The sequence below is a fragment of the Streptomyces sp. NPDC029526 genome (assembly GCF_040637405.1).
Lineage (GTDB): Bacteria > Actinomycetota > Actinomycetes > Streptomycetales > Streptomycetaceae > Streptomyces.
The window spans coordinates 262,965-320,000 of the sequence record NZ_JBEZWE010000004.1 but is presented as its reverse complement, the minus strand read 5'-3'; the positions used below and the strand labels follow the sequence as shown (position 1 = coordinate 320,000).

The 57,036-nt window shown below is 73.0% G+C and carries 47 protein-coding genes and 2 pseudogenes (1 of these 49 cut by a window edge); 17 read left to right on the top strand and 32 right to left on the bottom strand.

Translation table 11 applies throughout. The features are described from left to right. On the bottom strand, positions 1 to 312 hold the beginning of the coding sequence (locus tag AB0F01_RS14310; RefSeq protein WP_362094227.1) for a carbon-nitrogen family hydrolase. 510 nt of this gene lie to the left of the window's left edge; the window shows 312 of its 822 coding nt (coding positions 1-312); it begins with the start codon at positions 310 to 312; the stop codon falls past the left edge of the window. Positions 313 to 487: 175 nt separating this feature from the next. Here AB0F01_RS14310 and AB0F01_RS14305 point away from each other — a divergent pair, with 175 nt between their 5' ends. Beyond that, positions 488 to 1,312 (top strand): maleylpyruvate isomerase family mycothiol-dependent enzyme, encoded by an 825-nt coding sequence (locus AB0F01_RS14305; RefSeq protein ID WP_362094225.1) that lies wholly within the window; start codon positions 488 to 490, stop codon positions 1,310 to 1,312. Between the two features lie 367 nt (positions 1,313 to 1,679). Here the strand turns inward: AB0F01_RS14305 and AB0F01_RS14300 are convergent, their stop codons facing one another. Both AB0F01_RS14300 and AB0F01_RS14295 read right to left on the bottom strand, forming a co-directional pair. Continuing rightward, complete coding sequence (locus tag AB0F01_RS14300; protein ID WP_362094222.1) at positions 1,680 to 3,128, bottom strand: MFS transporter; 1,449 nt, start codon at positions 3,126 to 3,128, stop codon at positions 1,680 to 1,682. Further along, on the bottom strand, positions 3,125 to 3,778 hold the full coding sequence (locus AB0F01_RS14295) for a GntR family transcriptional regulator (RefSeq protein ID WP_362094219.1): 654 nt from the start codon (positions 3,776 to 3,778) through the stop codon (positions 3,125 to 3,127). The genes AB0F01_RS14300 and AB0F01_RS14295 overlap by 4 nt, the downstream gene beginning before the upstream one ends. 215 nt (positions 3,779 to 3,993) lie before the next feature. Here AB0F01_RS14295 and AB0F01_RS14290 point away from each other — a divergent pair, with 215 nt between their 5' ends. Together AB0F01_RS14290 and AB0F01_RS14285 are read left to right on the top strand one after the other, a co-directional pair. Continuing rightward, entirely contained in the window at positions 3,994 to 4,893 is a 900-nt protein-coding gene (locus AB0F01_RS14290; protein WP_362094217.1) for a D-alanyl-D-alanine carboxypeptidase, read from the top strand. A gap of 225 nt (positions 4,894 to 5,118) precedes the next feature. Beyond that, a pseudogene (locus AB0F01_RS14285) lies at positions 5,119 to 5,448 on the top strand (RNase A-like domain-containing protein); the annotation flags it as partial. Between the two features lie 608 nt (positions 5,449 to 6,056). Here AB0F01_RS14285 and AB0F01_RS14280 read toward each other — a convergent pair. From AB0F01_RS14280 to pdhA (AB0F01_RS14265), 4 genes are all read right to left on the bottom strand, one after another. Continuing rightward, a complete protein-coding gene (locus AB0F01_RS14280) occupies positions 6,057 to 6,461 on the bottom strand; it encodes a DUF6518 family protein (protein ID WP_362094214.1) in 405 nt (134 codons plus the stop codon). A gap of 80 nt (positions 6,462 to 6,541) precedes the next feature. Further along, positions 6,542 to 7,987 (bottom strand): dihydrolipoamide acetyltransferase family protein, encoded by a 1,446-nt coding sequence (locus AB0F01_RS14275; RefSeq protein WP_362094211.1) that lies wholly within the window; start codon positions 7,985 to 7,987, stop codon positions 6,542 to 6,544. 10 nt (positions 7,988 to 7,997) lie between these two features. Continuing rightward, positions 7,998 to 8,975, bottom strand: coding sequence for an alpha-ketoacid dehydrogenase subunit beta (locus AB0F01_RS14270; protein WP_164335489.1), 978 nt, complete (start codon positions 8,973 to 8,975; stop codon positions 7,998 to 8,000). Between the two features lies 1 nt (position 8,976). Beyond that, positions 8,977 to 10,218 (bottom strand): pyruvate dehydrogenase (acetyl-transferring) E1 component subunit alpha, encoded by a 1,242-nt coding sequence (gene pdhA, locus AB0F01_RS14265; protein ID WP_362094208.1) that lies wholly within the window; start codon positions 10,216 to 10,218, stop codon positions 8,977 to 8,979. Positions 10,219 to 10,840: 622 nt separating this feature from the next. Between pdhA (AB0F01_RS14265) and AB0F01_RS14260 the strand changes: the two are divergent. Continuing rightward, positions 10,841 to 11,352 (top strand): annotated as a pseudogene (locus tag AB0F01_RS14260) (phosphotransferase); the annotation flags it as partial. A 57-nt stretch (positions 11,353 to 11,409) separates the two neighbouring features. Here AB0F01_RS14260 and AB0F01_RS14255 read toward each other — a convergent pair. Further along, positions 11,410 to 12,993: a protein kinase gene (locus tag AB0F01_RS14255; protein ID WP_362094205.1), complete on the bottom strand. Its 1,584-nt coding sequence runs from the start codon at positions 12,991 to 12,993 to the stop codon at positions 11,410 to 11,412. A gap of 349 nt (positions 12,994 to 13,342) precedes the next feature. Here AB0F01_RS14255 and AB0F01_RS14250 point away from each other — a divergent pair, with 349 nt between their 5' ends. Continuing rightward, on the top strand, positions 13,343 to 14,980 hold the full coding sequence (locus AB0F01_RS14250) for a protein kinase (protein ID WP_362094202.1): 1,638 nt from the start codon (positions 13,343 to 13,345) through the stop codon (positions 14,978 to 14,980). Between the two features lie 105 nt (positions 14,981 to 15,085). Here the strand turns inward: AB0F01_RS14250 and AB0F01_RS14245 are convergent, their stop codons facing one another. Further along, complete coding sequence (locus tag AB0F01_RS14245) at positions 15,086 to 15,625, bottom strand: bacterial proteasome activator family protein (protein ID WP_362094199.1); 540 nt, start codon at positions 15,623 to 15,625, stop codon at positions 15,086 to 15,088. 290 nt (positions 15,626 to 15,915) lie between these two features. Between AB0F01_RS14245 and AB0F01_RS14240 the strand changes: the two genes are divergently transcribed. Beyond that, on the top strand, positions 15,916 to 16,731 hold the full coding sequence (locus AB0F01_RS14240; protein ID WP_362094196.1) for a hypothetical protein: 816 nt from the start codon (positions 15,916 to 15,918) through the stop codon (positions 16,729 to 16,731). A 97-nt stretch (positions 16,732 to 16,828) separates the two neighbouring features. Here the strand turns inward: AB0F01_RS14240 and AB0F01_RS14235 are convergent, their stop codons facing one another. Continuing rightward, a complete protein-coding gene (locus AB0F01_RS14235) occupies positions 16,829 to 17,809 on the bottom strand; it encodes an NAD(P)H-quinone oxidoreductase (protein ID WP_362094193.1) in 981 nt (326 codons plus the stop codon). A 447-nt stretch (positions 17,810 to 18,256) separates the two neighbouring features. On the opposite strand from AB0F01_RS14235, the gene AB0F01_RS14230 reads away from it, so the two are divergent. Together AB0F01_RS14230 and AB0F01_RS14225 are read left to right on the top strand one after the other, a co-directional pair. Then, a complete protein-coding gene (locus AB0F01_RS14230) occupies positions 18,257 to 19,291 on the top strand; it encodes an ATP-binding cassette domain-containing protein (RefSeq protein WP_362094190.1) in 1,035 nt (344 codons plus the stop codon). Next, entirely contained in the window at positions 19,288 to 20,136 is an 849-nt protein-coding gene (locus AB0F01_RS14225; protein ID WP_362094188.1) for an ABC transporter permease, read from the top strand. The genes AB0F01_RS14230 and AB0F01_RS14225 overlap by 4 nt, the downstream gene beginning before the upstream one ends. A gap of 116 nt (positions 20,137 to 20,252) precedes the next feature. Here the strand turns inward: AB0F01_RS14225 and AB0F01_RS14220 are convergent, their stop codons facing one another. The 6 genes from AB0F01_RS14220 to pdhA (AB0F01_RS14195) all read right to left on the bottom strand — a co-directional run bounded on the left by AB0F01_RS14220 (position 20,253) and on the right by pdhA (AB0F01_RS14195) (position 27,591). Further along, entirely contained in the window at positions 20,253 to 21,350 is a 1,098-nt protein-coding gene (locus tag AB0F01_RS14220) for a potassium channel family protein (RefSeq protein WP_362094186.1), read from the bottom strand. After that, a complete protein-coding gene (locus tag AB0F01_RS14215; RefSeq protein ID WP_362094184.1) occupies positions 21,347 to 22,741 on the bottom strand; it encodes a molybdopterin molybdotransferase MoeA in 1,395 nt (464 codons plus the stop codon). Before AB0F01_RS14215 ends, AB0F01_RS14220 begins: the two co-directional genes overlap by 4 nt. Then, positions 22,738 to 23,766, bottom strand: coding sequence for an NTP transferase domain-containing protein (locus AB0F01_RS14210; protein WP_362094181.1), 1,029 nt, complete (start codon positions 23,764 to 23,766; stop codon positions 22,738 to 22,740). The genes AB0F01_RS14215 and AB0F01_RS14210 overlap by 4 nt, the downstream gene beginning before the upstream one ends. Before the next feature lie 101 nt (positions 23,767 to 23,867). Then, entirely contained in the window at positions 23,868 to 25,448 is a 1,581-nt protein-coding gene (locus AB0F01_RS14205) for a dihydrolipoamide acetyltransferase family protein (RefSeq protein WP_362094178.1), read from the bottom strand. After that, the gene (locus tag AB0F01_RS14200) at positions 25,448 to 26,452 is read right to left on the bottom strand and encodes an alpha-ketoacid dehydrogenase subunit beta (RefSeq protein WP_362094175.1); all 1,005 of its coding nucleotides are present in this window, start codon (positions 26,450 to 26,452) and stop codon (positions 25,448 to 25,450) included. Before AB0F01_RS14200 ends, AB0F01_RS14205 begins: the two co-directional genes overlap by 1 nt. After that, positions 26,449 to 27,591: a pyruvate dehydrogenase (acetyl-transferring) E1 component subunit alpha gene (pdhA, locus tag AB0F01_RS14195; protein WP_362094173.1), complete on the bottom strand. Its 1,143-nt coding sequence runs from the start codon at positions 27,589 to 27,591 to the stop codon at positions 26,449 to 26,451. The genes AB0F01_RS14200 and pdhA (AB0F01_RS14195) overlap by 4 nt, the downstream gene beginning before the upstream one ends. 189 nt (positions 27,592 to 27,780) lie before the next feature. Here pdhA (AB0F01_RS14195) and AB0F01_RS14190 point away from each other — a divergent pair, with 189 nt between their 5' ends. Beyond that, entirely contained in the window at positions 27,781 to 28,266 is a 486-nt protein-coding gene (locus tag AB0F01_RS14190) for an Lrp/AsnC family transcriptional regulator (protein ID WP_362094170.1), read from the top strand. Positions 28,267 to 28,559: 293 nt separating this feature from the next. On the opposite strand, the gene AB0F01_RS14185 is transcribed toward AB0F01_RS14190, so the two are convergent. Together AB0F01_RS14185 and AB0F01_RS14180 are read right to left on the bottom strand one after the other, a co-directional pair. Next, positions 28,560 to 29,150 (bottom strand): TetR/AcrR family transcriptional regulator, encoded by a 591-nt coding sequence (locus AB0F01_RS14185; protein ID WP_362094167.1) that lies wholly within the window; start codon positions 29,148 to 29,150, stop codon positions 28,560 to 28,562. Continuing rightward, the gene (locus tag AB0F01_RS14180; protein ID WP_362094164.1) at positions 29,147 to 30,673 is read right to left on the bottom strand and encodes a 3-hydroxyacyl-CoA dehydrogenase; all 1,527 of its coding nucleotides are present in this window, start codon (positions 30,671 to 30,673) and stop codon (positions 29,147 to 29,149) included. Before AB0F01_RS14180 ends, AB0F01_RS14185 begins: the two co-directional genes overlap by 4 nt. A 171-nt stretch (positions 30,674 to 30,844) precedes the next feature. On the opposite strand from AB0F01_RS14180, the gene paaN reads away from it, so the two are divergent. Beyond that, a complete protein-coding gene (gene paaN / locus AB0F01_RS14175) occupies positions 30,845 to 32,536 on the top strand; it encodes a phenylacetic acid degradation protein PaaN (protein ID WP_362094161.1) in 1,692 nt (563 codons plus the stop codon). A gap of 242 nt (positions 32,537 to 32,778) precedes the next feature. Here the strand turns inward: paaN and AB0F01_RS14170 are convergent, their stop codons facing one another. The 3 genes from AB0F01_RS14170 to AB0F01_RS14160 form a co-directional block, all read right to left on the bottom strand. Continuing rightward, positions 32,779 to 33,522: a TrmH family RNA methyltransferase gene (locus AB0F01_RS14170; RefSeq protein WP_362094428.1), complete on the bottom strand. Its 744-nt coding sequence runs from the start codon at positions 33,520 to 33,522 to the stop codon at positions 32,779 to 32,781. Positions 33,523 to 33,886: 364 nt separating this feature from the next. Then, the gene (locus AB0F01_RS14165) at positions 33,887 to 35,278 is read right to left on the bottom strand and encodes an HTTM domain-containing protein (protein WP_362094159.1); all 1,392 of its coding nucleotides are present in this window, start codon (positions 35,276 to 35,278) and stop codon (positions 33,887 to 33,889) included. Further along, a complete protein-coding gene (locus AB0F01_RS14160) occupies positions 35,275 to 36,165 on the bottom strand; it encodes a DUF5819 family protein (protein WP_362094425.1) in 891 nt (296 codons plus the stop codon). The genes AB0F01_RS14165 and AB0F01_RS14160 overlap by 4 nt, the downstream gene beginning before the upstream one ends. 1,131 nt (positions 36,166 to 37,296) lie before the next feature. Between AB0F01_RS14160 and paaA the strand changes: the two genes are divergently transcribed. The 5 genes from paaA to AB0F01_RS14135 all read left to right on the top strand — a co-directional run bounded on the left by paaA (position 37,297) and on the right by AB0F01_RS14135 (position 41,108). Beyond that, positions 37,297 to 38,436, top strand: a complete 1,140-nt coding sequence (paaA, locus tag AB0F01_RS14155) for a 1,2-phenylacetyl-CoA epoxidase subunit PaaA (RefSeq protein ID WP_362094157.1) — start codon at positions 37,297 to 37,299, stop codon at positions 38,434 to 38,436. Then, positions 38,433 to 38,723, top strand: a complete 291-nt coding sequence (gene paaB, locus AB0F01_RS14150) for a 1,2-phenylacetyl-CoA epoxidase subunit PaaB (protein WP_362094155.1) — start codon at positions 38,433 to 38,435, stop codon at positions 38,721 to 38,723. Before paaA ends, paaB begins: the two co-directional genes overlap by 4 nt. 77 nt (positions 38,724 to 38,800) lie before the next feature. Continuing rightward, on the top strand, positions 38,801 to 39,490 hold the full coding sequence (paaC, locus tag AB0F01_RS14145) for a 1,2-phenylacetyl-CoA epoxidase subunit PaaC (RefSeq protein ID WP_362094422.1): 690 nt from the start codon (positions 38,801 to 38,803) through the stop codon (positions 39,488 to 39,490). Beyond that, positions 39,484 to 40,047, top strand: coding sequence for a 1,2-phenylacetyl-CoA epoxidase subunit PaaD (gene paaD / locus AB0F01_RS14140; RefSeq protein WP_362094153.1), 564 nt, complete (start codon positions 39,484 to 39,486; stop codon positions 40,045 to 40,047). Before paaC ends, paaD begins: the two co-directional genes overlap by 7 nt. Then, on the top strand, positions 40,047 to 41,108 hold the full coding sequence (locus tag AB0F01_RS14135; RefSeq protein ID WP_362094151.1) for a 2Fe-2S iron-sulfur cluster-binding protein: 1,062 nt from the start codon (positions 40,047 to 40,049) through the stop codon (positions 41,106 to 41,108). The genes paaD and AB0F01_RS14135 overlap by 1 nt, the downstream gene beginning before the upstream one ends. Before the next feature lie 599 nt (positions 41,109 to 41,707). Here AB0F01_RS14135 and AB0F01_RS14130 read toward each other — a convergent pair. The 4 genes from AB0F01_RS14130 to AB0F01_RS14115 all read right to left on the bottom strand — a co-directional run bounded on the left by AB0F01_RS14130 (position 41,708) and on the right by AB0F01_RS14115 (position 46,111). Beyond that, a complete protein-coding gene (locus tag AB0F01_RS14130; RefSeq protein WP_362094148.1) occupies positions 41,708 to 42,055 on the bottom strand; it encodes a rhodanese-like domain-containing protein in 348 nt (115 codons plus the stop codon). Positions 42,056 to 42,090: 35 nt separating this feature from the next. Then, a complete protein-coding gene (locus AB0F01_RS14125) occupies positions 42,091 to 42,930 on the bottom strand; it encodes a hypothetical protein (RefSeq protein WP_362094145.1) in 840 nt (279 codons plus the stop codon). A gap of 634 nt (positions 42,931 to 43,564) precedes the next feature. After that, positions 43,565 to 45,037: a DUF2252 domain-containing protein gene (locus AB0F01_RS14120; protein WP_362094419.1), complete on the bottom strand. Its 1,473-nt coding sequence runs from the start codon at positions 45,035 to 45,037 to the stop codon at positions 43,565 to 43,567. Positions 45,038 to 45,457: 420 nt separating this feature from the next. Beyond that, positions 45,458 to 46,111 (bottom strand): ScbR family autoregulator-binding transcription factor, encoded by a 654-nt coding sequence (locus AB0F01_RS14115; protein WP_362094142.1) that lies wholly within the window; start codon positions 46,109 to 46,111, stop codon positions 45,458 to 45,460. 246 nt (positions 46,112 to 46,357) lie between these two features. Between AB0F01_RS14115 and AB0F01_RS14110 the strand changes: the two genes are divergently transcribed. Both AB0F01_RS14110 and AB0F01_RS14105 read left to right on the top strand, forming a co-directional pair. Continuing rightward, positions 46,358 to 47,350, top strand: a complete 993-nt coding sequence (locus AB0F01_RS14110; protein WP_362094139.1) for a ScbA/BarX family gamma-butyrolactone biosynthesis protein — start codon at positions 46,358 to 46,360, stop codon at positions 47,348 to 47,350. Next, positions 47,347 to 48,303, top strand: coding sequence for an NAD-dependent epimerase/dehydratase family protein (locus tag AB0F01_RS14105; RefSeq protein WP_362094136.1), 957 nt, complete (start codon positions 47,347 to 47,349; stop codon positions 48,301 to 48,303). Before AB0F01_RS14110 ends, AB0F01_RS14105 begins: the two co-directional genes overlap by 4 nt. 74 nt (positions 48,304 to 48,377) lie before the next feature. Here the strand turns inward: AB0F01_RS14105 and AB0F01_RS14100 are convergent, their stop codons facing one another. The 7 genes from AB0F01_RS14100 to mpaP form a co-directional block, all read right to left on the bottom strand. Further along, positions 48,378 to 48,614, bottom strand: a complete 237-nt coding sequence (locus AB0F01_RS14100; RefSeq protein WP_362094134.1) for a hypothetical protein — start codon at positions 48,612 to 48,614, stop codon at positions 48,378 to 48,380. Positions 48,615 to 48,699: 85 nt separating this feature from the next. Then, positions 48,700 to 48,888 carry a hypothetical protein gene (locus AB0F01_RS14095; RefSeq protein WP_362094131.1) on the bottom strand — a complete coding sequence of 63 codons (189 nt, stop codon included), beginning with the start codon at positions 48,886 to 48,888 and terminating at the stop codon, positions 48,700 to 48,702. Positions 48,889 to 49,052: 164 nt separating this feature from the next. Next, positions 49,053 to 50,351, bottom strand: a complete 1,299-nt coding sequence (locus AB0F01_RS14090) for an ABC transporter permease (RefSeq protein WP_362094128.1) — start codon at positions 50,349 to 50,351, stop codon at positions 49,053 to 49,055. After that, a complete protein-coding gene (locus tag AB0F01_RS14085) occupies positions 50,348 to 51,232 on the bottom strand; it encodes an ATP-binding cassette domain-containing protein (RefSeq protein WP_362094126.1) in 885 nt (294 codons plus the stop codon). The genes AB0F01_RS14090 and AB0F01_RS14085 overlap by 4 nt, the downstream gene beginning before the upstream one ends. A gap of 55 nt (positions 51,233 to 51,287) precedes the next feature. Continuing rightward, a complete protein-coding gene (locus AB0F01_RS14080) occupies positions 51,288 to 52,562 on the bottom strand; it encodes a YcaO-like family protein (RefSeq protein ID WP_362094123.1) in 1,275 nt (424 codons plus the stop codon). Next, entirely contained in the window at positions 52,562 to 55,087 is a 2,526-nt protein-coding gene (gene lanKC / locus AB0F01_RS14075; protein WP_362094120.1) for a class III lanthionine synthetase LanKC, read from the bottom strand. The genes AB0F01_RS14080 and lanKC overlap by 1 nt, the downstream gene beginning before the upstream one ends. Positions 55,088 to 55,154: 67 nt before the next feature. Continuing rightward, positions 55,155 to 56,795, bottom strand: coding sequence for a daptide biosynthesis intramembrane metalloprotease (mpaP, locus tag AB0F01_RS14070; RefSeq protein ID WP_362094117.1), 1,641 nt, complete (start codon positions 56,793 to 56,795; stop codon positions 55,155 to 55,157). Between the last annotated feature and the right edge of the window lie 241 nt (positions 56,796 to 57,036).

Genomic DNA, 57,036 nt, shown 5'->3' with positions numbered 1-57,036 from the left:
GGTGTTGTAGAGCGTCTCCCCGCCACCGCCGCCCCCGTCGCCGTCGGACGGCACCCGCTCCGGCACGGAACCCGCGTGCAGCCAGACGCCGGCGTCGCTCGCCGCCTTGGCCATCGCCTCGTGGGTGGGCCCGTCGAGCGGCTCCGCCGCGTTGTGGAACTCCTCGTACGCGAACGCCCCCGTGGTCCACAGCTCCGGCAGCACCACGAGATCGGCTCCGGCTTGTTCCCGCACCAGGGCGGCGGCCCGCTGCCGACGCGATTCGACCGTTTCGCCCTCGTTCACGGCGATCTGGAGGAGAGAAGCGCGCACACTACCACCGTCCTGGCATTCGACCCGCGGCCACGGGCCTACGATCGTCACACCAAAGCACTGCCGGGGTGCCCCACAGCAGCGTAACTTGGGGGTCCCGCCGAGTGCAGCCACCGCCCACAGGCACCGCCGCCACAACCTGCCCGTGTACCGACCGCCGAGGGGTCCCAGTTCCGTGAGCCTGCATCCCGCCCTTCAGTCCTACGCCGACGCCTGGACGCACTCCATCGACGCGATATCCGAGCTGGTGCAGCCGCTCGTGGAGGCCGACTGGAACCGGCGGACGCCCTGCCCGGGCTGGTCGGTCCGTGATGTGGTGTCCCACGTCATCGGACTGGACACCGAGATGCTGGGCGACCCGCGCCCCATCCACACGCTGCCCCGCGACCTGTTCCACGTCACCAACGACCACCAGCGCTACATGGAGATGCAGGTCGACGTGCGCCGCCACCACACGGCGCCGGAGATGACCTCCGAGCTGGAGTACGTCGTCATCCGCCGCAACCGCCAGCTGCGCAACGAGTCCCGCGACCCCTCCACCCTGGTGCGCGGCCCGCTGGGCACCGAACTCACGCTCGAGGAGGCCATGCGGCGGCACGCCTTCGACGTGTGGGCGCACGAGCAGGACCTGCGCGCCGCCCTCGGCCGCCCCGGCAACCTCGACTCGCCGGGTGCCCACGTCGCCCGTGACGTGCTGCTGGACGAGCTGCCGCGGGTGGTGGCGGAGGAGGCCCAGGCACCGCGCAGCTCGGCCGTGGTCGTCGACGTGCACGGCCCGGTGGAGTTCCTGCGCACGGTCCGCGTCGACATCCAGGGCCGTGGCACCCTGGAGACCGCGCCCGCGCTGGGCCCGGCCGTCACCCTCACCCTCGACTGGGAGACGTACGTGCGCCTGGCCTGCGGCCGGGTGACCCACGAGCAGGTCGCCGACCGGATCAAGACCGAGGGCGACCCGGAACTCGCCGAAGCCATCCTCCGCCACTTCACGGTCACCAAGTAGGCCCCGAGCCGTCCGTCCCGCGGGGCGTTCCGTCCGCCGCGGGCGGGGGTGCGGGTGCCCGCGGTCGGCACCCGCACCCGGGGGCTCGTCGAGGACGGCTCCCGGCACGGCTCTCCGTCGTGGCAAGGCCGTCGCAGACGGGCCGTCGTCGAGGGGCCGCCGGACGTCATCCGTTCGGACGCGATCCCTTCAGACGCAATCCGTCAGACGCAATTCGTCAAACGCAGTCCACCGGAACCCGTCCGCCGGAACCGGTCCGCCGGAACCCGTCCGCCGGAAGCAGTAGTCAGACGCCGTCGGCCAGGGGCAGCCCGCCGGAAGCAGACACACAGCACGGTCCGTCGCGCACGGTGCCGCGAGCGGTCCGTCACACCGGTACGCGCTGCGTCTCCACCCGGCTCGCCACCAGCCGATCGCGTTCGCGGCGCACCGCCCGCCGTCGCAGCCGCAGGATCTGGCTGACGCCGAGCGCCTGGAGGACGAAGACCGAGGAGAAGGCGACCGGGTAGCTGTCGTCCGTTGCGTCCAGCAGCACCCCGACGGTGAACAGGGTGGTCATCGAGGCGATGAAACCGCCCATGTTGGTGATCCCGGACGCCGTGCCCTGCCGCTCGGGCGGATTGGCGGGCCGGGCGAAGTCGAAGCCGAGCATCGACGCCGGTCCGCAGGCCCCCAGCACCGTGCACAGCACGACGAGCAGCCACATCGGCGCCGTCTCGGCCGGATACGCGAGCGTGCCGGCCCACAGCAGCGCCGTGACGGCGACGGTCCCGAGCGCCAGCGGCAGCCGCGCGCCGTGGTGCCGGGCGACGACCTGGCCGTAGACGACGCCGACGGCCATGTTGGACAGCACCACGAGGGTGAGCAGCTCACCTGCCGTGGCCCGGGACAACCCCTGCGCCTCGACCAGGAACGGCATCCCCCACAGCAGCAGGAACACCATCGCCGGGAACTGGGTGGTGAAGTGCACCCACAGGCCGAGCCGGGTCCCGGGCTCCCGCCAGGACGCGGCGATCTGCCGGCGCACGTAGGCGGGGCCCTGCTTGCCCACCGGCTCCGGCTCGTGGCCCTCGGGGTGGTCCCTGAGGAACAGCACGACCAGCACGAACACCACGGCACCGGCCAGCGCGCTGCCGCCGAAGGCCGCCGTCCAGCCGACGTCGTTCAGCAGCCGGGACAGCACCAGCGTGGACACCAGGTTGCCGGCCATGCCGACCAGTCCCGCCATCTGCGCGACGAGGGGCCCGCGGCGTGCCGGGAACCACCGGGTACCCAGCCGCAGCACGCTGATGAACGTCATCGCGTCGCCGCAGCCGAGCAGCACCCGCGCGGTCAGCGCCATGCCGTACGACGGGGACAGCGCGAAGCCGAGCTGCCCGGCCGTGAACAGCACGGCGCCCATGGCCAGCACCTTCTTGGTGCCGAGCCGGTCGACCAGCAGGCCGACGGGTATCTGCATGCCCGCGTAGACCATCAGCTGCACGATGGAGAACGTGGACAGGGCCGAGGCGTTGACCTCGAAGCGGTCGGCGGCGTCGAGCCCGGCCACGCCCAGGGACGTGCGGAAGATGACCGCGACGAAGTAGACCGAGACGCCGATGCCCCACACGGCGAGGGCGCGCCGCCCGCCGGGGGGATCGCCGGGGCGGGTGGCCGTGGCGGTGGTGCTCTCCCGGGTGACGCGGTCGAGGCGGTCGGGGCCGTCGACAGTACGGTCGGCGCGCTCGGCACGGTCGGGGCGGTCGGCGGCGCCCTCCGGGCGGTCGGGGCGGCCGGGGTGGTCGGCGGCGCCCTCGGGGCGGTCGGGGCGGGTCATCGCACCTCGCCCCGGGCCAGGTGCGAGAACCAGCCCACGTGCCGGTGCACGGCGCCCACGGCCGCCTCCGCGTCCCCCGAGCGCAGGGCGGCGAGGATCTCCTCGTGCTCGGCGAGGGTCTTGGCGATGCGGTCGGGGTGGGAGTGCATGACGGCGACGCCCATCCGCAGCTGGCGGTCGCGCAGCTGGTCGTAGAGGCGGGAGAGGATCTCGTTGCCGCCGCTGCGGACGATCTCGGCGTGGAAGCACCGGTCGGTGACGGAGGCGGCCGCGAAGTCACCGGCGGCGGCCTGTTCCTTCTGCCGGGCCAGCAGCTCCTCCAGGCGCTCGATGAGGGCGGGCGGCGCGGGCACGGCCTTGCGCGCCGCGTGCTCCTCGACGAGCAGCCGGGTCTCGACCACGTCGGCGATCTCCTGCGCCGAGACGGGCAGCACCAGGGCGCCCTTCTTCGGGTAGAGGCGGATCAGGCCCTCGGCCTCCAGCCGCAGCAGCGCCTCCCGCACGGGCGTGCGGGAGACCCCGACGGCCTCGGCGAGCTCCCCCTCGGTGAGCAGCGTCCCGCCCTCGTACCGGCGGTCGAGGACACCTTGCTTGACATGGGTGTAGACGCGTTCGGCGGCAGGGGGGTGCTTCACGTCGGCCAGGCTCATGCCGACAGGATAGATACAACAGGGACGCATGACAGCGTCCGTCCATCATGCGGACCGGCGACGGACGGTGGCGGGCGCGGCGACGGCCCGGACTTTTTCACTGAACCCGCACAACCATCACCCCCCGACGCGAGTCAGACACGTGCGGCCCCCTGTCGGCCGCGCCTCAACTCGGCCGCACCGTACGGTCATTCAAGGTAATCGGGGTACCTCAGTTGAAAACCGGCATCCAGGGCATCCGTCTGAGCAGAGCGATCGGCGTGACCCTGACCACAGGCGCCGTCCTCGCCTCCGGAGCCCTCCACGCTGCTCCCGCCCAGGCCGCCGCCGCACCCACGATCGTCGCCAAGGGCGGCTACGTGATGAACAACGCGAACGGCAAGTCGCTCTACACCAAGGCCGCGGACACCCGCCGCTCGACCGGCTCCACGACGAAGATCATGACCGCCAAGGTCGTCCTGGCACAGAAGAACCTGAACCTCGACGCCAAGGTCACGATCCAGAAGGCCTACAGCGACTACATCGTCTCCAAGACCGCCTCGTCCGCCCGCCTCATCGTGGGCGACAAGGTCACCGTGCGCCAGCTGCTCTACGGGCTGATGCTGCCCTCCGGCTGCGACGCGGCGTACGCGCTCGCCGACAAGTTCGGCTCGGGCAAGACCCGGTCGGCCCGGGTGAAGTCCTTCATCGGCAAGATGAACGCGGACGCGAAGAAGCTCGGGCTGAAGAACACCCACTTCGACTCGTTCGACGGCATCGGCAACGGCAAGAACTACTCCACCCCGCGCGACCTGACGAAGATCGCCAGCAGCGCCATGAAGAACTCCACGTTCCGCACGATCGTCAAGACCAAGAAGTACACGGCCAAGACGAAGACCAAGACGGGCAGCACCCGCACGATGGCGCCGTGGACCAACACCAACACGCTGCTCAGCAACTACAGCGGCACGATCGGCGTGAAGACCGGCTCCGGCTCCGTCTCGAAGTACTGCCTGGTCTTCGCCGCGACGCGCAACGGCAAGACCGTCATCGGCACCGTCCTCACCTCCTCCTCGGGCGCCCAGCGCGAGAAGGACGCCAAGAAGCTCCTGGGCTACGGCTTCGGCAAGGTCTGACCCGCCGGCCGACGGCCACGCATCACCGGCCAGGGGCTCACCCGCGCACCGGCGCGGGTGAGCCCCTCGTCGTTGGGCGGTCGGGTTCGCAGCAAAGCCAAGGCCTGGAGGCACGCCGCCGGAGCAACGACAGCGCGTCCACCACTCCTGATCAGCCCGCACCACCTGCCCCGGCCACCCGTCCCGTGCCCGGGTGCGTGAAATCCCTACGGCCAGCCAAGAGTCGCAGAGGCCTCGTCCTTCAAGGATCTCGAAACGGCCCAGAGAGTGACGCAGTACAACATCGACAAGAATTCAGAAGAGCTCCAGGATTGGCTCTCCGACCCGGACCGGAAGCGCGGTGATCGCACCGATCTATTCCTCGAAACGACTCCGTTCGGAGTCACGGGGAGAAGTATCGGCAAGGAGGAAATCAAAAATCACCCCTTCCCCGCCCATGCGGCCCAGGATGTGTACGGTGTGGAGACGCGGGCTCCTCTACAACCCGGACCTCGACCCACCCATCACTGTGTTGACCTCGACGCCCAAGAACAAGGAGTCCAAAGGATAGGATGACCGCGTGACGGATCGAGAAAGGTCGGGTACTGGACATTCGAAGGCGCCCGCATGCTCCTGGACCGCTACGACGCGTGGGGCCGGAGCATCCCCGATGACCCTGCTCAGTGGCAGATGCACCTCTTCCCGCTCATCCGCGGGATCCGCAACTCCGCCTGCGACGGAAGACGGAATCTGACTGAAATCGCAGCCCAACTGAGGTTGGCGGCAGAACTATTTCCCGATCCGTCAGGCGCCATTCAGAAAGCTCTCGACCGCATTCCGCGGTCCGCCACCGAGGAGCGCACGCCCGACACCTGGAAAAATTGCCGATCATGTGGACAGTTGGGATCACCGAATCGACGACGCTTCCTACTTGAGTGTCCCCCTGACCACGAGGGAATTGCTGCTCCGTTTCCACGCTTTGAGCAGTTCCTCCCGATCTACTTCGGTCAGAACGGTGTCGCCATCAGCGATGACATGCAGGATGCCACTGGCCGAACTGGGCATGGAGGTCGACCCGCCCGTGCCGTACGCCCCCAGTGGGTGGCTCGCCCTCGTCGCCGGCCGCCTCACCGGGTCGAGGCCGCAGGAGAACCCCTGAACAACGGCTTCGGTGGGAGCTGCCGTCAGACGGTCCCGATCAAGGCGTCCAGGATCAGCTTCTCGGCGCCGAAGAAGACGGCGGCCAGGAGCGGGGCGAGGACGGGGCAGAGCCAGGCCCGGGGGACGCGGGCGCGCACGAGGTACGTCGTCAGGACGGCGGTAAGGAGGACGCCGGCCGCCAGGAAGACGGTCGCCTCGGTCCGGTAGTGCAGGGCCAGGCCGAACCAGAGCCCCTCGCCCAGCACCACCATCGCCACGACCGCGCCCGCCACCGCCCGCACCTGCCCGGAGCCGCGGCGCACCGTCCACCCGGCCCAGCCCAGCAACGGCCCGCCGGCCAGCCCCGCGACGGCCCACACCGCGGCGGTGCCGAGCCCTCCGGCTCCGAAGTGGCCCCCGAGCGTGGACACCAGCAGGAGGGGCAGCAAGCCGGCGGGACCGCAGGAGGGGCGCCGCAACTCGAACGTGCGGCGCCCCTCCCGGCGTCAGCCGATCCGGATCGTGGCCGTCAGGCCCAGGTGATCAGCCGCTTCGGCTGTTCCAGGACCGCGGCCACGTCGGCCAGGACCTTGGAGCCGAGTTCGCCGTCGACCAGGCGGTGGTCGAAGGACAGGGCGAGGGTGGTGACCTGACGCGGCTTCACCTTGCCCTTGTGGACCCACGGCTGGAGCTTGATCGCACCGACCGCGAGGATCGCGGACTCGCCGGGGTTCAGGATCGGCGTGCCCGTGTCGACGCCGAAGACGCCGACGTTGGTGATGGTCACCGTGCCGCCCTGCATCGCGGACGGGGAGGTCTTGCCCTCCCGTGCCGTGGACACCAGTTCACCGAGGGACTCGGCCAGCTGCGGCAGGGTCTTGGCGTGGGCGTCCTTGATGTTCGGGACGATCAGACCGCGCGGGGTGGCCGCCGCGATGCCCAGGTTGACGTAGTGCTTGACCACGATCTCCTGGGCCGCCTCGTCCCAGGAGGCGTTGATCTCGGGGTTGCGCCGGATCGCGACCAGCAGGGCCTTGGCGATCAGCAGCAGCGGATTGACCCGCAGACCGGCGAACTCCTTGTCCTGCTTGAGTTCCTCGACCAGCTTCATCGTGCGGGTCACGTCGACCGTCACGAACTCGGTGACGTGCGGTGCGGTGAAGGCCGAGCCGACCATCGCCGCCGCCGTCGCCTTGCGCACGCCCTTGACCGGCACGCGGGTCTCGCGGGCGGTGTCGTAGGACGCCGCCGCGGGGGCCGCCGCAGCTGCGGGCGCGGGCGCGGGCGCCGGGGCCGGGGCGGCGGGCGCCGCCGGGGCCTGGGGCTCGGGGGCCTTCGGCTGGGCCGCCGCGTGCACGTCGTCCCGGGTGATGATGCCGTCCGGGCCGGTCGGGACGACCGTGGTGAGGTCGACGCCGAGGTCCTTCGCCAGCTTGCGCACCGGCGGCTTGGCCAGCGGGCGCTGCCCGCCCGCGACCGGCTCGGCGACGGGCACCGGGACGGGCTCGGCGGCGGGCGCCGGGGGCGGGGTGTGGCCGTTGAGTTCCGGCTGGGGAGCCGCCGCCTTGCGGGGGCGGCGGCGGGTGGAGGACGTGGCCACGCCGTAGCCGACCAGCACGGGCTGGCGGCCCGAGCCCTTCGACTCCGGCTCCGGCGCGGGCTCGGCCGCGGTGTCCGGCGCGGGCGGCGCCGCCTCCCCGGCCGGGGCCGCGCCGCCGGAGACGTCCACCGCGATGATGGACGTGCCCACGTCGACCGTGGTGCCCTCCGGGAAGTGCAGGGCGCGGACCACGCCGTCGTAGGGAATGGGCAGTTCGACGGCCGCCTTGGCCGTCTCGACCTCGCAGACCACCTGGCCGTCGGTGACCGTGTCACCGGGCTGGACGTACCACTTGAGGATCTCGGCCTCGGTGAGGCCCTCGCCCACGTCCGGCATCTTGAACTCGCGTACGGACGCGTCCGTCATCGTCGTCACGACCCCCTCCTCAGTACGCCATCGAGCGGTCGACGGCATCGAGCACCCGGTCCAGATCCGGGAGGTAGGACTCCTCCAGGCGGGCCGGCGGGTACGGCGCGTGGTAGCCGCCCACCCGCAGGACCGGGGCCTCCAGGTGGTAGAAGCAGCGCTCCGTGATCCGGGCGGCGATCTCCGCGCCGGAACCGAAGAACACCGGCGCCTCGTGGACGACGACCAGGCGGCGCGTCTTCTCCACGGACGCCTGGATCGCGTCGAAGTCGATCGGCGAGACCGAGCGCAGGTCCAGCACCTCCAGGGAGCGGCCCTCCTCGGCGGCCGCGTCCGCGACCTCCTGGCAGAGCTTCACCATCGGGCCGTAGGCCACCAGCGTCAGGTCGGTGCCCTCGCGGGCCACGTGCGCGGTGTGCAGGGGGCCGGGGATGGCGTCGGTGTTGACCTCGGCCTTGTCCCAGTAGCGGCGCTTCGGCTCGAAGAAGATCACCGGGTCGTCGCTCTGGATGGCCTGCTGCATCATCCAGTACGCGTCCGACGCGTTCGACGGCGAGACGATCTTCAGGCCGGCGACGTGCGCGAACAGCGACTCGGGGGACTCGGAGTGGTGCTCCACCGCGCCGATGCCGCCACCGTAGGGGATCCGCACGACGACGGGCATCTTGACCTTGCCCAGCGCTCGGGCGTGCATCTTCGCGAGCTGCGTGACGATCTGGTCGTAGGCCGGGAAGACGAAGCCGTCGAACTGGATCTCCACCACCGGACGGTAGCCGCGCAGGGCAAGGCCGATCGCCGTGCCGACGATGCCCGACTCGGCGAGCGGGGTGTCGATGACGCGGCTCTCGCCGAAGTCCTTCTGCAGCCCGTCCGTCACCCGGAACACGCCGCCCAGCTTGCCGACGTCCTCGCCCATGACGAGGACCTTCGGGTCCGTCTCCAGGGCGCGGCGCAGCGATTCGTTGATCGCCTTGGCCAGGGCCATCTTCTCTGCCATGTCACTTACCCCCGTCCGCGTCGGCGAAGGACGCCTGGTAGGCGGCGAACTGCGCCCGTTCCTCGTCCACGAGGGCGTGTCCGTCCGCGTAGACGTTCTCGAAGATGGCGAAGTGGTCCGGGTCCGGCATGGCACGGACCGCTTCGCGCACTCGTTTGCCCAACGCCTCGGACTCGTTCTCCAGTTCCGCGAAGAATCCCTCGTCCGCGTGGTTTGAGAGTTCGAGATGGCGGCGCAGGCGCAGGAGCGGGTCCTTGGCCTCCCAGGCGGCCCGCTCGTCGTCGTGGCGGTAGCGGGTGGGGTCGTCGGAGGTGGTGTGGGCGCCCATGCGGTAGGTGAACGCCTCCAGCAGGGTGGGGCCCTCACCGCTGCGGGCCCGCTCCAGGGCCCACCTGGTGGCGGCGAGCGTCGCGAGGACGTCGTTGCCGTCCACGCGCAGGCCCGGGAAGCCGAAGCCGCGGGCGCGCTGGTAGAGCGGCACGCGGGACTGCTTCTCGGTCGGCTCGGAGATCGCCCACTGGTTGTTCTGGCAGAAGAAGACGACCGGGGCGTTGTAGACCGCGGAGAAGGTGAACGCCTCGGCGACGTCGCCCTGGCTGGAGGCACCGTCGCCGAAGTAGGCCACGACCGCGCTGTCCGCGCCGTCCTTGGTGATGCCCATGGCGTAGCCGGTGGCGTGCAGCGTCTGGGAGCCGATGACGATCGTGTACAGGTGGAAGTTGTTGCTGTTGGGGTCCCAGCCGCCGTTGTTCACGCCACGGAACATGCCGAGCAGGTTGGTGGGATCGACGCCTCGGCACCAGGCGACACCGTGCTCCCGGTAGGTGGGGAAGACGTAGTCGTCGTCGCGCAGCGCACGGCCGGAGCCGATCTGCGCCGCCTCCTGGCCGAGCAGCGAGGCCCACAGCCCCAGCTCGCCCTGGCGCTGCAGCGAGGTGGCCTCGGCGTCGAAGCGGCGGGTGAGCACCATGTCGCGGTACAGCCCGCGCAGGTCGTCGGCGGTGATGTCGGCGACGTACGGGTCGAACTCGGCGTTCTTGACGCGCTTGCCCTCCGGCGTCAGCAGCTGGACGAGGGCGGGTTCGGCGCTCTCGGCGGCACCGGTGGCCTTCCTGGCGGTGGTGGCCTTCTTGGCGGCGCCGGCGGCCTTCTTGGCGGTGGCGCCGCCCTTGGTGCCGGTGGCGCCGGCCTTGCTTCCGGCGCTGCGTCGCGGTGTGCGCGGGGCAGTGCTCTCCACGGTCACGTGTGCTCCTCCGTCGGTCCGGCCCCCGGGGTTGCCGGGTGACCTGGGGGTCTTCCCCGCTCCAGGAGCGGGAAAGGCTCACCTGTTTTCGGCCACCGGGCACGGGGTGTGTGCCACTCGACCGGGAACAGGCGTGACAGGTGCCCCGGCGAGCGCCCTGCAATGTGCACGTTACCCAGTGCGACACATTTCTGTGAAACCCCATCTGACCTGCGTTTTTGCTTGGATATCCAAGTAAATCGAGAAGGTCTGGCGGGTGCACTGGTCAACAGCCTTGCAGGAGGCCGGAGCAACGGCACGTTATCCCGGCCACCCCGGGCTCGGGAAGAGCCGAGCCGCACCGCCGACGTCGGAACGGCCACCTGCTGTGACCGGGATTGACCGGGTGTGACATGGCGCAGCTCACGGGGGCGCACAGGCCGCTGGGTCCTGTCGTCAGATTCCCGCCGTCCGCCCGAACGGCAGGCCGTCCGCCCGAACGGCGGGCCGTGCGGCGTCAGGGGCGTGCTCTCGGTGTGCCGGGCACTGAGCCTCGTACCGGGCGTACGCCCGCCACCGGCCCGCCGACTCCTTCGACGCGCTCGCCCGGCACCGGTCCATCCATTTCTTCGACGCGCTCGCCCGCCACCGGTCCGGCGACTCCTTCAACCCGCTCGCCCGCCACCGGCTCCTGGAACGCCGCACGCCCCGTGAGCGGCACGCGCACCGGTGTCCGCCGCGCGGTGGCGCGATCGGCTGGTGTGCACGGCGACTTCCACCCCTTCGACCTGCTGGACCGGGGGACGCGCCCGCCGCCGTCGTCGACCGGGACCCGGCCGGCCGTGCAGCCCCGCACGGAGGAGGCGGTGCGGGCCGCGGCGATCTTCTTCACGCGGCAGGCCCGGGGGCACCCTCGACCTGCCGCCCGTGCGGGCCTGCCGCGGTGCCGCCGCGGCCCCACCGTCGGACCTGGCGGCGGCCGTGTACCGGGTCCGGTGGGAACGCCTCGACGACGTCTGGATCCCGCGCTGGCCCTACGAACGCGCCGACGCCCGCGCGGACGGCCGGTTCCCCGCCACGGCCGCGCCGGCCGTGTGGTGGCCCCGGGAGTACGAAGCGGTGTACGACGCGGTGTGCGACGCGTTCGCGGAGTGAACCGGCGGCACGCCGCCGACGGGATACCCGGACGGGCGGCCGTCGGCTACGGCGCCGTCAGCCGCTGTCGCCCTGGCCCCCGGCGTCCTCGCCGCCGCCGGTCGCGCCCTCTGCCGCGCCGCCGCCGGTTGGCGGTGTCACGGGCGGGCTCGACGGCTCCTCCGGCTCCGTGGTCGGTTCGGTCGGCGTCGTCGGGTCCTGGCCCGTCGGCTCGCCCGTCGGGTCCTGGGTGGGCTGCTGCGTGGGCTGCTGGGTCGGCTGCTGGGTCGGCGTCCAGTTGCCCCCGGAGCCCGTCCCGGTGCCGGGGTCGGTGTCCTGGCTCGGCGTCTCGTCGACGTCCTCGCTCGGGCTCTCGCTGGACTTCTCGTCCTCGGTGGTCTGCGAGGTCGTCGGCGACTTCTCCGGCTTCTCGCCGCCCCCCGCGCCACCGGAGTTGTTGAGCGCCAGGGCGACACCGGCCACGACGGCGATCACCGCGAGCACGGCGAGCACCCACAGCTTGCCGCGCCCGTTGCCGCGGTTGCCGCCGCCCTCGAAGCCGCCGTCGTCCCCGCTCCCGTACCCGGCGGGCAGGATCGGCTGCGGGATCGCCGCGGTGCCCGCGGCGTCCGGGTGCGGCATCACGGCCGTGCCGGCGAAACCGGCCGCCGGGGTGCTGCGGCCGTCGTGCACGTCGACCGGGCCGGTGTTCCAGGTGCCGGTGTGACCGCCCTGGTCGTAGAGCATCTGCAGCGCGTACTGGACCAGCCCGCGCATCTCCTCGGCCGTCTGGAAGCGGTCGTCCGGGTCCTTGGCGAGGGAGCGCATCACCAGCCCGTCCAGCTCCGGCGGGCTGGCGTCCGACGCCTCCGACGGCGGCGTCGGAATGTCCTGGACGTGCTGGTAGACCACCGACAGGGGCGTCTCACCGGTGAACGGGGGACGCAGCGCCAGCAGTTCGTACATCAGGCAGCCGGTGGCGTACAGGTCGGAGCGGTGGTCGACGGCCTTGCCGAGCGCCTGCTCCGGCGAGAGGTACTGCGGGGTGCCCATGACCATGCCGGTCTGCGTCATCGTCGTGGACGCGCCGTGCAGGGCACGGGCGATGCCGAAGTCCATCACCTTCACGGCGCCGTTGTTGGTGATGATGACGTTGGCGGGCTTGATGTCCCGGTGCACGATGCCGTGCTGGTGGGAGTAGGCGAGCGCCTCCAGCACCCCGGAGACGATGATCAGCGCCTGTTCGGGGCCCGGTGCCTCGGCGTTCATCAGCAGGTCGCGGATGGTGCGGCCCTCGACCAGCTCCATCACGATGTACGGCACGGGCTGGCCGCCCATGACGTCCTCGCCGGAGTCGTACACGGCGACGATCGCGTGGTGGTTGAGGCCGGCCACGGACTGCGCCTCACGCGTGAAGCGGGCCTTGGCGACCGGGTCCTCGGCGAGGTCGGAGCGCAGCAGCTTGACGGCGACGGTGCGTCCCAGACGGACGTCCTCGGCGGCGAACACCTCGGCCATGCCGCCCCGGCCGAGCCGGTGCGTCAGCCGGTACCGGCCGTCGCCCACGAGCCCGCCGTTGCCCCAGTTGTCCGGCGCGTCCGACATGCCGCCGCCAGTCGCCTCGGGGTCGGACGGGCCCTGGGCGCGCTGCTGCTGTGCCATCAGTCCTCGCCGTCGTTTCTGCCCGCGGTACGCGCGGTGTTGTCACGGTCTCTCCGTCGAGCCACGCTACAGCCTTTGCGCGAGCCTTCGGTCCGGTACGGCCCGCGGGGACCGGGACGAGACGGACCGGTCATGAAACCCGCACTCCGTACGGTCGTGCAAATTGCGTGTACCGGCCGTACGCCTGCGGTAACGCTTCCGCGACGCTTCTTTCGCGTACGGTCACGGAACGGGCACCGCGCTTGACGTGTCGGTGGCCTGCGGCAGACTTGGCCGGGAATAGCACACGGGATCTACGACGGACGGTCACCGACGACGGGCGCCGGAGAGGCTACGGGGGAAGCGGAAGATGAGCCAGGACGGCGCACAGGGCCACCATGCGGGACGTTCGCTCGCCGGCGGACGGTACCAACTGCGGGACCTGCTCGGCCAGGGCGGCATGGCCTCCGTCCACCTCGCCTACGACAGCGTGCTCGACCGCCAGGTCGCGATCAAGACGCTGCACACGGAACTCGGCCGGGAGCAGGCCTTCCGCGAGCGCTTCCGCCGCGAGGCCCAGTCCGTGGCCAAGCTCACCCACACCAACATCGTGTCGGTCTTCGACACCGGCGAGGACGACGTGGACGGCCTGACCACGCCGTACATCGTCATGGAGTACGTCGAGGGCCGCCCGCTGGGGTCGGTGTTCGACGAGGACGTGCGCCAGTACGGCGCGATGCCCGCCGACAAGGCCCTGAAGATCACCGCGGACGTGCTCGCCGCCCTGGAGATCAGCCACGAGATGGGCCTGGTCCACCGGGACATCAAGCCGGGCAACGTCATGATGACCAAGCGCGGCGTGGTCAAGGTCATGGACTTCGGCATCGCCCGTGCCATGCAGTCCGGCGTCACGTCGATGACCCAGACCGGCATGGTCGTCGGCACCCCGCAGTACCTCTCGCCGGAGCAGGCGCTCGGCCGGGGCGTGGACGCCCGGTCCGACCTCTACTCGGTCGGCATCATGCTGTTCCAGCTGGTCACCGGTCGCCTCCCGTTCGACGCCGACTCCCCGCTGGCCATCGCCTACGCGCACGTGCAGGAGGAGCCGCCGGCCGCGTCCTCCATCAACCGCTCGCTGCCCCCGGCCGTGGACGCGCTGATCGCCCGCGCGCTGAAGAAGAACCCCAACGAGCGTTTCCCCAGCGCCGAGGCGATGCGCGGGGAGTGCCTGCGGGTGGGCCAGTCCTTCCAGCCGGCGCCGCCGAGCATCGTCCCCGGCACCCAGGCACCGGCCGGCTCGGGCGTCGGTTCCGCGGTGTTCCCGCCGGTCGACCAGACCGGCCCGGCGCAGTCGGGCAACGTCCACACGCCGTACCAGCCGGGCCCCGCCCCCACGCCCCACCCGTACGGTTCGCCGGCTCCGGCCCCGTCGTACGGCTACCCGCAGCAGGGCGGCTACCCGACCCCGCACCCGTCGGCGTACTCCGCGCAGCCGGGCCCGTCGACGCCCGCCCCGTACACGCTCTCGCCGCAGCCCGCCGGGTCCGGCGGAGGGCGCGGCAACCGGCCGGTGATCATCGGCTCGGTGGTCGTCTCCGTCCTGGCGGTCGGCGGCCTGATCGCCGCGCTGACGCTCAACGGCGGCGGGGACGAGGACAACAAGGGCAGCGGCGGCAGCTCGCCCTCGGCGTCGGCAACCCGCGCCGAGGGCTACCGCGGGCCCGACACGTCGAAGACGATCGACAAGGAGGAGTGCGAGGAGCCGCGGGAGTCGTACAACGACCCCGACAAGATCCGGCTCCCGAACTTCAAGTTCAAGTACATCAAGTCGGTCAAGGAGTGCTTCCAGGCGGCCGGCTGGGGCGACCTGAAGATCGTCAACGTGGACGAGAACGTCTACGGCGAGGGATCCGTCCGGGAGCAGTTCCCGCCGGCCGGCACGGACGTCGACCCCGAGGACATGCCGCAGATCACCCTGAAGGTCTCCACCGGCAACCCGCCCGCCTGAGCGCGGGACGGCACGGACACCGAAGGGGCCCGGCAGGATGCCGGGCCCCTTCCGCTCGCTCGTCAGGGTGTCGGACCGCGCCCGCGCGGGCGCCGGTCCGAGGCTCTACAGGTACGGGCCCCCGGAGCGCCCGCCGATGTGCGGGTCGTCCGAGCCCTCGGCGACGCCCGGCGGCAGCGCCCGGCGCATCTGCTCCAACTGGGCGCGCGCCGCCATCTGCTGCGCGAACAGCGTGGTCTGGATCCCGTGGAACAGCCCCTCCAGCCATCCCACCAGCTGGGCCTGCGCGATCCGCAGTTCGGCGTCGCTCGGCGTGGCCTCGTCGGTGAACGGCAGGGAGAGCCGCTCCAGCTCCTCGACCAGCTCGGGGGCCAGACCGTCCTCCAGTTCCTTCACCGAACTGGCGTGGATCTCCTTGAGCCGGGCCCGGCTGGCCTCGTCCAGAGGAGCGGCGCGCACCTCCTCCAGCAACTGCTTGATCATGCTGCCGATCCGCATGACCTTGGCGGGCTGCTCCACCTGTTCCGTCACCGGGGTCTCGCGGGAGTCGTCGTCCCCGGTGCCCCCGCCGAGCGCCATGCCGTCCTGGCCGACGACCAGGATCTGCGGTTTCTCCGGTGACCGTTCGTTCCTCGGCATCTCCATACGGCCATTCTCTCGTACTCGGTGCGCCGCTCGGGGGGTGCCCCCGCCCGGGCCGCGGGCCGGTCGTCCGTACGGTGACCGGACCGCGTCCCCCGTCGGCCGCGGGCCTGCGGCGCCGACGGCCGGGTTCCCCACCGCCAGGTCACGATTCAGCCGACCGGAGCGCCCGGAATGCCGGCAGGGCACGGAAATGCGAGCCTTTTGGAGTCCATCCGACCCGATTGTGCCGACGGTGCCCGACACACCCGTCGGCGTGGGAGGTCACGGTCGTGACTCCATGGCTGCGCACAGTGGGAACGAACGGTGCGGGGGTCGCCCTGCGGGCGGGTGTCGTCCTGGGCACGGGCCTCGCCCTGGGGGCGGGCACGGTGGCCCCCGGCGGGACCGGCGGGCTGCTGCCGGCCGGAGCGAGCGTGGCCCAGGCCCACGACCGCGCGCCCGGTGCGGCCCCCGACGGCGGACGGGACGCCGGCCGGGCCGGGCCGGAACCGGGGGACGGGCCGAGGACGGACCCGGACGGCGGCCGGGGCCCGGCCCCGCACACCCGGCCGTCCCGTGACGACGCACTCACCGGCGACGGCCCGCCCCACCGGCTCCCGGCCGCAACCGTCCCGGCCATCGTCCCCGTGTCCTCCTCGCCCTCCCTGGCACCGTCCGCCCCACCGTCCCGCGCCGGGGCCCGGCCCGGAGAGGGCCGCGAGCGGCCCGGACGCCCGGAGACGGAGCACGACCGCCCGGACAGCACGGCGGACAGCGGCCGGGCCGACGCCACCTCGGCCCCCTCGGCGGACGCATCGGACGACGGCACCGCCACCGCGTCCCGCGAGCCGGACCGCACGGGCGCCCGGGACGACCAGGACGGCACACGGGAGGACACGGCCCGACCGGAGGACTCGGGGGCGGACGCGGCCGCCCGCGCCCCGGCGTCGGAGGCCGCCGTCCCGCTGCCGTCGGCCTCGTCCACGGCGGCGAACGCCCTCGGCGGACCCGAGAGCGCCGCCGACCCCGCGGTGCGGATACTGCCGCTGGGCAGCGGGCTGGTGCTCATCGGCCTGGGGCTGGGGCTCGCCTTCGTCGGCCTGCGCATGCGGCAGTCCCCGCACTGAGGCGGCTGCGGCCGGGACCCCGCGCCCCTGCCCGGCACTCCGCCGCGGGGTGTCCCACGGCGGAGTGTCGTCGGCAGCCGGTCCTTCCGGCCCTCGGTCAGGGGGCGATCAGCAGGACCTTGCCGACGTGTCCGCTCTCCTCCACCACCCGGTGGGCCGTGGCCGCGTCGGGCATCGGGACCTCCCGGTCGACGACCGGGCGGACGTGGCCACCGGACACCAGCGGCCAGACGTGCTCCCGCACGGCGGCCACGATCGCGGCCTTCTCCGCCAGGGGCCGGGCCCGCAGGGAGGTCGCGCTGATGGCGGCACGCTTGGCGAGCAGGGCACCGATGTTCAGTTCGCCCTTGACTCCGCCCTGCATGCCGATGATCGCGAGACGGCCGTTGACGGCCAGGGCCCGCACGTTGCGGTCCAGGTACTTGGCGCCCATGTTGTCGAGGATGACGTCCGCCCCGGCACCGTCGGTGGCCCGCTCCACCTCGGCGACGAAGTCCTGGTCACGGTAGTTGACCAGGACGTCGGCCCCCAGTTCGGCACAGCGCTCCAGCTTCTCCTTCGTCCCTGCCGTGACGACGACCCGGGCCCCGACCGCCTTGCCGAGCTGGATGGCCATGGTCCCGATGCCGCTGGAACCGCCGTGCACGAGCAGCGTCTCGCCCGGCCGCAGGTGCGCGATCATGAACACGTTCGACCAGACCGTGCAGGCGACCTCCGGGAGCGCGGCGGCCCGCTTGACGTCGAGCCCCTCCGGAACGGGGAGCAGCTGCCCGGCCGGGACCGCGACCTTCTGGGCGTAGCCGCCGCCCGACAGCAGGGCGCAGACCTCGTCGCCGACGGCCCAGCCGGTCACCCCGGGTCCCAGGGCGACGATCCGCCCCGAGCACTCCAGGCCCGGGTAGGGGGACGCACCGGGCGGCGGGTCGTAGAAGCCCTGCCGCTGGAGAAGGTCGGCCCGGTTGACGGCGCCGGCCACCACCTCGACCAGGACCTCGCCCTCACCGGGCTCGGGATCGGGGACCTCGGCCCAGACCAGCGCCTCGGGCCCGCCGGGTTCAGGAATCGTGATCGCACGCATGGGGCGACGGTACTCCGCCACCCCCCTCCGTCCACCTCCGTCCACCTCCGTCCACCGGGCTCCGCCGCCCGGGGGAGGCGGGGTCCGACGGGGCGTGCTGCGCGAGCCCGGCCGGTCGGGGACATCCGGACGGGTCGCCGTCCGGCTGGGTCGCCGTCCGGCCGGGCTCCCAGGGAAGGGCCGCCTCCTGCTCCCGGCGGACACCCGCGGCGGCTCGCCGTACGACCGGGGCTCCTGTGCCTCGCTCGCCGCACGACCCGGGCTCCTGTGCCTCGCTCGCCGTACGACCGGGGTCGGCCCTGCCCCGCCGTCCGACCCGGGTCTCTGGGCGGGTGGCCCCTACGCCGTTGGACCGGATCGCGGAAAAAGCGTGTGCGGGGCCGATGACTTCGCGCGACCGTGGAGGTCAGTCCTTGCGAAGCGCACGCTCGCGGAAGGAACCGAAGCATGAGCAGCCCATCCCCCGGCCCGGCGATCGAGACCACGGGCCTGGTCAAAACCTTCGGTGAGACACGCGCCGTCGACGGCGTCGACCTCACCGTGCCCGTCGGCACGGTCTACGGGGTCCTCGGCCCGAACGGCGCCGGCAAGACCACGACCGTGAAGATGCTCGCCACGCTCCTGCGTCCGGACGGCGGCGAGGCCCGGGTCTTCGGCCGCGACGTCGTGCGCGAGGCGGACGAGGTGCGGGCCCGGGTGAGTCTCACCGGGCAGTACGCCTCCGTGGACGAGGATCTCACCGGAACCGAGAACCTCGTGCTGCTGGCCCGCCTCCTCGGGCACCGCAGGCCGGCCGCCCACACCCGGGCCGCCCAGCTCCTGGAGGCGTTCGGACTGACGGACGCGGCCGGGAAGCAGGTCAAGCACTACTCGGGCGGCATGCGGCGCCGCATCGACATCGCCGCGTCCATCCTGAACACGCCCGACCTGCTGTTCCTCGACGAGCCGACGACCGGTCTCGACCCGCGCAGCCGCAACCAGGTGTGGGACATCGTCCGCGCGGTGGTCGCCCAGGGCACCACGGTCCTGCTGACCACGCAGTACCTGGACGAGGCCGACCAACTGGCGTCCCGGATCGCGGTCATCGACCGGGGCACGGTGATCGCGGAGGGCACCAAGGGGGAGCTCAAGGCGTCGGTCGGCGCCGGATCCGTCCACCTGCGGCTGCGCGACCCCGAGCAGCGGCCGCTCGCCGCGGACCTGCTGCACCGCGCCTTCGACGCCCAGGTGCAGGCCGACCCCGACCCGGTGGCGCTGACCGCGCGCCTCGGCTCCGCCGCGAGCCAGGACACCGCCGCCGAGCAGGCCGCCCGAGCGCTGAGCGAACTCGCCCGGGCCGGTGTCACCGTCGACAACTTCTCGCTCGGCCAGCCCAGCCTGGACGAGGTCTTCCTCGCCCTGACCGGACACGACACCGGCGCACCCGGTTCCGGAGCCGTCCCCGGCCCGGGCCACGACCCGAAGGACGAGGTGGCGGCATGACCACCACGACGACCACCGGCGACGTCGAACTCGCCCCGGTGCGCACCGACTCCCTGGCGGACCTGCTGGTCGCCAAGGAGCGTCCGCCTCGGCCCAGTGCCTGGTCCGCCTCGCTGACCTTCGGCTGGCGCGCGATCCTCAAGATCAAGCACGTGCCCGAGCAGCTTTTCGACGTCACCGCCTTCCCGATCATGATGGTGCTGATGTACACGTACCTGTTCGGCGGGGCGCTGGCCGGCTCGCCGAAGGCGTACATCCAGTTCCTGCTGCCGGGCATCCTGGTGATGTCGGTCGTGATGATCACGATGTACACCGGGATCTCGGTCAACACGGACATCGAGAAGGGCGTCTTCGACCGCTTCCGCACCCTGCCGATCTGGCGTCCGTCGACGATGGTGGGCTACCTGCTCGGCGACGCGCTGCGCTACACCCTGGCGTCCCTCGTGATGCTGACCGTCGGGATGATCCTCGGCTACCGCCCCGACGGCGGAGTGGTGGGCGTGGTCGCCGGGATCGCGCTGCTGTTGCTGTTCGCGTTCTCGTTCTCGTGGATCTGGACGATGTTCGGCCTGCTGCTGCGCACCGAGAAGTCGGTGATGGGCGTCAGCATGATGGTCATCTTCCCGCTGACCTTCCTGTCCAACGTCTTCGTGGATCCGACCACCATGCCGGGCTGGCTCCAGGCCTTCGTCAACAACAGCCCGGTCACTCACCTCGCCTCGGCCGTGCGCGGACTGATGGCCGGGGACTGGCCGGCCGGCGAGATCTCCTGGACCCTGGGCTGGGCGGGCCTGTTCATCCTGGTCTTCGGACCGGTCACCATGCGGCTGTACAACCGCAAGTAGGGCCGCTCGGGCGAGGCGCTTCCGAAGCGGTCGCTCCGCTGCCGTCGCTTCCGCTGCCGTCGCTTCCGCTGCGGTCGTTGCCGCTGGGGTCCGTCGAGCGCGTCTTCGGCGCCTCGTCAGTCCCGGGGGAGCGGGCGCATGTCGGGGGCGACCTGGCGGCCCTGGGTGACCCGCACGATGGTGATCAGCCGGTCGGTCAGCTCCAGCGTCCCGACGGCCCGGTCGTCGTAACCGAGCACCCGGTGACCGCGCAGCACGCTCACCACCAGGTCGTCCACCTCCCTCGGCGTCTTGCCGACCTCGGCCTTTATGACCGGGCGTTCGACGATGTCGAGGCCCGTGCCCTGCTGGATGAGGTCCTCCATCACCATGCCGGCCGCGGGGCTGAGCACCGACAGACCGAGCAGCCGTCCGGCCGCGCTGGCGCTGGTGATGACCGCGTCGGCGCCGGACTGCTTCAGCAAGGGCGCGTTCTCCTCCTCGCGCACGGCGACCACGATCTTCGCGCCCCGGTTGAGCTGGCGCGCCGTCAGCGTCACGAGGACGGCGGTGTCGTCGCGTTGCGTCGCGATGATGATCTGCTTCGCCCGGTAGACCTCGGCCCGCTTCAGCACCTCGCTCCGGGTCGCGTCCCCGACCACGCCCGCGAAGCCGTCGGCCGCGGCGGCCTCGATCGCCTTGGCGCTGGGGTCGACCACCACGACCTGTTCCTTGCGCAGACCCGTCGCACAGACGGTCTTGATCGCCGAGCGGCCCTTGGTGCCGAACCCGACGACGACGGTGTGATCACGCAACGCGGACCTCCAGCGGTTCAGTCGCCACTCCTCCCGGGTGCGTTCGGTGAGGGCCTCGAGGGTGGTGCCGACCAGGATGATCAGGAACAGCACGCGCAACGGCGTGATGACGAAGATGTTGGTGAGCCGGGCCGCGTCGGTGACCGGGGTGATGTCGCCGTACCCGGTGGTGGAGAGGGTGACGGTGGCGTAGTAGAAGGCGTCGAGGAAGTCGACCGTCCCGTCCGCGTTGTCGGTGTAGCCGTCCCGGTCCAGGTACACGACCAGTGCCGTCACCACGAGGACCACCAGCGCCACGGACAACCGCTTGGCGACCTGGCGGATCGGGTGCTCGACGACCTTCCTCGGAAGCGTCACCCGATGGGTCACCAGGTGTTCGTCCGCCTGTCGGGCGATGGCGTCCTGGCCCGGAAGTTTCACGTGAAACACACCCCGATCCCACTGGACGCCCAGGGCAGGTCCAGCAGTTCCGTCTCCTCGTCCGGCCGGGCGCCCCCGGGCAGCACGACCGCGAGGGCGTCGGCCGCCGCGACACCACGCAGCATCGCCGGGCCGTTGTAGTGCAGCGGCACGGCGTGATCACCGCGCAGTACGACGGGAACCAGCCGGGTGTCGCGCGGATGGCTCTGCACCGTGCCCCGCAGCGGCATCGTGTACGGCTCGGGCGCGGGGCGCGCCGCGAGGGTGCGCAGCAGGGGTTCGGCGAGGGTGAGCAGCCCGGAGACGGCGGCGAGCGGGTTGCCGGGCAGCCCCACGAGGTGCTGGTGGTCGTGCACCCGGGCCAGCAGCATGGGGTGGCCGGGGCGTACACCGACCCCGTCCACGAGGAGTTCGGCACCGAGGCGGTGCAGCGTGGGGTGGACGTGGTCGACGGGTCCGGCGGCGGTGCCGCCGGTGGTGACGACGACCTCGGCGCCGGAGGTGGCGATCGCCTCGTGCAGGGCCTCCGCGTCGTCACCGATCCGCCGGACGGAGACGACGTCGGCTCCCAGCGCTCGCAGCCACGGCGGCAGCATCGGGCCGAGGGCGTCACGGATCAGACCGTCGTGCGGCAGTCCCCGGGTGAGCAGTTCGTCGCCGAGAACGAGGACCTCGGCACGCGGGCGGGGGACGACGGTGAGCGTGTCGTACCCGGCGGCCGAGGCGAGGCCGAGCACGGCCGGGGTCACCAGGGTGCCGACGGCCAGGAGCTGGTCGCCGCTGCGGCACTCCTGCCCGCGGGGCCGGATGTCCTGGCCCTGGGCGACCGTCCGGGGTCCGTGGGCCGTGTCGAGGTGCAGCCGTCCCGCGGCGTCGGTGCGGCCGTGCTCGCTGCGGAGCACCGCGGTGGTGTCCGGGGGGATGCGGGCGCCGGTGGCGATGCGGACGGCCTCGCCGTCGGTGAGCGGCGGGTGCGCGGCCCGGCCGGCCAGCACTCCCTCCTCCCGCACCTCCCACGGCCCCGGCCCCGCGACCGCCCAGCCGTCCATGGCCGAGGTGTCGAAGGACGGCAGGTCGGTGAGGGCCGTCAGCGGGGCGGCCAGGGTGAGGCCGAGCGCCGCGTCGAGCGTGACCGACACCGGGGCCCGCCGTCCGGCGCGGCCGGGGCGACCGGCGCGCTCGGCGACGGCGCGCGCCTCGGCCCAGGGGGTGGCGTGCGCACGGCGGTCGCGGTCAGCGGCCCCTTCGCCGGGCGCGGAGGCCCGGCCCGGCGCCGGAGCGGGGGTCCGCCCGGGAGGACGGGGGCCGGGGTTCTCGTTCACCAGGGCGAGCGCCTCCTCGACGTCGAGGTCGTCGGCGTCCTGGCTCCCCCGGGTGCGGTGCGCGGTCATGTCGCGTCCGGGCGGGCGCCGGGGCCGGCGTCGTCGGGCGCCGCCGCGGACGGGGCGTCGGCGGGTCCCGTGCCCCTGCTCCCCGCGGTGTTCCCGCCGGTGTTCCCGCCGGTGTTCCCGTCGGTGTCCTCCTCGGCCCAGCGGTTTGCCAGGGCCGCCGCCCTGCGGGCCGCTTCGGCGACGGTGTCCGGGTCACCGCCCGCGCGGGCCGCGGCGTATCCCACGAGGAAGGTGGTCAGCGGTGCCGCGGGCCGGGCCACGCCGTGGGCTGCGTCGCGGGCCAGGTCGAGCAGGAGGGTGGTGTCGACGTCCAGGTCGATGCCCAGCTCGTCCTTGACTGCGGTGATCCATTCGTCCAGCACGTGTCCATGCTCCCTGATGCGCGCTCTGGCGACGGCGATGTCGTCCCAGGTGTCGCAGTCGAAGGACGCCACCGGGTCGGAGAGTCGGGTGAGGTCGAGCTCGGCGGTCAGCCGGCGCAGCGGCAGCCCGGCGACGCCGCCGTGCCGGTCGAACAGTGCGGTCAGCGTGCGGCGCAGGGCGGCGGTCCGGTAGGCGGCCACGAGCGGCTGGTCCCGGCCGTCGCCGTCGGTCAGCACGACACCGTCGGCGGGGCCCGCGCACAGCTCCGTCACCAGCCGTTCCACGGTGTGCGTCCCGAGGAAGGGCAGGTCGGCCGAGAGCAGCACGGCCACGTCGGCGTCGCTGTACCCGAGTCCCGCGTGGAGGGCGGCGAGCGGGCCCCCGCCGGGCGGCTCCTCCCGAGCCCAGACGACGGGCCGTGCGGTGGGCCGGGGATCGGCCACCACCACGGTGGTACGGGCCCCGGCGCAGGCGCCGAGCACCCGGTCGATCAGGGGCCGCCCGCCCACGCGCACGCCGGGTTTGTCGGCACCCGACAGCCGGCGGGCGGCGCCGCCGGCGAGGACGAGCGCGTCGTACGGGGGGCGCGCCCGGGCCGGTGCGCGCCGTGCCTCGGAGCCGGGCCCGGCGCCGGGGTCACCAGGGAGCGGGAACTCGGTCACACCCCCGAGTATGCGCGGCCCCCGCGATCACCGGGAACGCGGGGGCGCGTGAACGACGGCGGTGTCCGGGCGTGTCAGGGCGTCCGGTGACACCGGCGCCGTCACAGGGTGCGCAGCAGCACCGCCGGTTGCTCCACACAGTCGGCCACGTAGCGCAGGAAGCCGCCGGCGGTTCCGCCGTCGCAGACCCGGTGGTCGAAGGTGAGCGACAGCTGGACGACCTGACGCACGGCCAGCTCACCCTCGTGCACCCACGGTTTCGGCACGATCCGGCCGACCCCGAGCATGGCCGCCTCCGGGTGATTGATGATCGGAGTGGAGCCGTCGACACCGAAGACGCCGTAGTTGTTCAGCGTGAAGGTGCCGCCGGTGAGGTCCGCCGGCGTGAGGGTGCCCGCTCGGGCCGCCTCGGTCAGCTGCGCGAACCGCTCCGTGAGCCCCTCCGCGTCCCGCGCGTGCGCGTCCCGGACCACGGGCACGACGAGCCCCCGGTCGGTCTGCGCGGCGAAGCCGAGGTGGACGGCCTCGTGCCGCACGATCTCGCGGGCCGCCGTGTCGACCGAGGAGTTCAGCTCCGGATAGCGGGCCAGGGCCGCGGTGCAGATCCGGGCCAGCAGCGCGAGCACGGAGATCTTCGGCCCGCCGGAGGCGTTCATCGCGGTGCGCGCCCGCATGAACTCCGTCGCGTCGGCGTCGACCCAGCAGGTGGCGTCCGGTATCTCGGAGCGGCTCCGCGTCAGCTTGTCGGCGACAGCGCCCCGGATGCCCTTGAGCGGCACCCGCGTGACACCGGCGCGGTCCCGCTCCGCCGGGGCCGGGGACGCGGGGACCGTCGCGGCGGCGCCCGGAACGGTGCCGTCCCGGCGGCCGGTCGCGGCGAGGTGTTCCGCGCCGTTCGTGCGGTCCGGCGCGGCGGCGACGCGCAGGGCGCCCTCCACGTCCGCCCGCAGGATCAGCCCGTCGGGTCCGGAACCGGTCAGGCGCCGCAGGTCCAGGCCGTTCTGCCGGGCCAGCCTGCGCACCAGCGGTGAGATCACGGGCACCGGCCCGTCCGCCCCACCGTCCGGACCCGAGGAGGCCGAGCGAGCCGAGGAGGCCGAGAGGGCCGAGGAGGCCGAGAGGGCCGAGGAGGCCGAGGGAGTCGAGCGAGCCGAGGGAGCCGTGGACGCGTGCGGCGTGCCGGAGGCGGGCGTCGCGTCGGCCGCGGCTGTCGCGGCTGTCGGGTTGTTCTCGTTCGCCGCGGCTGTGCGGTTGTTCTCGTTCGTCCCGTGGGGCGCCCTGGACAGCGGGCCCCCCTGGCGGACCCGGCGGCGCCGGGCGGGCGCCTCCGAGGTGCCGTAGCCGACCAGGACGTTGCCCGAGCCCTCACCCCGGGAGCCCTCGGCACGGGCGGCGCCGGCGGTGTCCGCCGCGCCCTTCGGACCGTCCCCGTCCGGCTCGCCGACCGCGACCGTCAGCAGCGGTGACCCGACGGGCAGTTCGGTCCCCTCCTCGCCGAAGCGGGCGGTCACCACCCCGCCGTAGGGGCAGGGCACCTCGACCATCGCCTTGGCCGTCTCGACCTCCACGACCGGCTGGTCGATCGCGACGACGTCACCGACCTCGACCAGCCAGCGCACGATCTCCGCCTCGGTGAGCCCTTCACCGAGGTCGGGCAGCTTGAACTCCAGGACCTGTGTCATCAGCTCTCGGCCTCCCACTGCAGGCGGCCCACCGCGTCCAGGATCCGGTCGACACCGGGCAGGTGGTGGCGCTCGAGCATCGGCGGCGGATAGGGCAGGTCGAACCCGGCCACGCGCAGCACCGGCGCCTCCAGGTGGTGGAAGCAGCGCTCGGTGACCCGCGCCGCGATCTCCCCGCCCGGGCCGCCGAAGCCGCCCGACTCGTGGACGACGACCGCGCGTCCGGTCCGGCGCACCGAGGCGCACACGGTCTCGTCGTCGAACGGCACCAGGGACCGCAGATCGACGACTTCGAGGTCCCATCCCTCGGCCCGGGCCGCCTCGGCGGCCTCCATGCAGACGGGGACCGACGGACCGTAGGTGATGAGGGTGGCGCTGCGGCCCGTGCGCCGCACCACGGCACGGCCGATGGGCTCCACGGGCGCCGGCTCGTCGGCGTTCCAGGTGTCCTTCGACCAGTACAGGCGCTTGGGCTCCAGGAACACCACCGGGTCGTCGGAGGCGATGGAGGCGCGCAGCAGCCCGTAGGCGTCCGCGACGGTCGCGGGCGTGACGACATGGAGCCCCGGAGTCGCCATGTAGTACGCCTCGGACGAGTCGCTGTGGTGCTCGACGCCGCCGATGCCGCCCCCGTAGGGGACGCGGATGGTGATCGGCAGGGGCATGGCACCGCGGGTGCGGTTGCGCGTCTTCGCCACGTGCGACAGCAGTTGCTCGAACGCCGGGTAGGCGAACGCGTCGAACTGCATCTCGACGACGGGGCGCAGCCCGTACATCGCCATGCCGACGGCCGTGCCCAGGATGCCGGCCTCGGCCAGCGGGGTGTCCGTGCAGCGGTCGTCACCGAACTCCTTGGCGAGGCCGTCCGTGATGCGGAAGACGCCGCCGAGGGTGCCGACGTCCTCGCCCAGGACGTGCACGGTCGGGTCGGCGGCCATGGAGTCGCGCAGCGCACGGGTGAGCGCCTGCGCCATGGTGGCCGGCTTGACGGCGACGGTGGTCATCGGTGCGTCCCTTCCGACTCGGCCTCGGCCTCCAGCTCGGCCCGCAACTGCTCCCGCTGCTCGAGCAGCTGCGGCGTGGGCTCCGCGTAGACGTGGCTGAACAGGTCCATGGGGTCGAGCACGGCGTCCCGGTTCATGCGTTCGCGCAGGTCGGCGGCGAGCGTCTCGGCGTCCCGGCGGGCGGTCTCGATGCCGTCCTCGTCGAGCAGACCGCGCTCGGTGAGCTCCCGCTCCAGCAGCACCACGGGGTCGTGCCCCTTCCAGGTCTCCACCTCGGCGTCGCCCCGGTAGCGAGTCGCGTCGTCCGCGTTGGTGTGCGCCTCCATGCGGTACGTGATGGCCTCGACCAGCGTGGGGCCGCCCCCCTCGCGGGCTCTGCGGACGGCGTCGGACAGGACCTCGTGCACGGCGGCGGCGTCGTTGCCGTCGACCAGGCGGCCGGGCATGCCGTAGCCGACGGCCTTGTGAGCGAGGGAGGGTGCCGCGGTCTGCTTGTCGAGCGGCACGGAGATCGCGAAGCCGTTGTTCTGGACGAGGAAGACGACCGGGGCCTGCCAGACGGCGGCGAAGTTGAGCGCCTCGTGGAAGTCGCCCTCGCTGGTGCCGCCGTCGCCGACCATGGCCAGCGCGACCACGTCGTCGCCCTTGAGCCGGGCGGCGTGCGCGAGACCGACCGCGTGCGGCAGCTGGGTGGCCAGCGGCGTGCTGAGCGGGGCCACCCGGTGCTCGTAGGGGTCGTAACCGGTGTGCCAGTCGCCGCGCAGCAGGGTGAGCGCCTCGACCGGGTCCACCCCGCGGGCCACGACGGCGAGCGTGTCGCGGTAGCTGGGGAAGAGCCAGTCCTGGTCCCGCAGGACGAGGGCGGCGGCGACCTCGCACGCCTCCTGACCGGTGCTGGACGGGTAGACCGCCAGACGGCCCTGCTTGGTGAGGGCAGTCGCCTGCGCGTTGTAGCGGCGGCCCTTCACCAGCTCCCCGTACAGCCGGCGCAGCAGCTCCGGGTCCGCCTTCGCGGCCGCCCCGGTGCCGAGCACCCGGTACGGCTCCGCGTCCGGCAACAGCGGCGCGGGATCCGTACGGGGCTGCCAGGTGGGCGGCGGAGTCGGCCGGTAGGCGCCCCGCTGCTCCATGACCGTCATGACGCACCTCCTGGTGGGAGCGGCTCAAGGAGGCGCAGCGTCTGTGACGCGCCTCACCAACCGATTGTTCGGTCGTCGGCACATTTTGGCTACAGGTGGCGCCAGGCTGTGGACAAACGGTTCTCCACAGCCTGAGATGGATGCAGTACGTCCATCGTGGAGAGGCGGGGGCGGGTGTCGTCTGAACAAATGGCCGAAGGATCGGAGCCCGTCGCACCCCCGCGGCCCGCCCGCCCCCTCGACGACGTCGATCAGGACATCCTGCGCATGCTCCAGGTGGACGGCCGTGCGTCCATACGGTCGGTCGCCGAGCGGGTCCACGTGTCACGGGCGAACGCCTACGCCCGGATCAACCGTCTCGTGGAGGACGGTGTCATCCGCGGTTTCGGGGCCCGCGTGGACCACGAGCGGGCCGGGCACGGGACGTCCGCGTACATCACCCTGAAGATCGTGCAGAACTCCTGGCGCACGGTCCGCGAGCAGCTCAGGCAACTCCCGGGCGCCTCGCACATCGCCCTGGTCGGCGGGGACTTCGACGTCCTGCTGCTGGTGCACACGCCGGACAACCGGACCCTGCGCGAGCTGGTGCTCACCCGCCTGCAGGCGATCCCGGAGGTGCTCAGCACGCGCACGCTGCTGGTCTTCGAGGAGGAGGACCTGGAGCCGCAGGGCTGAGGGTGGCTGAGCTGCGGGGCCGGAACCGGAGGGCCGCGGGCCGGAAGCCCGTCGCCCTCGGCGCCCGGCGCCCGGTGCCCGGCGCACCACGCTCAGGGACCCGTCGTCTCCGGCCTGCCTGGACCCGCCTTCCTGACGACGTCTTCCTGACAACGTTCTTGCTGAAGCCGCCTCCCTGAACACCTGGCTGGTCAGGGGCGGTTCGCAGCCCACTCCGGAAGCCCGCTCGGAGGGCCCGACCGCTCAGGGTCCGCTCAGAGGGGTCCTCTCGAAGGGCTGGCTCAGGCGCCCGCTCAGGTCGCCCTGCGCAGACCGCCGAAGGCGAGCCGGACCACCGCGTCGGCGACCTCGCGCTCGCTCGACCCGCGGCCGTCGGGCCGGTACCACTCGACGATCGAGTTGATCATCCCGAAGACCAGCCGGGTCACGAGCCGCCCGTCTATGTCGCCCCGCACGTCCCCGTCGTCCGCGGCCGCCTCGAGCAGCGCGGCAACCCGGTGGTCGAACTCGCGCCGCCGGTCCAGGGCCCAGCGCTCGGTGTCGGTGTTGCCGCGCACCCTGAGCAGCAGGGTCACGTAGGGCAGTTCCGCCGTGAGCACCTCCACCATGCGGCGCACGACGTGCTCCAGACGCTCGGCCGCCCGCCCCTCCCGCGCCGCCTCCTCGTCGAGGATGCCGAAGAGCCCGTCCAGCGCGCGGCTCACCGCACGGCGCAGCAGCTCCTCCTTGCCGGACACGTGGTGGTAGATCGACGACTTGGAGATCCCGGCGGCCTTGGACAGGTGCTCCATGGAGGTGCCGTCGTAGCCGCGCTCGATGAACACCTGGACGGCCACGGACAGCAGCGTCTCCGGGGTGTAGGTGTCGCGCCGGGCGGTGGTCATGGGGTGCTCTCCCGCTTCTCGGTGGCGTGCGCGTGCCGGCGGAGCGCCGACGAGGGCGCGTACCGGCCTGACGGGTCGCGCTCGTGCAGCGTCGCCAGGAGGGCGCGGGCCCAGTCGTGGCCGAGGCGGCGGCTCCACTCGAAGGGGCCGAGGGGGTAGTTCACGCCGAGGCGCATCGCGGTGTCGATGTCCTCCTCCGTGGCCACTTCGCGGGCGGCGGCGTCGTACGCGAGGTCGATGATCCGCGCCACCGTCCGCGCGACGATCATGCCGGGCACGTCCCCGATGACGCTGACCTGCTTGCCGAGCGCCTGGAACAGGCCGGTGGCCTCGGCGACCGTCCGGGCGGGAGTGGTGTCCCGGCACGCGGACAGGGCGATCCGGGTGGCCGTGCGGTAGTCCAGGGCGAGGTCGAAGTGGACCGTGTCGCCGAGTTCCACGGACGTCCGCCCGTCGGCGAGGGCCAGCCGGCCGCCCCCCGGCAGCACCAGCCCCCGGCCGCCCCCGGCCGCCGCGCCCGCGCCCGCACGCACCTCGATGCCCGCCCCACGGATCAGGTCGAGCAGTTCTGAGGCCGGACCCAGGTCACCGTCGACCACCACGTGGGCGGGGGCGGGTTCCGGGGCGGCGGTGTGCGGCTCGGGGTGCGGTGCGTCGTCCCGGTGGTCGTACCAGCCCCGGCCGCTCTTACGGCCCAGGCGGCCGGACTCGACCAGGCGGCGCTGGGCGAGGGAGGGGGTGAAGCGCACGTCCCCGAAGAACGACTCCCACACCGAACGGGTGACGGACTCATTGACGTCCTGACCGATCAGGTCGGTCAGCTCGAAGGCCCCCATCCGGAAGCCGCCGGACCCGCGCAGCACCGCGTCGACGGTGGCCGGGTCGGCCCCCCGCTCCTCGTACACCGCGAACGCCTCCGCGTAGAAGGGGCGGGCGATCCGGTTGACGATGAACCCGGGGGTGTCCGCGCAGGCGACCGGGGTCTTGCCCCAGGCGCGGGCGGTCTCGTGCGCGCGCTCGGCGCAGGCGGGGTCGGTGGCGAACCCGGAGACGACCTCGACGAGCGGCAGCAGCGGGGCCGGGTTGAAGAAGTGCAGGCCCACGAACCGGCCGGGGACGCGCAGCGCACCGCCGACGGCCGTGACCGACAGGGAGGAGGTGTTGGTGGCGAGCAGACAGTCGTCGGAGACGATGCCCTCCAACGCCGTGAACAGCTCCTGCTTGACGTCGAGCCGTTCCAGGACGGCCTCGACGACCAGGGCGCAGTCCGCGAGGTCGGCGAGGTCGTCGGCGGGCAGCAGCCGGGCGCGGGCCGCGTCCCGGTCCGCGGCGCTCAGCCGCTCCTTGGCCACCAGACGGTCGAGCCGAGCGCCGATCGCGTCGGCGGCCTCCCGGGCCCGGCCGGGGACGGCGTCGTACAGTCGCACCGGATGGCCCGCGACCAGCGCGACCTGGGCGATTCCCCGGCCCATGGTGCCGGTGCCGACCACGGCCACGGGACTGCTGAGGTCGAGTGCTGTCATGGGCGCGATCCTCCCGCACGGCGTTTTCCACAGATGCGGCGGACCCCCTTGTCCCGACCGATCGTTCGGTTACTCTAACTCTGACCGCCCGTCCCCGCCCATGTTTCTGCCCACGTACTGCCCAGGTCCATGAGCTCGCCGAAGAGTTCCTGAGACGAGGAGTTGGTCCCCATGGCCGCCGAACTCACCGCGCACCAGCTGATCACCCGGCACCGGCCCACCCTGGACGGGGCCCTGGAAGCGATCCGCACGCGCGCGTACTGGTCCCCGCACCCGGAGCACCCCAAGGCGTACGGGGAGAACGGCAGCCTGGACCTGGCGGCGGGCAAGGCCGCCTTCGACGCCCTGCTCGGCACCCGCCTGGATCTCGGTCAGCCCGGCACCGACGGCTGGGTGGACGGCGAGGTCTCCCCGTACGGCCTCGACCTGGGCGTGAGTTACCCGCACGCCGACCTGGACGAGTTGCTGCCGGCCATGAAGGCGGGGATGCGGGCCTGGCGCGACGCCGGCGCGGAGCTGCGCGCGGTGGTCTGCCTGGAGATCCTCAAGCGCATCAGCGACCGGTCGCACGAGTTCGCCCACGCGGTCATGCACACCTCGGGGCAGGCCTTCCTGATGGCCTTCCAGGCGGGCGGCCCGCACGCACAGGACCGCGGGCTGGAGGCGGTGGCCTACGCCTATGTGGAGCAGGTGCGCACGCCCGACACGGCGGAGTGGACCAAGCCGCAGGGCAAGCGCGACCCGCTCGCGCTCACCAAGACGTTCACGCCGGTCCCGCGCGGCATCGGCCTGGTCATCGGCTGCAACACCTTCCCCACGTGGAACGGCTACCCCGGCCTGTTCGCCTCCCTGGCCACGGGCAACGCGGTCCTGGTCAAGCCGCACCCGCGTGCCGTACTGCCGCTGGCGCTCACCGTGCAGGTCGCGCGCCAGGTGCTCACCGAGGCGGGCTTCGACCCGAACCTGGTGGCGCTGGCCGCCGAACGGCCCGGCGAGGGCATCGCCAAGACCCTGGCCACCCGCCCGGAGATCCGGATCATCGACTACACCGGTTCCACCGAGTTCGGCGACTGGCTCGAGGCCAACGCCCGCCAGGCGCAGGTGTACACCGAGAAGGCCGGCGTCAACACGGTCGTCATCGAGTCCACCGACGACTACAAGGGGATGCTGTCCAACCTGGCGTTCTCGCTGTCCCTGTACAGCGGCCAGATGTGCACCACCCCGCAGAACCTGCTGATCCCCCGCGACGGCATCACCACGGACGTGGGCCCGAAGACCTTCGACGAGGTCGCGGCGGACCTGGCGAAGGCGGTCGACGGCCTGCTCGGCGACGACACCCGCGCCAACGCCCTGCTCGGGGCGATCGTCAACCCGGACGTCAAGGCGCGACTGGAGGCCGCGGCCGGGCTCGGGGAGGTCGTCCTGGCCTCCCGCGAGATCACCCACCCGGAGTTCCCGGGCGCGGTGGTGCGCACACCGGTGATCGTGAAGCTGGACGGCTCGAAGCCGGACGCCGAGTCGGCCTACATGAGCGAGTGCTTCGGCCCGGTCTCCTTCGCCGTCGCGGTCGACTCCGCCACGGACGCGGCCGAACTCCTGCGGCGCACCGTCCGTGAGAAGGGCGCCATGACGGTCGGCGCGTACACCACCTCCCCGGAGGTCGAGGAGAGCGTGCGCGAGGTCTGCCTGGAGGAGGCCGCCCAGCTGTCCCTCAACCTGACCGGCGGGGTGTACGTGAACCAGACGGCCGCCTTCTCCGACTTCCACGGCTCCGGCGGCAACCCCGCGGCCAACGCCGCGCTGACCGACGGCGCCTTCGTGGCCAACCGCTTCCGGGTGGTCGAGGTACGCCGGGAGGCGTAGGAGGGATAGGAAGGACCGGGACACCGCGTCGCGGGCGGGGCGGATGGCCGGGCTGTCCGTGAGCGCGGCGGATGGCCGGACCGTCCGTGAGCGCGGCGGAATGCGGGCCGGCGGAAGGCGGGCCGCAGTCGTCGCGGCGTCATGCGGGGACGGGGCAGCCCGCACCGCGGTGCGTCCTGGCGGTGCGGGCTCGCGGTGCGCCACCGCAGTGCGCCACCGCAGGGCGCCAACGGTCGAGGGCCTCAGGCGGGAGCGCCCCCGGTGGCGCTCCAGTGGTACAGCGCCATGGCCACGCTGGTCGCCAGGTTGTAGCTGGAGACCTGGGGCCGCATCGGCAGCGCGACCAGTTGGTCCGCCCGTGCGCGCAGCTCGGGCGAGAGCCCGCTGCGCTCGGACCCGAAGGCGAGCAGCGCGTCATCGGGCAACGTCGTCCCGCGGATGTCCCGTCCCTCGGGGTCGAGCGCGAACACCGGCCCGGCGGGCAGTTCGTCGACGGTCAGTCGCTGCACGGTGGTGGCGAAGTGCAGCCCGGCCCCGCCGCGCACCACGGTGGGGTGCCAGGGGTCCAGCGTGCCGGTCGTGACCACCCCGGTCGCACCGAACCCGGCGGCCAGCCGGATCACCGCGCCGGTGTTCCCCAGGTTGCGCGGCTGGTCCAGCACCACGATCGGGGCGGTGCGCGGAACGCGCGCCAGCGCCTCCACCCGGCCCGCGCGGGAGGGCCGGACGGCGAGTGCGGCGACCGCGGTGGGGTGCGGCCGGGTCACGACGGAGGCGTACGTCTCGTAGGGAACCTCGGTGAGCAGCGTCCCCAGGGCCCGGTGCACATCAGGCGCCAGTTCGTCGGCGAGGGCGAGCGCGGCGCCCAGGTCCGCGGTGACCGCCACCCGGACCTCCGCGCCGAAGCGCACGGCGTGCTTGAGCGCGTGGAATCCGTCGAGCAGCACCACGTCCGAGGACTCCGCCAGGCGACGCCAGAGGGTCATGGCGTCAGACACGGAGGCGGGCACGGGTGCGGGTGCGGGCACGGGTGCGGAAGCGGAGACAGCGGTCGCAGGCGTAACGGTGGGGGCCTGGGCAGCGTCGAAGGCGTTCGCCGCGTCCGACGGGGAGCCGGTGTCGGGGCTGCGGCCGGGCGCCGTACCGGGGTTCGGCGCGGACGCGGAGGAGCGGGTACGGCAGCCGTCGTCGGACGCGGGGGAGCCGGTGGGGCGGCTGTCGTCGGACGAGGAGGAGCCGGTGGGGCGGCTGTCGTCGGACGAGGAGGAGCCGGTGGGGCGGCTGTCGTCGGACGAGGAGGAGCCGGTGGGGCGGCTGTCGTCGGGGGCGGGGGCGGTCATGAGGTGCAGCCTATGTGCGCTTATGGGGACCGTCGCCGGGTGCGGGGGACGGCATCACCGGACCTGGTCCGGGTGCGTTGCCGCCCGCCGGGACGGCGCCCGGCCCGGGGCGGCGGGTGCCCGGCACGGTGCGCTGCCCGAGACCGGGGTCGGGGTCAGGGTCGGGGTCGGTGGCGCCCCGGGCGCCTGCACCCGCCTGGGCACCGGCCTCGCCGAGGGCGGCCGACAGCGCTGCGCCCCGGCTGCCGTCGGTACGACCGGGCCGCCATCGCATGCGGCGTGCCCGTGCCGCCGCGTTGCCCAGCCGGCGCAGGAAGGAGGTCGGCAGGAAGACGGAGTCGGCCGCGATCATCGCCAGCGAGAAGAAGGGCAACCCCAGGATCACCGCGATCGCCGCGTGCTCAGCGATCATGACAGCCAGCAGGACGTTCTTGACCCGCCGGTTGAGCAGCGTGAACGGGAAGGCCACCTGCACGGCCACCGTCCCGTACGTCACCAGCATCACCAGGGTGCCGCTGGACGCGAGCAGGTCACCGAGCGCGGGCCAGGGCGAGAAGTACTCGAGCTGCAACGGGTAGTACACGGCGGTGCCGTCCTGCCAGCGCGAGCCCTGGACCTTGTACCAGCCCGCCGTGGCGTAGATCAGGCACGCCTCGACCATGATCACGAGCAGCGCGCCGTTGTGCACGATGTTCGCCATCACGTCGAGCAGGACCCGTGGCTGTCCGGGCTCCCCCCGGCGGCCGGTCAGCCACCAGAGCCCCTGGGCCACCCACACGGTCCACAGCAGCACGGGGACGAACAGCTCACCGTCCATCCACCCTGCGAGCGTCACCACGAGCAGCAGGAACCCGAGCACGCTCCACAGGACGGGCCCGACCCGGTCCCGGTGCCGTGGCGCCGCGCCTCGTGACCCTTCCCCGGCGGCCCGGCGGGCCCGCCGGGCGTCCAGCGACCACACCTGTCCACAGCGCGTGAACACCAGGTAGATGGCCATCAGGTGCAGCACGTTGTCGCCACCGTCGCCCATGAAGACGCTGCGGTTCTGCAGGGACAGCACGCCCACCATGAACAGCACCGACATGGTGCGGGTGCGCCAGCCCAACAGGAGCAGCACGCTCCACAGCACCGCGAGCACATAGAAGATCTCGAACCAGCCCTGCCCGTCCGACCAGAGCAGGGCGGTGAAGGCACCGTTCGTAGCGACGAGCTGCTGGGCCAGGTCCCAGGCCCACGGGCTGTCGGGCCCGTACAGCTCCTGCCGGTGCGGGAACTCACGGAGCAGGAACAGCAGCCAGGTGACGCCGAGGCCGATGCGCAGGACGGCCGTCTGGTACGGGCCGAGAGCGGCGTCGGTCACGCGCACGATGCCGGAGGAGAGCGCCAGCGAGAAGCGGTTCACCCGATGCCTCCCTGCGCCTCGTCCTCGGGCACCGGCCACCAGGGCAGTGTGCGGTCCACCGGGTCGGTGGACACCTGCTCCCGGCTCCACTCGGGCGGCGGCACGTTGGTGGTGCGCGACCTGACCTGCACACGGTCGACGACTCCACCGGCGCCGACCGCGTCCGCCCGGTCGAGCCGCATCACGACGATGCGACGGAGGTAGGACTCCGACAGTGCGCCCCGTCCGCCCACCGGACGGTTCTTCTCGTCGTGCGTGGCCACGAAGAAGTCCCAGGCACGGCGCAGCTCGTTCTGCTGGGTGTGGCTGGGCAGCAGGTTGCCGTCGATGGCCCGCCCGTCCTCGGCGGACAGGTCGTACCAGCGGGTCGTACGCACGCCGCCGTCCGCGGTGAGCACGTCGGCCCGCGCCTGGAGGGAGATGTTCTGCTGCAACGGGTTGGGGGCGAACAACTTCCAGTTCTGCTCGAACTCCGGGTAGATCCACCGCTGGATCGCGTCACCGTGCTTCTTGCTCACGGTGTTGGCCGGAGCGACGTGCAGGAACGTCATCCCCAGGTGCACGCACACACCGGCGGCCACGACGGCGAGCACGAGCGCGGCACCGATCCGGTACGGCAGCGAGAGCGCGGCCACGCCTGAGCGGGGTCGGCCCGGTTCACCGGAACCCACAGCAGCCGACGCGACGGCACCACCGGGCACGGTGGATCCGGTCGACCCCGTCGACCCGGTCGACCCGGTCGCCCCGGCCGCCCCGGTCGCCCCGGCGGGCGCGCCAGGGTCAGGGCCAGGGGCGACAGGCCCGACAGGCCCGGCGGACCCGGGGGACCGGGCGGGTGACACGGGCCCCGCGGCCCCGGAGACGTTCGCGGAGACGTTCCCGGACACGGCCTCGGGCTCGGGCTCGGGCTCGGGCTCGGGCTCATCGGCGGGCAGCCGAGGTTCCTGCTCGGTCGAGGGCCGAGGCACCCGGGGCCACGCCGTACGGCCGGCGTCACCCCGCGACGCGGCCGGGGCAGGGCCCCTCGGCGCAGGACCCCTCGGCGAGGCGGGACCGGTCGGCGAGGCGGGACCGGTCGGGGAAGCGGAGGAATCGGCGGAGCCGGTTCCGGTGGCCTCCGTGCGCTCCAGCGGATCCGGGCCGCTCGGCTCCGTCGGCCGCCCGTGCCGGGCCGAGGAACCGTCGTCGTACGCGTCCATTCCGCCCCGTTCCACGCTTCATGTCCCAAGCCCCGCTCCGCCGTGCGCGGGTCCGGTCGTCCCCGCGCACCGCCGCCACCTCGCGGTCCTCGCGGTGCCTCGCGGCCCACCACAGTGCGCCGGACGGAACGGTACTCAGCACGGGTAGCACTGGCACAGCCCCGGCGGGCTCCGGTTGCCGTGGCCGTCACCACATCCGCACATCGCAGGACGGGCCGACCGCGGACCGTGCGCATACCGGATGGCGGGCGACCGAAGGACCGGGAAGCCGGACGCGAATGCCGGCAGCCGGCACGCACACCTGCGACGCCACGAAGACGGGCAGACGCGTGAGGACGGGCAGATCCGCAAAGGCGGGCAGACGCGCGGAAACAAGGAGAGGGGCGGAAACAAGGAGAGGGGCGCGGAGACGGGGAGACCGCCCAGCGAACGGGAAGCACGGACGCCGAACGAGTCCGCACAGCGGACGAATGCACACGGCAGGCCGGAGCCGCACAGCGAACGGAACCGCCCGCTGAACGAGCGCGCACCGCGAACGGAGCCGGCCTCCGAACGAGTGCGACAGCGAACGGATCCGCACAGCAGACCGGGCCGCACCGCGGAAGGGCACGGCACACGGCACACGACGGCTCGTGGATGTCCGATGCGCCGCCCGCCCGGATGTCCGCGAGCGGGTTGTCCACAGCGGTTGACACCTCGCGACGGCCGTCTCACCATGGAATCGCACGAACCGAACGATCGGTCGGGAGCGCCTCCGGAGCGGGAGCGGAGGCCGGGACCGCCGAGCAGTCAGGTCAGGAACCAGGTCGAGGGGGACCCATGGCGACAGCAGCCGCCCGCGATACGACGCGGGGCCCGGTGGACGACGCGATCGACGGCGCCGACGGCACCACCGAGTTCCAGCGCGTCTTCGACGCTGCGGTCGCCGCCGAGGAACGGATCGAACCGCGCGACTGGATGCCGGACGCCTATCGGGCCACCCTCGTGCGGCAGATCGCCCAGCACGCCCACTCCGAGATCATCGGCATGCAGCCGGAGGCCAACTGGATCACGCGGGCGCCCTCACTGCGCCGCAAGGCCATCCTGATGGCCAAGGTGCAGGACGAGGCGGGGCACGGCCTGTACCTCTACAGCGCCGCCGAGACCCTGGGCACCAGCCGCGACGAACTCCTCGACAAGCTGCACTCCGGTCGCCAGAAGTACTCCTCGATCTTCAACTACCCGACGTTGACCTGGGCGGACGTCGGCGCGATCGGCTGGCTGGTCGACGGCGCCGCGATCACCAATCAGGTCCCCCTGTGCCGCTGCTCCTACGGCCCCTACGCCCGCGCGATGGTCCGCATCTGCAAGGAGGAGTCCTTCCACCAGCGGCAGGGCTACGAGCTGCTGCTCGCCCTGAGCAAGGGCACCCCGGAACAGCACGCCATGGCCCAGGACGCCGTGGACCGCTGGTGGTGGCCGTCGCTGATGATGTTCGGCCCGCCCGACGACGAGTCACAGCACTCCGCGCAGTCGATGGCCTGGAAGATCAAGCGGCACTCCAACGACGAACTGCGCCAGCGCTTCGTCGACATCTGCGTCCCCCAGGCCGAGTCCCTCGGGCTCACCCTCCCCGACCCTGACCTGCGGTGGAACGAGGAACGGGGGCACTACGACTTCGGCGCGATCGACTGGTCCGAGTTCTGGGACGTCCTCAAGGGCAACGGCCCGTGCAACGAGCAGCGGTTGTCCCAGCGCCGGACGGCCCACGAAGAGGGCGCCTGGGTCCGGGAGGCGGCAGCGGCCTACGCCGCCAAGCGCACCGCGACGCCCACGGCAGGCGCCACCACCGCGGCAGCCGGCACCGCTGCCACGACGGGGGCGACGACGCCCGCAGTGGCCGGCGCCCCCAGCGAGAACCGCGAGAACACCCACAGCGAGACAGGCACGTACAGCGAGACAGGAGCGGCCCGCGCATGACGACCCACACCGACTGGCCCCTGTGGGAGGTCTTCGTGCGTTCACGCCGGGGCCTGTCCCACACCCACGCCGGAAGCCTGCACGCACCGGACGCGGAGTTCGCCCTGCGCAACGCCCGTGATCTGTACACCCGGCGCGGCGAGGGCGTCTCCCTCTGGGTCGTACCGTCCTCGGCGATCACCGCTTCCTCGCCCGACGAGAAGGACCCCTTCTTCGAGCCCGCCGCCGACAAGGCCTACCGGCACCCCACCTTCTACGACATCCCCGAGGGGGTGCAGCACCTGTGACCACCACACCGGCGAAGGACGCCCCTCCCCCGCAGGACACCGCACCCGCGGCGGACACCTCCGTCACGGCGGCGGCCCTGGCCCTCGGTGACGACGCCCTGGTGCTGTCCCACCGGCTGGGCGAGTGGGCCGGTCACGCCCCCGTGCTGGAGGAGGAGGTCGCCCTCGCCAACATCGCGCTGGACCTGCTCGGCCAGGCCCGGATCCTGCTGTCGATGGCCGGGGACGAGGACGAGCTGGCGTATCTCCGTGAGGAGCGGGCCTTCCGCAACCTCCAGCTGGTGGAGCAGCCCAACGGCGACTTCGCCCACACCATCGCCCGCCAGCTGTACTTCTCCACCTACCAGCACCAGCTGTACGCCGAGCTGGCCTCCGGTGACGGCCCGTTCGCCCCGCTGGCCGCCAAGGCCGTCAAGGAGACGGCCTACCACCGCGACCACGCCGAGCAGTGGACCCTGCGCCTGGGCGACGGCACCGAGGAGAGCCACGGGCGGATGCAGCGGGCGGTGGACGCGCTGTGGCGGTACACCGGCGAGATGTTCCGCCCGGTCGACGGGCTCGACGCCGACCCGGCCGCCCTGGAACCCGTCTGGCTGGAACAGATCGGCACAACCCTGGAACGGGCCACGCTCACGGTTCCGTCCACGCCCCGCAGCGGCGCCTGGACGGCCGGCGCGGGCCGGCAGGGCCTCCACACCGAGCCGTTCGGCCGCATGCTCGCCGAGATGCAGCACCTGCACCGCAGCCACCCGGGGGCGACATGGTGACCGTCACGCCCCTGGAGGCGGAGCTGCTGGAGATCGCCGGTTCGGTGCCCGACCCGGAACTCCCCGTGCTGACCCTGCGCGAACTGGGCGTGGTGCGCGCGGTGCACGCCCGGGAAGCGGACACCGTCGAGGTGGAACTGACCCCGACGTACACCGGCTGCCCGGCCATCGAGGCCATGTCCCTGGACATAGAGCGGGCGCTGCGCGATCACGGGGTCCGGAAGGTGACGGTCCGCACCGTGCTCGCGCCCGCCTGGTCGACGGACGACATAACCGACGAGGGCCGGCGCAAGCTGCGCGAGTTCGGCATCGCCCCACCGCGCGTGCGGGGGGCGTCCGGACCGGTCCGCGTGGAGATCGGCCGGACCCGCAGCCGCGCCTCCCGGCCCACGGAAGCTTCGGACGGTGCCGCCGAGGAACCGCTGGCGGCCATCCGCTGCCCGCACTGCGGGTCGGCCGACACCGAGCTACTCAGCCGCTTCTCCTCCACCGCGTGCAAGGCGCTGCGCCGCTGCCTGGCCTGCCGCGAGCCGTTCGACCACTTCAAGGAGCTGTGATGGCCCGCTTCCACAAGCTCCGGGTGGCCGCGGTCGACCGCCTCACCGACGATTCCGTCGCCCTCACCCTCGCCGTCCCCCCGGACCTGCGCGAGGCGTACCGGTACGTCCCCGGCCAGCACCTGGCCGTGCGGCGCATCGCCGACGGCGAGGAGATCCGGCGTACGTACTCCATCTCCTCCCCCGCGCCCGACGGCCGGGCCCCGGACACCCTGAGAGTGGGCGTGCGGCTCGTCGAGGGCGGCGCCTTCTCGACGTACGCGCTCAAGGAGATCGACATCGGGGACGAGCTGGAGGTGATGACTCCGGCGGGCCGCTTCACGCTGCCGCCCGCACCCGGGCTGTACGCGGCGGTCGTCGGCGGCAGTGGCATCACGCCGGTGCTGTCGATCGTCTCGACCCTGCTGGAGCGCGAGCCTCGTGCCCGGTTCTGCCTGATACGCAGTGACCGGACCTCCGCCTCGACCATGTTCCTCGAGGAGGTCGCCGACCTGAAGGACCGCCATCCCGAGCGGTTCCAGTTGGTCACGGTGCTCTCCCGGGAGGAGCAGCAGGCGGGGCTGCCGTCCGGACGGCTCGACCGGGAGCGGCTGACCGCGCTGCTGCCGGCCCTGCTTCCCGTGGACCGGGTGGACGGCTGGTTCCTGTGCGGCCCGTACGGACTGGTCGACGGCGCCGACCGGGCGCTGCGCGCCCTCGGCGTCGACCGGTCCCGCGTGCACCAGGAGATCTTCCACGTGGACGCCGCTCCGGTACCCGCGGGCAGCCGGGGCACGGCTCCGGCCCACACCACCGTCACCGCCCGGCTCGACGGACGCGGCGGCTCCTGGCCCGCGCAGGACGGCGAGTCCCTGCTGGACACGGTCCTGCGGAACCGTCCGGACGCCCCCTACGCGTGCAAGGGCGGCGTGTGCGGGACCTGCCGCGCCTTCCTCGTCACGGGCGAGGTGCGGATGGACCGCAACTACGCGCTGGAGGCGGAGGAGACCGAGGCGGGCTACGTCCTGGCCTGCCAGTCGCGCGCGGTGACGGAGCGGGTCGAGCTGGACTTCGACAGGTAACCGCGTCCCCGTCGAGCACGCGGCTCCGCCCAGCTGCATTCGGCACGGCACGGCACGGGGTGAACGGCCAGGTGGAGGAGTCGGCCGGCAGGTGGATCCGGCAGAGGGATCCGGCAGGTGGAGGTCGGCAGGTGGGGAACGGCAGATGGGGGACGGAGGGCTCGCGCAGCGGAAGCAGGGGGCGCGGAGAGGCTGAAAACCCAGAGAAGCTGAGGCCCCGGAAAGGCGGAGGCTCCCGACACGGGGTCCCGGAGAGGCGGGACTCCCGTCTGCCGGAAGGTGTGGCGTACGGCACGGACACCCGCAAGACGGGACGGACACCCGCCGGACGGGACGCGACGGGGCGACGGTCGACCGCCGGTGTAACGCCGGAGGTCACCCCTCCGCGGCTCCCACGGCCGTCTCCCTCTCCCCGCCTCGCAGCGCCCCCGACGGTCCTCGCCCGACCGCGGCTACCGATGCTCAGTCGCCCCGGCGAGTGGCGTCGAACCTGTACCGGGACGCGTGCCGGGGACGTCGGGGCTGGAGCCGCGCCGCGGCTGCCGGTCGTCGAGACCGTCACACGGACTGCGGCTGCTCGACCCCCGCCCGGACCGTGGTTACAGCACGTGCCCCGGAGCGCCGCCGTCGGCCACGACGGGACGTCCGCTGTGCTCCCACGCCTGCATGCCGCCGTCGACGTTCACCGCGTCGATCCCCTGCTGGGCCAGATACATCGTGACCTGCGCCGACCGGGCGCCCGAGCGGCAGATGACGTGCACCCGCCCGTCCTGCGGGGCCGCCTCGGTCAGGTCACCGAAACGGGCGACGAACTCACTGATGGGGATGTGCAGCGCACCTTCGGCGTGACCGGCCTTCCACTCGTCGTCCTCGCGGACGTCCAGCAGGAAGTCGCCGTCCTTGAGGTCCGCGACCCCGACCGTGGGTACACCAGCTCCAAAACTCATGTCCCCGACGCTACCGGACCGACCGGGCGCACAGCTCAGGCCAGCAGCGCGGCCAGCTCCGCCTCACGTGCGGCGAGCTGCGTGCGCAACTGCTCCGCGATCTCGTCCAGCAGGCCGTCCGGGTCGTCGGGCGCCAGCCGGAGCATGCCGCCGATGGCACTGTCCTCCAGCTCCTTGGCCAGCACCGTGAGCATTTCCTTCCTCTGGGCCAGCCATTCCAGCCGGGCGTAGAGCTCCTCCGCCGGGCTCGCGACCCGCTCCTGCTGCGGTCCGGCCGCCCACTCCTCGGCCAGCGCACGCAGTTCCGAGGCGTCGCCGCGGGCGTAGGCGGCGTTGACGCGGGTGATGAACTCCTCGCGGCGACGGCGTTCCGCCTCCTCCTGGGCGAGGTCCGGGTGAGCCTTGCGGGCGAGGTCCCGGTACAGCTTCCGGGCCTCCTCCCCGGGGCGTACCCGCTGCGGGGGGCGGACCTGCTGGTCGGTGAGCATCGCGACGGCCTCGGGGAAGAGCCCGTCGCTGTCCATCCAGCCGTTCAGCAGTTCCTCGACGCCGGGGATGGGAGCCATCTGGGCCCGGGCCTCGTCCGCACGGCGCCGGTCGTCGGGGTCGCCGCTGCGTTCGGCCTTCGCCTCCAGGATCCGGACGTCCAGTTCCTCGAGCCGGGCGTACATCGGGCCGAGCTTCTGTTCGTGCAGCCGGGAGAAGTTCTCCACCTCGACGCGGAAGCTCTCCACGGCGATCTCGAACTCGATCAACGCCTGCTCGGCGGCCCGTACGGCCTGCTCCAGCCGCTCCTCGGGCCGGCGCGCGCCGCCATCCGTCGGCTCCCGCCGTGCGTCGGCGTCGCCACCCTGATCACCTTGCGAGGTCGTCACCCGGACAGCGTAGGGCACCCACCGGGCCCGCGCCGTCCGCGCCGTCCGTCCCTGTGAGGTCCGCCCGGGGACGGACGCCGCCTCCCGGGCACCTCTGGTACCTCCCGGACACCTCACGGACCTCCCCGGCACCCTTCGGCACCTCTCGGCATGTCCCAAGGCACCTCCCGACACCTCAGGGCATCCCCCAGTTGCCGGATCATGTGAAGGCAGGGGGGACGAGCCCGGGCGAGGACGGACGCCGCCGCGTTCCCCGGCCCGGGCTCCGGCATACGGCACTCGGCACTCGGCACTCGGCACTCGACCAGGAGCCCACGGACTCCGGACCGCACGAACCGGAGACGCGACACGAGGCCGCCCGAAGAGTGGCGCCGACCGGTCCCCGGGCGCCGCCGGCGGCCCCATCCGGGGCCTCTGTACCTCATGCTCCACGGCCGGCTGCTGCCGGCTGCCTTGCCGGCCCAGACGCCGGACCCCACAGCCGCCCCTCCTGCCCAAGACCCCCGGGACCGGCGGCCTCCCCGCCTCGACCCAGGGCCCCGTCACCCTCCCCGCCTCAGACCCGGGGCCCCGCAGCCACCCTCCCCGCCCGGAACCTCAGGGCCCACGGCGGCCGCCGGCGGTCGCCGGTGTCTCAGACACCCATTTCCGCCGCGATCCGGCCCGATCGGATAGCCGTCACCAGGTCCGCGTGATCGGCCTCCGTAAGGTCGGCGTAGCGGACGGCGAAGGTGGCCACGGCCTCGTCCAGCTCCTCGTTCTTGCCGCAGTAGCCCGCGATCAGACGGGGGTCGGCACTGTGCGAGTGGGCGCGGGCCAGCAGGGCGCCGGTCATCCGGGCGTAGTCGTCGACCTGGTCGGCGGCCAGGGCTGCCGGGTCCACGCTGCCCTTGCGGTTGCGGAACTGGCGCACCTGGTAGTCGCGTCCGTCGACCGTCGTCCAGCCCAGCAGGTTGTCGCTGACCACCTGCATGCGCTTCTGCCCCATCACCACACGACGCCCCTCGTGCCCGGCAGCACCGACCGCACGCCCGCCGACCGCACGCCCGCCGGCCGCACGCCCGCCGGTGGCGTGCCCGTCCGTGGAGTGTCCGCCGGGAACGGCGAGCGGCTCGGCGGGCTCGAAGCCGGCGGCCCGCAGGTGCGGCGCGAGGGCCGAGGGGCGGGCCTCCTTCACCTGGAGGACCAACGGCTCACCCCGGTGGTCCAGGAGCAGGACGACGTACGAGCGGGTGCCCACGCTGCCGGTGCCGACGACTCGGAACGCCACGTCGTGCACGGCGTACCGGGCCAGCAGCGGCAGGCGGTCCTCGGGGAGCGTCGTGACGTACTGCTCGAGGGACGTGGCCACCGCGACGGCCTCGGCGTCCGGCACCCGGCTCAGTACGGGCGGCGCGTCGACGAAGCGGCGCCCGCCGTCCGACGTGACCTCGGTCGACTTGGCGGCGAAGCGGCCACTGGTGTTGGCCCGCGCCTTCTCGTAGACCCGCTCCAGGGTGCCCAGCAGGTCGTGGGCGTCGGTGTGGGAGACCAGTTCCTCGTCCGCGATGGCGTTCCAGGCGTCCAGGACCGGCATCTTCGCCAGCAGGCGCATCGTGCGGCGGTAGGCGCCCGCCGCGTCCCGGGCGGCGGCGCGGCAGGTGTCCTCGTCGGCACCGGCCTCCCGGCCCGCGAGGACCAGGGAGGCGGCGAGCCGCTTGAGGTCCCACTCCCAGGGGCCCTGCGCCGTCTCGTCGAAGTCGTTCAGGTCGATGACCAGTCCGCCTCGCGCGTCACCGTAGAGACCGAAGTTGGCCGCGTGGGCGTCGCCGCATATCTGCGCCCGTATCCCGGTCACCGGGGTGCGGGCCAGGTCGTGCCCCATGAGGCCCGCCGAGCCCCGCAGGAAGGCGAACGGGGTGGCCGCCATCCGGCCCACCCGGATCGGTGCGAGTTCCGGCAGCCGGCCACGGCTGGACTCCTCGACGGCGGCGATCGCGTCCGGCCGGGAGGCGTCCAGGTCGAGCCGGGCGTGCTCGGCGCGCGGCACGCGACCGCGCAGTGCCTTGCCGTCCGCCTTGGCGGAACCCTCGGCGGGCCACCCCGCGAAGCCCTTCACGCGCGGCAGCCGCGGGCCTCCTCCGGCACCCCGCGCGGGGCCCGTTCCCGGTGTGCGCTCCGTGGTCCCGCCCGGTCGGGTGTCCTGTCCGGTGTCCTGTCCCGCCACGCCTTCGCCCGGCGCGCTCTGGTCCGTCACAGCAATCGTCTCCCCCGCACGAGGGTGCGCCCGCCCGCGCACCGGTCCCTCCGTCGCCCCGCACCGGCACGGGTCCGCCCGGCGACGCGAGGCACGGCCTCAACGAGGAAGACGCTACAACCGGTGGCCGAAACACGTCACACCTGTGGACAACCTGCGCGCCTGTGGACACCTACCTGTGGACACCCGCCTGTGGACACCCGCCTGTGGACAACGGTCCCGGCCCCCTGCGTGTCCGGACGCGAACGGACGCGACGGCCCCTTCACCGCCGCCACGAACCCCCGACGCCGCTACCCCGCCTCCGCCATCGGCTCCGCGCGTCCCTGGGCGAAGACGCGTTCCGCGCGCTCGGCCGAGATGTCCAGCCGGGCCAGCACCGCGGGCACCGCGATACCGGGGAGCAGGTGGTGCAGCAGCACGACCACGCGGTGCTCCAGGTCCCGGCGCTGGCAACGGAGTTGGGAGAGCAGCTGCACCCCGGAGAAGCTCGCCACCAGCAGTTCGGCGGTCTCGGTCGCGTCGACGTGCGGCAGCAGTTCGCCCCCGGCCTTCGCCTCGGCCAGGGTGCGGGTGGTCTGGTCGATCCACATCCGGAACGCCGGGGTGCGGTCCAGCCCCAGCGCGCCCTGGTCCAGCGCCAGCCCGACACTCGCCCGGACCAGGGGTTCGGTGCGCAGCCGCAGGGCCAGGACCAGCCCCGAGTCGACGAGTTCCTGCAGTTTGCTGGCCTGCGGCGGGAGGGCCATCGCGAGCTGTTCCTCGAAGACGCCGAGTGCCAGCTCCTCCTTGGACCCGAAGTGGAAGTACAGCGCGCCCTTGGTCACTCCGGCGCGTTCCAGGATCTCCCCGATGGTCGCCGAGGTGTAGCCGCGTTCGTCGAAGACGGCCGCGGCCGCCTCCAGGATCGTCCGCCGCGTGCGGATCGCGCGCTCCTGTCGCGCCATCGGGTGCCTCCTGATCTGACGTGCATCTCGTGACCGCCCCGTCTTCCGCGCGGTCGCCCCGTCTTCCGCGCGGTCGCCCCGGCCGTCGGCTGCGGTCGCGCGGCGGCCGACGTGTCGTGCGGGCGCGTGAGCACATCTTCAGGGATGGGGGGCGGTCTGCGACGCCGATCACTTTGAAAAAAACCGGCTCGTCCGTATCTTAGTGCGAAGTTGACCGGAAGCAGGCCGTCGCCCACGGGGGTCCGAATGCCGCGTACAGGTGACTTAAGCGCGTCCGCGGAGGGTCCGGCCGGTCCCTCGCAGGAGGGTACGGACGCGGCGGCACCCACGGGCGGCCCCACGCCGGTCACGCCCCGACTCGCCCACCGGCCACGCCCGTCGGACGTCTTCCCGGTGGAATGGGTCCGGCTCTCCGGCGACCGCTTCCGCGTCACCGCCCGCTGGCCCGCCGAGCACGTCTTCTTCGCCCCCGTGGACGACCGGCATCATGATCCGATGATCGTCGGCGAAACGTTGCGGCAGACGTCCATGGTCCTCGCCCACGCCGAGTTCGGTGCCCCCGCGGACACCCACTTCGTCATGCGTGACCTGGAGGTCTTGACGGACCCGTCCGGGCTGTCGCTGTCCGAGGCCGCCGAGCCCGTCACCGTCGACGTGGTCTGCTCCGAGATCCGCCGACGCGGCCGGGGGCTGCACAGCATGCGCACCACCATGGAGTTCCGCCGCGCGGGACGGCTCGTGGCCCGCGGCACCGGCAGCACCGGCTGCACCTCACCGGCCGCCTACCGTCGCCTGCGCGCCCGCCAGTTGGCCGCGGTCGGCGCCCCGATACCCCTGCTCCCCGCGATACCGCCCGCGCAGGTCGGCCGCAGCCGCGAGGACGACGTCGTCCTGGCCCCCGCCGACGGCCCCGCGCACATCTGGCGGCTGCGCGTGCACACCGGCCACCCCGTCCTCTTCCCCCGGCCCAACGACCACGTGCCCGGCATGGTGCTGTTCGAGGCGGCACGGCAGGCCGCGACCGCCGCCTCGGGCCGGCAGCCCTTCTTGCCGTCCGCCATGGCCGTCACCTTCAGCCGCTACGCCGAACTGGACTCCCCCTGCCTGATAGAGGCCGAGGTGCTCGACAAGACCGAGGACGAGGCGACGGTCCGGGTCACCGGCCGGCAGGGCGGGGAGCACGTCTTCACCGCCACCCTCACCACCGCTCCCGCCGCCCCGCTCCGGACCCCGTCGTGACGGTGAACCTCCTGCTCACCGGGGCGACCGGCTTCATCGGCAGCAGGGTCGCCGCGGCGGCCCGGGAGCGGCCGGACGTGCGCCTGCGCCTGCTGTCACGCCGCGCCGCGCCCCCGGCTCCCGACGCCGCGCACGTGCCCGGTGATCTCGCCGACCCCGCCACGCTGCACGGCTGTTGCGCCTCGGCCGATGTCCTCGTCCACTGCGCCGCGCGGGTCGACGGCGACCCCGACGCCGTCGCGGCGGTCAACGACCTCGGTACCCGGGCCCTGGTGACGGAGGCGGTGCGCAGCGGTGTGCGCCGGATCGTGTACGTGAGCACCGCCGCGGTCCACGGCCGCGGGCCCTTCCGCGGGGTGCGGCCCGGTGAGGTCCCGGTCGCCCCGGTCTCCGCGACCAGCCGCAGCCGCGCGGCGGCCGAACGGCACGTACTCGACGCGGGCGGGGTGGTCCTGCGTCCGCACCTGGTCTACGGGAAGGGTGACCGCTGGGTGGTCCCCGGCCTGCTGGGGCTGCTGCGGGCGGTGTCGGCCACGACGCTCACCGGCTGCGACGCACGCCAGTCCATGATCGACGTCGTCACGCTGGGCCGGGCCACGGTGGCGGCGGCGCTGTCCGGTGCCTGTGCACCCGGCAGCGTCCACCACGTCAACCACCCCGCCCCGGTTCCGGTCCCGGAACTCCTCGCCGCGGTGGGCACCTTGGCGCCGGGGCCGCCGGCGGACGGCTCGGGGGCCGTGGACGTGCCCACCGCCCTGGAGCGGGCCGCGGGTTCCCCACGGGCGCTGCATCACCTCGGCATGCTCACCGCGGACCACTGGTTCGACGACGATGCCTTCTGGCAGGAGGCGGACTGCTCACCGGGCCCGGGCTTTCCCCGGGCCTTCGCCCGGGCGGCGCCCTGGTACCGGACGTTCATGACGGGGCAGCGGGCGTTCATGGCGAGTAAGTGACGCTCCTCGGCAGCGTCCCCGTACCGACCGCGCGGTTTCCGCCTCCGCGAGGTGAGGGCGCCGCACCTGCGCCGTCAGCTTCTGGACCAGCCCCGTAGCACCGGGTTGGCGAGGATGTCGTCGAGGGCTGCGTCCACCGCCGGGGGCTCGACGCCGTCCGGCACGGTGAGCGTCAGCGTCGCCGTGCGCTCGTGGCAGTCGTGGAGGGTGGCCCTCCACCCCGTGGGCAGCAGGGCGATCAGGCGGATCGCCGCGGTCTCCGGAGGGGCGCCGTCCGGGCCGCTGATGCGGACGGGGTGCTCGATGGGCATGGAAGCCTCCAGGGGGATGGTTCCGGCCGGGGCCGCTCGGGGGGCGGGGGCGGCCCCGGCCTGGGGCGAACGCCGTGCTGTGGAGTCAGCGGGTGCGGCGGGTGCGGCTCAGCTGGAAGACGCACGCGATCAGGGCCAGGAGCAGCACGGCGCCCAGACCGTACCGGACCGTGTTGTCCATGTCGCTGGTGATGACCGCCACCTCGGCGCCGCACAGGATGGCGATGAGGGCGGCGTAGAGGACGGTGGAGTTGGGGCGGTTGGTGTCGCTCATGACATGTCTCCTCGGGAGTCGGTCCGGTCCGTGGGACCGGGTGGAACGGGTTGCTCCGCCGGTGTCCGGCGGGTTGCCGCCGGCCGGCGTCTGGATGGTAGGGACGCGTCCGCGTCCGCCGGAGTGGTTCCGGCCAGGCCGGGCGGGGGCCGCCCGGCTCCGGTTCAGTCGTCGAGCGTGAAGGCCTGACGGAAGGACAGCTTGCGGCCCGTCTGCATCAGGGCCCTGCGGTAGACCCGCTCGGCGGCCAGGACGACGAGGGCTGCCGCCGCCAGCGAGACCAGCAGCGAGGCCGCGGGCTCCCACCAGGCGGTGTCGCCGGCGATGATCCGGGCCGGCATGGTGATGGTCGAGGTCAGGGGGGCGAAGGACAGGACGCTCTGAGCCGTCCCGGTGGCCGTGATGCCGGCCACGAAGACGACGGCTACCAGGGCGTTCACCGGGGTCGTGGTGGACTGGATGTCCTCCGTGCGGGTGGCGATGGCTCCAGCGGCGGCGAACACGCAGGCCAGGACGGCGATCCCGACCACGTAGTAGACCAGGAACCAGCCCAGACCCGTCGTGACCTGCCCCAGGGTGCCGCTCTCACCGGCGGCGACCAGACCGATCACCGCGGCCGCCGTGAACGCCACCATCTGGGCCAGGGCCAGCGTCGTACTGCCGACGATCTTGCCCACCAGCAGGTCCCGCAAACGGATGGACCCGGCGATGATCTCGACGATCCGGTTCTGCTTCTCCTCCACGATGCTGGTGGCCAGCGAGACGCCCAGCAGCACCGCCGCCAGGTAGAACAGGAAGCCGAAGAAGTACGTGGCCATCCGCACCACGGTCTCGGGCGTCTCGTCGGGCGAGAGCAGCGTGTGCCGCAGCGCGGCGCCTTCGGCGAGGGTCTCCATGTCGGTGCCCGCCGCGGCGGCGTTGGCCTCCAGAGCGGCCGTCTGCACGGCCGCCCCGATCCAGGTGGCGGCGGTGGAGTCGCTGCCGGTGTCGCCGAGCAGCGTCCAGCCCTCCGGCGTCCTCAGCAGCCCGGCGTCCACGTCGCCCGAGCGGACCGCGTCGCGCACCGCGTCCGGGGAGGACTGCGCGCGCACGCTGATCTCGATGTCCTGGTCGGCCCGGTCGGCCAGCACCTCCGCCTGCCGCACCAGCTGGTCGGCTTCGGTGGAGACGGCCGCGACCGTGATCTTGCCGACCGTGGAGGCGAGGTAGACCTGCAGGCCGACCGCGCCGAGGATGACGGCGAGGGTGGCGACGGTGGAGAGCAGGAAGCCCCGGTCGCGGATCTTCACCGCGATCTCCCGGGCGGCGACGATCGGCCAGGCGGACGGCTGCCGCTTCTTCGGCGCCTTGCGCTGCCCGGCCGGCGCGGGTGCGGGAGCGGTGGGGGCGCCCGCCGGCTCGGTGTCCGTGCCGGTCACGTTCTCTCCGGTGCGCGCTGTGGTTTCGGTGGTGAGCGTGGTCATGCTGCCGTCATCTCCCTGAACACGTCGGCGACACTGGGGACGATCTCGGCGAACTCCCGTACCGGGCCCCGGCGCAGTGCCTCCGCCAGGAGCCGGTCGGCCACCTCCTCGGTGGCGAGTTCGAGCAGGGCGGTTCCCTCGCTCCGCTCGACGACGTCGACGCCCTCGACGTCGTGCAGCCAGCCGGTGGACCCGGTGGTCACCAGGCGGTGGCGCACCCGGCCCCGGCGGCGCAGGTCGCCCGCGGTGCCCTGGGCGAGGACCCGCCCCGCGGACTGGATGACGAGGTCGTCGCAGAGCCGCTCGACGAGTTCCAGCTGGTGGGAGGAGAACAGGACCGGCACGCCGCGGGCGGTGTGCTCGCGCAGCAGCTCGGCCATGGAATCCACCGCGTGCGGGTCGAGGCCGGAGAAGGGCTCGTCGAGGACCAGCAGCTGGGGTTCGCCGATCAGCGCGGCGGCGATCTGCACACGCTGCTGGTTGCCCAGCGACAGCGACTCCAGGCGGGCGTCGCGCTTGCCGCCCAGGTCGAGCCGGTCGAGCAGCCCGGAGGCCGAGTCCTGGGCGGCGCGGGCGCTCAGGCCGCGCAGCCGGCCCAGGTAGACCAGCTGGCTGAGCACGGTCTGCTTCGGGTAGAGGCCGCGTTCCTCCGGCATGTAGCCGAAGCCGCGGCGGTCGTCGGCGGTGACCGGGGCGCCGTTCCAGCGGATCTCACCGCCGTTGAGCGCCAGGACGCCCATGATCATGCGCATCGTGGTGGTCTTCCCCGCGCCGTTCCCGCCGACGAAGCCGGTCATCCGGCCGTCGTCGACGCGGAACGACACCTGGTCGACCGCGCAGTGGTCGCCGAAGCGACGTACGACGTTGTCCAGTTCCAGCATCGTTCGGTGTCCTCCCGTTTCGAGGGGGTCGGGCGGGCCCGGGCGGGCCGCCTGGTCAGGGCAGGGGGTGGGGGGCCGCGGCCCGGTGGTCGGTGAGGCGCGCCGGGCAGCCGGTGCGCTCGGGTGCGGAGGCCAGCCGGGAGCGGTTCCAGCTCCACTCGTGGGTCTCGTCCATCCGCAGGTGCTGGTAGCCGGCCGGGACGACCTTCACCGCGTGCCAGCCCATCGCGGCCACGGTGTCCGGCAGCCTGGGCGTGAGGTCGACGACGTGCGGGTCGGCGCCGTCGGCGAGCAGAGCGGCGGTGATCGCCCCGGTGGTCACCGCCGACGACTCCATGGGCGCCGGGGCGGGCACGAAGCCGTCGGTCCAGTCCCGCACGGCGCGGCGGGCCCGCGCGGTGAGCATGTAGCGGATCCGGTCGTGCTCGGTGACCAGCGGGTCCGGCACGTCGGCGACCGGGCCGTCCAACAGCGTGGCCTCCAGGGCCGCCCGGACCTGCCAGGCCTCCTGGAGGGCGCCGAGCAGGGCGTCGTGTGCCCGGTCCGACGCCTTCATGCCCACGGTCACCAGCGCGCCGGGCCGCTCGGGCTCGAGCAGGCAGGCCACCACGCACCACAGGCCGTCGACGGCGGTGGGGATGTGGGCGAACACCGTCCGGACTCCCCCGTCGACCGCGCGCCGCCACAGGGCGCCGAGCGCCTCGCCGGTGGGCCGGTCCGGCGTTCCCGTGACCGCCGCGAACGGGTCCGTCCAGCAGGGCAGCCGCAGTTGGCGTCCCCAGGCCGTGGTGAACGCGTCCCGTTCGACGATCTCGACCAGGGCCGAGCGCAGGGCCATGTCGGCGCTGCCGCCGGAGGCCGCTCCGGACGGTCCCGGATCGAACAGGGCGCCCGGCGCGGTGGCCGGCCAGTCGACGAGCGGGGCCGGGACGAGGACGGTGGCCGCGTCGCTCAGCCGCGTCGCCGGGTACCAGTCGAGCTCGGCCCGGGCCGCGTCCGGGTGGGCCAGGCCGTTGCGGGCGTCGTGGGCGGCGAGCGTGGGACGGCCGAGTGCGGCGGCAGTGCCGCGGACCGTGCCCAGCCGGCCGTCGGGGTGCAGGGCCCGGCGTTCGACGGCCTCGCCGGCGCCGCGCAGCAGCGCGTCGGCGCGGGAGTGCCCGTTGGCGCCCGCGACCAGCGCGGACAGCGGAACCTCGGCCCGGTCCGCTCCGGCCACCGGAGCCAGCGCGACGGCACTGCTCCACAGCGGGTTGCCGTCCCGCGGCGGCACCAGCGAGAAGCGGGTGGCGACGCCGGCGGACGGGGCCAGGGTGCGCGGTACGTCGATCATCACGCCGCCTCCACGTAGGCGGAGACCGGGGTGCCGCCCAGGAAGGGAAGGGCGGTGGTGCCGTCGTCGTCCAGCGCGGCCAGGGCCAGCAGGACACCGGCCGAGCCGGTCGCCAGGTCGGTGGAGAGCCGGTAGCCGTGGTCGCCGAGGAAGTCCACGCGGCCCGGTTCGGCCGCCATGGCCTCCCAGCCCAGCGCGTCCAGGTGGGTGCGGACCAGGGCCGGGTCGCGGTCCTCGCCGGTCAGCGCGAACAGGGCGCCCGCACGGCCGGTGAACAGGCCGCAGGATATGGCGAAGTGGGTGTGCACGGTCTCCAGCAGCCGGGCCCGGGCCGCGGCCAGGCGAGGGCTCGGGCGGTAGCGCTGGAACGCCCGGATCACCAGGGCGAGTCCGGCGCTGCCGATCAGGCCGGGGCCGAGTCGCAGCCTGCTGTCCTCCTGGTCCAGGTCGATGGTCTCCAGGTCGGCCAGCAGCTCCGCCTCGGCGGCGTCCAGGTGCCGCAGGTCGCCGGTGCGTTCGAACAGCCGCAGCAGGAACAGCGCGTGGCCGGTGCGCCCGTGGACCAGGCCGACCCGCTTGGGGCCCGCGGGGGCGCTCTCGGGGCCGCCCAGCCGGCCGGCGAGGGTGCGGGCCATCTCCAGGTAACCGTTGTCGCCGCGTCGCTCGGCGAGGTGCAGGGCGACCAGACCGAGGCCCGACCAGCCGTTGCACAGCGAGTCGCTGACGTTCGCCACCGGGGTGGCGAAGGCGCGGCGCATCACCGCGTCCGCCTCGTCGGGACGGCCGAGGTGGTCGAGGGTGTACGCGAGTCCGGCCAGGCCGGTGTAGAAGCCGGGGCCGTCGGTCTCCGCGTCCCGGGCGTGGTCGGCGAGCCACTGCACGTGCGCGTCCGGCGGCCGGTGACCGGTCCGGGACAGGGCCCACAGCACACCCGCGGCGCCGTACGCGAAGGTCGTGCCGCCGTCCGGGACGAGGAACTGCATGGCGTCACCGGGGTAGAGGCGGTCGTCGCGCTCCGGCGAGGCCGCCTCGACGATGGACCGGGCGATCGCCTCGCGCAGGCCGGGCCCGGGGTTCGCGGGCCAGTCCGCCCGGAAGTCGCGGTCACCGGTGAGGACTTCGGGGCCGAGGCCGTCGGCGATGGCGCGGGTCAGCGACTCGGGCAGGTCGAAGTGCTCGGTGGCCGCCTCCAGCAGGGTGCGCACCTTGGCGACGCCCCACGGCACCACCTGTGGCAGCGGCATGAACATCGTCAGCCGCAGCACGTTGAGGGCGAACAGGTCGACCGCGGGCCCGGTGAGGTGGTGCGGGGCGTGGAAGCCGAGGGCGCCCATCGCCTGCTGGTAGCCGGCCTCGACCGGGGTGCAGGTCTCCATGTCGATGAACGCGACGGTGTTGTCGGCCTTCACCAGGATGTTGCCCGGGTGCAGGTCACCGAAGACCACGCCGCGCGCGTGCATGTCGGCCACGCCGCGGGCGACCTGGTCGAGGATGTCGAGCGCCCACGCGGTGTAGGCGGCGCGGAACTCGGGCGTGTCCTGGCCGGAGGTGAAGGGGTGGCGGCGGCGCAGCACGTCGATCAGTGCCTCGCCCTCGACGAACTCGCGGGCCAGGAAGCGGTGCTCGTGACCGTCCCGGTAGTCGACCAGGGCGGGCACGGTGGGCAGTCCGGCCAGCGTGGTGAGCGCCCAGTGCTCCCGCTCCATGCGGGTGATCGCGTCGGCCCCGCTGGCGTCCAGGCCGGCCAGCGGTCGGGCCTCCTTCAGCAGCACCTCGGCGCCGGTCCGGTGGTCGACGGCGCGGTAGACGCCGCCGCCGTTGGAGAAGTGCAGGGCCTTGTAGACGCGGAACGGGAAGTTCTTCAGAGTGCCTTCCTTGCGCCGGGCGTGGGCCTCGGCGAGGAACGGCGGCAGGGTGACCCACTCCGGCGGGCGGAACGCGGGGCGGCGCACGTCGGGCACCATCTCGCCCTGGGGGTTGCGGATGCCGGGGACCAGGGCGCCGTTCTCGGCGCGGGCCATCTTGAGCACGAAGCCGCCGTAGCGCACGAACAGCGGGCCCTCGTTCCAGCGCAGGTCGCTCAGGATGTACGGGGCGGGGGTGCCGCCGACGATGTCGTCCAGCTCGCGCAGGGTGCGTTCGAGGATCTCCTCGGTGGGCGGGTAGATGGTGATGAACTTGCCGCTGGCGCTGCGGTCGCCGTACTTGCTGCCGCGCCGGCCGAGGATCTCGCGGTTGGAGATGTACTTGTACATCAGCCCGTGCTCGACGCAGTACGGGACGACCCGGTCGAGGAGTTCGGCGGCGTTGTCCGGCGAGGCCGACACGTGGATCTTCCAGCCCTGGTCGGGCACGTCCAGATCCGGTGGCGTGCAGAACGTCCACTCTCTGCCGCGGGTCACCGTCCAGCCGGTCCCGGGGACGCGGCCCGCGTGGAAGTCCTGGTCCGTGGCCCCGTCGTGATCGGGTGCGTCGTAGAAGAGGGAGTCCTCGCGGCAGAAGTCGAGGAAGCGGAAGTCGAGCACGAGACGTCTCCTGACCGTGGATTCGGTGGGTGGGCGGCGGTGGCCGCGCGGAAGGGACGGGTGGGGATCAGGACGGGAGGAAGGGGCTGATGTAGGTGCGGTAGCCGACCTCCCACAGAGGCAGCCGGCCGGTGTCCACCCGGGCCGCCCCGGTGGGCTCGTCCGGCGCCCCGTCCGGGTCGAGCCGGTAGCGGGTGACCGGCATCGTCAGGGCGCCGTCCAGGTCGAGGGGGAAGAAGGAGTCCAGAGGTGCCTCGCCCGTCCCCGCCGGGGCGTCGCCGACGGTCGCGGTGCCGGTGGTGGGATTCAGCACGGGGCCGTTGGTGGTGAGCGTGACCTTCTGTCCGGGCGCGATGCGGTCGGTGTCGGCTCCGTCGAGCAGCACGAGGTCCACGCCGCCTCCGGGCCGGCTGACGTAGGCCGCCGAGACGGTGTGCGGGACGGGCAGGAACATCAGGGTTCCCGCGGCGGCGGCCACAGCGGTGGAGACCAGGGCGATCCGGGGCCGTCGGGCACCGGAGGCGTGGACCTCCGCTGCGAGCCGGCGCACCCCGCGGCCCAGGAAGTACAGCCCGTAGGAGACCCCGCAGGCCGCCAGGCAGATGCCGATGACGCCGCCTCGGCGCAGCAGGTCGATCCAGAGCTGGAGCGCGGTCGACAGCAGGTAGAGCGGGAAGACCATGCAGGCCAGCCCGTAGGCGGTGGTCCAGCGGTGCTTCAGTTCGCGCTCGTAGGTACCGCCGAACAGCAGCCGGGCGATGAGGCGGCGGGCGTCGGTGATGGCCCGGTCGCGCAGGTACGGGACGTCCACGTGGCTCATCAGCGCGATGTAGCCGTCCAGCTTGATGAAGGGCAGCAGGTTCAGCAGGCCGGTGATGTAGCTGCCGAGGGCGAAGAACACCAGGGCGGTCTTGGCCCCGGAGTCGGCCAGCGGCCAGGCGGCGAGTGCGGCGGCACCGGCGAGGAAGGTCTGGACGGCGGGGCCAGCGAGGGCGACGTGGACGCGCTGACGGCGCTGTGGCAGGCGCCAGGCGTCGGAGACGTCGCAGAAGAACGCCGGCATCAGGTAGAAGAGCATGATCCCGATGCGGGACGGCTTGCCGCCGTAACGGATGAGGGTGGCGGCGTGGCCGAGTTCGTGGATCGAGGTGCCGATGACGAGTCCGGCGAGGATGCCGAGGTAGGTGAGCGGTGACAGCGGGCCCGACAGCGACGTCGTGACGTAGGCGCTCTGGACGGCGAGTGCGAGCAGGCCGGTCAGGGCGATCAGCAGGGCGGTGCCAATGAGGTACCGGTTGCCCAGGCGGGCGAAGAGCGGCTGGAGGGACTGCATCGTCCGGCCCGGACGCAGCAGCGTGAACTGGAACGTGAACGGCGGGACCATCTTGAAGCGGCCCTCGCGGCGGGGGGCCTGCATCTCGCCGTTGTCGACCAACTGGAGGTCGTCCAGGCGCCGGACGGCGAAGCCGACCATCTCGGCGTTCCAAGTGCCGCCCATCAGACGGGCCAGTTCCGTGTGGTCGCGCCGGCCGTCGAAGTGCTCGGCGAGCGCGGCGACATCGGGGCTGACGCGGATGTAGCGCGGGCCACGCTGCAGCACCCATGTGCCGCCGTCGCCCATGGGCGGGTGGATCTCGGTGCCCGGTGCGCGGTTCGGCCGCTGCGTGTGCGCGGCGGGCGCAGCGGGTGACGCGGTGGTGGCGCTCACGATGGTGTCCTTACGCGGTGGGGTTCGGTCGGTGGGTGGGGCGCCCCCCGCCTCGGCCCAGCTCATTCGTTTGCCGGAAGCAGGGCCGAGGCAGGATCTGCGGTGGTGCCGAAGACCTAGTGAGGGCTACTCACCGGGGGTCGCGTCCCTCGTCGCGGGCCGCGATCAGGTGAGGGCGATCGAGGTGGCGACGGCCGAGGAGACCGTGGCCCCGATGGAGACACCGGTCCAGAAACCGGGG

Bases quoted from the DNA above. Each gene is read 5' to 3' on its own strand.
- paaD (WP_362094153.1), top strand. From the start codon at position 39,484: ATGGTGACCGTCACGCCCCTGGAGGCGGAGCTGCTGGAGATCGCCGGT.
- AB0F01_RS14090 (WP_362094128.1), bottom strand. From the start codon at position 50,351: ATGACCACGCTCACCACCGAAACCACAGCGCGCACCGGAGAGAACGTG.
- paaN (WP_362094161.1), top strand. From the start codon at position 30,845: ATGGCCGCCGAACTCACCGCGCACCAGCTGATCACCCGGCACCGGCCC.
- AB0F01_RS14080 (WP_362094123.1), bottom strand. From the start codon at position 52,562: ATGATCGACGTACCGCGCACCCTGGCCCCGTCCGCCGGCGTCGCCACC.
- AB0F01_RS14180 (WP_362094164.1), bottom strand. From the start codon at position 30,673: ATGACAGCACTCGACCTCAGCAGTCCCGTGGCCGTGGTCGGCACCGGC.
- AB0F01_RS14215 (WP_362094184.1), bottom strand. From the start codon at position 22,741: ATGACCGCGCACCGCACCCGGGGGAGCCAGGACGCCGACGACCTCGAC.
- AB0F01_RS14255 (WP_362094205.1), bottom strand. From the start codon at position 12,993: ATGGCACAGCAGCAGCGCGCCCAGGGCCCGTCCGACCCCGAGGCGACT.
- AB0F01_RS14205 (WP_362094178.1), bottom strand. From the start codon at position 25,448: ATGACACAGGTCCTGGAGTTCAAGCTGCCCGACCTCGGTGAAGGGCTC.
- AB0F01_RS14300 (WP_362094222.1), bottom strand. From the start codon at position 3,128: ATGACCCGCCCCGACCGCCCCGAGGGCGCCGCCGACCACCCCGGCCGC.
- AB0F01_RS14115 (WP_362094142.1), bottom strand. From the start codon at position 46,111: ATGGCGCGACAGGAGCGCGCGATCCGCACGCGGCGGACGATCCTGGAG.
- AB0F01_RS14185 (WP_362094167.1), bottom strand. From the start codon at position 29,150: ATGACCACCGCCCGGCGCGACACCTACACCCCGGAGACGCTGCTGTCC.
- paaA (WP_362094157.1), top strand. From the start codon at position 37,297: ATGGCGACAGCAGCCGCCCGCGATACGACGCGGGGCCCGGTGGACGAC.
- AB0F01_RS14225 (WP_362094188.1), top strand. From the start codon at position 19,288: ATGACCACCACGACGACCACCGGCGACGTCGAACTCGCCCCGGTGCGC.
- AB0F01_RS14270 (WP_164335489.1), bottom strand. From the start codon at position 8,975: ATGGCAGAGAAGATGGCCCTGGCCAAGGCGATCAACGAATCGCTGCGC.
- pdhA (WP_362094173.1), bottom strand. From the start codon at position 27,591: ATGACGGTCATGGAGCAGCGGGGCGCCTACCGGCCGACTCCGCCGCCC.
- AB0F01_RS14235 (WP_362094193.1), bottom strand. From the start codon at position 17,809: ATGCGTGCGATCACGATTCCTGAACCCGGCGGGCCCGAGGCGCTGGTC.
- AB0F01_RS14095 (WP_362094131.1), bottom strand. From the start codon at position 48,888: ATGAGCGACACCAACCGCCCCAACTCCACCGTCCTCTACGCCGCCCTC.
- AB0F01_RS14295 (WP_362094219.1), bottom strand. From the start codon at position 3,778: ATGAGCCTGGCCGACGTGAAGCACCCCCCTGCCGCCGAACGCGTCTAC.
- AB0F01_RS14250 (WP_362094202.1), top strand. From the start codon at position 13,343: ATGAGCCAGGACGGCGCACAGGGCCACCATGCGGGACGTTCGCTCGCC.
- AB0F01_RS14135 (WP_362094151.1), top strand. From the start codon at position 40,047: ATGGCCCGCTTCCACAAGCTCCGGGTGGCCGCGGTCGACCGCCTCACC.
- AB0F01_RS14085 (WP_362094126.1), bottom strand. From the start codon at position 51,232: ATGCTGGAACTGGACAACGTCGTACGTCGCTTCGGCGACCACTGCGCG.
- AB0F01_RS14110 (WP_362094139.1), top strand. From the start codon at position 46,358: ATGCCGCGTACAGGTGACTTAAGCGCGTCCGCGGAGGGTCCGGCCGGT.
- AB0F01_RS14130 (WP_362094148.1), bottom strand. From the start codon at position 42,055: ATGAGTTTTGGAGCTGGTGTACCCACGGTCGGGGTCGCGGACCTCAAG.
- AB0F01_RS14245 (WP_362094199.1), bottom strand. From the start codon at position 15,625: ATGGAGATGCCGAGGAACGAACGGTCACCGGAGAAACCGCAGATCCTG.
- paaB (WP_362094155.1), top strand. From the start codon at position 38,433: ATGACGACCCACACCGACTGGCCCCTGTGGGAGGTCTTCGTGCGTTCA.
- AB0F01_RS14230 (WP_362094190.1), top strand. From the start codon at position 18,257: ATGAGCAGCCCATCCCCCGGCCCGGCGATCGAGACCACGGGCCTGGTC.
- AB0F01_RS14100 (WP_362094134.1), bottom strand. From the start codon at position 48,614: ATGCCCATCGAGCACCCCGTCCGCATCAGCGGCCCGGACGGCGCCCCT.
- AB0F01_RS14170 (WP_362094428.1), bottom strand. From the start codon at position 33,522: ATGACCCTCTGGCGTCGCCTGGCGGAGTCCTCGGACGTGGTGCTGCTC.
- AB0F01_RS14190 (WP_362094170.1), top strand. From the start codon at position 27,781: ATGGCCGAAGGATCGGAGCCCGTCGCACCCCCGCGGCCCGCCCGCCCC.
- AB0F01_RS14200 (WP_362094175.1), bottom strand. From the start codon at position 26,452: ATGACCACCGTCGCCGTCAAGCCGGCCACCATGGCGCAGGCGCTCACC.